The following is a 55,734-nucleotide window of genomic DNA, read 5'->3' on the forward strand; positions in this document are numbered from 1 at the left end:
GCGGCGGACGATTCAGCGGGAGTTGGAGGATGTCCTGTCGGAGAAGATCTTGTATGGGGATCTTCGGGCGGGGCAGGTCGTCAAGATCGATGTTGAGGGTGAGGGCGATGCCGCCACGTTCACCTTCACCGGCGAGACCAAGAGCGCTCTGACCGAGGCGATCCCCGCCCTCTGATGGCGAACGAGGCGTTCTGGGTCGACCACCGAGCAGGCCGGGAACGCGCGCCCAACGGTGTCAGTCGTTACGCGGAGCTCCTCCGGGACAACGCCGGCGAGTTCGACGGCGTCTGGGGCGACATCGCCCCGGTCGCCTTCGCCAGCGCGGCGTGGCGGGTCGCCACGCCGCCGCTGGCCTCCCCGGCCATCGTGCGATGGCACCGGCGGGTGCTGACGGCCTCCTGCCTGCGCAACGGGTGGGACGGGTCGATGATCGCTCGGCTCACCCTCGTGTCACCGATGCCGTCCCAGCTGACCCGGTCACGGGCCTGGTGGCGTGACCGCGGCTGGCAGGGCTGGCCCGCGATCCTCGGACAGTACGTCGAGCCCGCCGAGCGGGAGCTGACGAAGATTCCCTATCTGCGGCCCGTCGTGATGGTGGACGCGCCGCTGCCCCTGGACGACCTGCCTCCCGCGCCCGACGCTCCGGGCGACGATCTCGCCGAGGTCGCGCACCGTGCCCTGGTCGTCCTCGCACGTGAGCTCAACCAGCTCGTCGGCCCGCTGATCGAGCAACTCGACGCACAGACCTGAGCCGGTCCGGACCGACCTGGGCGCAGCCGACTTCACCTACGCGACGTCGGGTCGTGTCATCAGCGGCGACCGCACATGCAACGCCAGATCCGGGCCGGCCAGGGGCACGGTGCTCCACGTCGCCAGCGCTGTCCCCGCGTCGGCGTCGACCACCAGCCGAACCCGGTGCGGGGTGGTGATGACGTAAAGATCAGCGACGAACGTGCCGCCCTGCCAGGCACCGGCCGCGACGACAGGGCGGCCGAGCGGCGAACTTTCCCGCCATTCGCCGTGGCCGGCCTCGACGTTGAGGAACGACCCGAATCGAAGGAGCCACCCACCGTCCACGGGATCGACGACCACCGTGGTTCCGTCGGGCAGCGCCGAATCCTCGGCGGAGGCGTCGAGCGTCGCCTTGACGGAACGCTCCGGAGCGGCCGAACCCGGCACCGGCGCGAGCGACAGCCGGCGCAGCCGCTCGGCGAGGATCTCGTCGTCCCGGGTGCTCCCCGCCTGGTCCACGCCGGGCAGCAGGCACTCCCAGATCGGGCCGAGTATCGCTTCCCCCTGCGTTACGGCGGCGGTCACGGCGACCACGAGATCGTGCGACGGGACGACCAGGCACAGCTGGCCGTAGGCGCCATCGCCGCGGTAACCGTGCCGTGACATCCAGAACTGGTAGCCGTACCCGCAGAGCGCGTCGGGGTTCTCCGACCAGCCCTCGACCTGCGGAGTGTCGATGTGCCGTCTGGTCGCGAGCTCCACCCATTCGCGCGGGACGAGCCGCCGGTCGCCCCAGAGGCCCTCGCGCAGGAGCAGTTCCCCGAAGGCGGCGACGGCCTCGGTCGTGAGGTGCAGTCCGTGAAATCCGAAGGCGGCGCCGCTCGCCACCCGATCCCATTCGGCGTGGTCGATGCCCATCGGCGTGAAGAGGCGCTCGTCGAGCAGCTCCGGGAGGCCGCGGCCCGTGACCCGTTCCACCATCCGGGCCAGGACGAAGGTGGTCGAATTGTCGTAGGTGTGCCGTGTTCCCTCGGCCTCGGGAAACGGGACGCGCAGGAAGCCCTTAACCAGGTCGCCCGGTTCGAGCCGCCAGGCCTCGGCAAGGCTGTCGGTGCGGTTTCCGGTCGTCATGGACAGCAGGTGGTGAACGGTGAGGCGGCGTCCCTGCTCCGAGACGCCGGCCGGAACGTGGTCCGGCAACACGTCCACCACCCGATCGTCAAGCGAGAGCAGCCCGTCGGCGATCGCGAGCCCCACGGCGACCGAGGTGAACGACTTGGTCAGCGAGTAAAGAAGGTGCGGGCGTTCGGCCGAGTACGGCGCCCACCAGCCCTCGGCGACGACGTGACCATGGCGTACGACCATAAGGGAGTGACACTCGACGGATCGCGCTTCGAGCCGGTCGAGCAGCGCGGCGACCGCGCGGGACGACATTCCCGAGGCGGCCGGTGTCGACCGCGGCAGCAGGGGGCGTTGAGAAGGCATCCAGGGACCCTAACAAGACTCCCAATCACGGTACGAGGCATTTTCGCCCCACCGGACTCGGGCTGAACGATGCCGGCCCATCCGAGGGCGCGCCGTCAGCCGGACGGGTCGGCGTGGAGTTCGGCGTCGGCGGGTCCCGTGGAGAAGCGGGTGAATGTGATCTTCAGGCCCGCCCCTTCGGGAGAGCAGCAGAACGGCCCGGCTGACGCCTTGGCGTCCGGGGCGAGAGGGGCCAGCCGCAGCATCCGCCACGGGCCGTCCTCGCACCGGGCCCTGATGGTCACCGCGTCGCCGGACCGGCTCACCCGCATGGTGATCTCCCGTCCGGCCCACTCGGGCACCGGCGCCTGCGACCAGTCCGACAGGTCGCGGGTGACGACCGCGCCGACCTGCGCCACCCCGTCGCACATCTCCACGCCGGTCTTGATCCAGTTCGCCTCGTCCACCCACACCATGAGACCGGCCTGGTCGTACAGCCGGTCGACGGCGGCGACGAACCCGACCTCGACGGCCGTGCCGGTGGGGAAGTCCGTCAGCAGGGCATGGCCGTCGGCGTGGACGAAGCCGTAGCTCGTGGTGCGCCAGAAGTCGGTCCGCTCGCCCGTGGTGACGACCAGGCGGTCGCCGTCGGCCTCGGCGTGCGGGGGAGGATTGAGCCAGGTCGCCTCCGACCAGGCGATGGAGTGCCGCTGGGTCACGTGCGCGTCCTTCCGCAGGGGGCCGGGGGCAGCCGGGTCAGGCTCGTGTTTCCTGCCGGATCCCATTGTCGATCAGCGCGCGGAGATCTGCACCCGGGCGGGCCGATGACTCGGCCGACAGCGCTGCCGCGGCACGTCATCACCGTGTAAGGAAGTGGCGCCCTCCCAGGGCCTACGGTGCGGTCATGGATGTCGACGTGGTGTTGCCGTGTCTCGATGAGGAAGAGGCCCTGCCCTGGGTGCTCGGGCGGATGCCGGAGGGGTTCCGGCCGATCGTGGTCGACAACGGCTCGACCGATCGGTCGGCCGAGGTCGCCGCGGCGCTGGGCGCGCGGGTCGTGCACGAGTCGCGGCGCGGGTTCGGCGCCGCCTGCCACGCCGGGCTGACGGCGGCCACGGCGGAGGTCGTGTGCTTCATGGACGCCGACGCGTCGCTGGACCCTCGGCAACTGCCCCGGGTCACCGGGCCCGTCCTGGCGGGCGACGCCGATCTGGTGCTGGGCCGCCGGATCCCGCGCTCCCGCTCGGCCTGGCCCGCGCACGCGCGCATCGGCAACGTCCTGCTGGCCTCGAACCTGCGCCGCCGGACCGGAGTCCCCCTGCGTGATCTCGGGCCGATGCGGGCGTGCCGGAGAGACGACCTGCTGGCGCTGGGCGTGGCCGACCGCCGCTTCGGCTATCCCCTGGAGATGGTCCTGCGGGCGGCCGCGGCGGGCTGGCGTGTACGCGAGACCGAGGTGGACTACCTCGACCGGTCGGGCCGCTCGAAGGTGACCGGCACGGTGCGGGGAACCGTACGGGCCGTCCGCGACATGCGACGGGTCATGGCGGAGGCGGCCGCCCTGCTCTGATCCGCCGTCCCGGCGGGACCTCACGCGGCGGGATCGTACGGCCGGATCGTAGGACCCGAATCTTACGGGGCGCGAACGGCTTCGCCGGATCTGGCCGTGACGGGACGGACGCGGCCTAACCTCGGGCCCGTGAAGGTGCTGCTGACCGGTTCCGCCGGTTTCATCGGAAGTCATGTCGCCGAGGCGCTGGAGGGCGCCGGGCACGAGATCGTGGGTCTCGACCTGCGGACGGGTGGAGACGTGCGGGACACCGCCCTCCTCGACCGGCTGCTCCCGGGCACGGACGCCGTGGTGCACCAGGCGGCCAAGGTCGGGCTGGGCGTCGACGTCGCCGACCTGCCCGACTACACGTCGATCAACGCGTACGGCACGGCCGTGCTGCTGGCCGCGATGGCCCGGCACGGCGTCGGCCGCCTGGTGCTGGCCTCCTCGATGGTCGTCTACGGTGAGGGCGCCTACGACTGTCCCGGCCACGGACGGGTGCGGCCGGGGCCGCGGGTCGCCAGTGATCTTGATCGAGGGGCGTTCGAGCCGCGCTGCCCGCGCTGCTCGGCGCCGCTGGAACCGGCCGTCATCGGCGAGGACGCGCCCACCGATCCCCGCAACGCCTACGCCACCACCAAGCTGACGCAGGAACACCTGGCGGCCAACTGGGCCCGCGAGACCGGCGGAACGGCCGTCGCGCTGCGATATCACAACGTCTACGGCCCGCGGATGCCCAGGGACACGCCCTACTCGGGGGTCGCGGCGATCTTCCGGTCGGCCCTGGAGGGCGGGCGCGCGCCCCGGGTGTTCGAGGACGGCCGGCAGCGGCGCGACTTCGTCCACGTGCGCGACGTGGCGCGGGCCAACCTGTCGGCGCTCGCGGGCACCGCGAACGGCGCGAGCGGCACGCTGGCCGCCTACAACATCGCCAGCGGCGAGCCGCACACCGTGGGGGAGATGGCCGTCGAGATCGCGGAGCTGCGCGGCGGCCCCGATCCCGTCGTGACGGGCGAATACCGCCTCGGGGACGTGCGCCACGTCGTGGCCTCCCCTGATCGGGCGCGAGCCGACCTCGGGTTCCGCGCCGTGATCGGGTTCCGTGAGGGCATGCGGGAGTTCGCCACCGCGCCGCTGGGCTGAGCCGCCGCGGCCTCCCGCGCCACCTCGCGGCTCACCGCACGGCGCCCGGTCAGACCGCGCCGGCTCACCGCACGCCCCCCGGGTCAGAACGCGCCGGCCTTCCGCGAGCGCGGGCGAGCGTCACCAGGGGGACGCGATCAGGCCCTGCAGCAGCAGTCCGGTGATCATCTGCGCCATCAGCCAGGGCCCGCCGTACGCCGCCGGCTCAAGCCCGCCGCGTCCGCTCCCGGGACCGTCCGGGGCGCGGCCGGAGATGCGCCCCGAGACACGACCGGGGAGCCGGTCGGCGAACGCCGCGGCGAGGCAGATCCACAGGGCGTACGGCACCCAGATGCGCTCCACCTCGCCGCGGGTGATGCCGCTGAGGTCGAGCGCGAGCACCGCCGCGAGGGCCGCCGCGACCGGGACCGCCACCCGGGCGGGCACACGCCCGTCAAGCCGGGCCGGCCCGGACGGCGCGCGCAGCCCGGACAGCAAGGCCGGCCCGGAGAGCGAGCCCAGCCCGGACAGCCGGACCGACCTGACCAGTCTCGCCAGTGTCACCAGTCCGGCCGCCGTGGCCGGGCCGGTCACCAGCGCCAGCACCCCGAAGTCGGCGACCAGGAAGTACAGGTAGGGCCGGGCGGCGCCGGGGTCGGCGGCCCACTGCGCGTGCGTGGCCAGCACCCCGGCCGGCCACAGGAACCCGGCCGCGGCGAACGCGAGGGTCACCGCCGCGGCACCGGCGACGGCCGCCACGAGCGCGCCCTTCGGCGGCCGCACCACCGCCGCCACCGCCACGGCGATCAACAGGTAGGGGACCAGCCCGTAGCTGAGGTACGGCAGCGCGCCCAGCAGCAGCCCGGCCGCGGCCCCGTAGACGAGGCGTCCGGCCCGGCCGCGCCCGAGCACGAGCAGGGCCACCCCCCAGGCCCCGACGCCGGCGAAGAAGCCGTCCATGCTGGTGGCGATCCACACGGACGCGGGAGCGAGCGCCAGGTAGGGCAGCACCCGCCGGGCGTCGTCGTCGCCGGACAGCCGCCGGACCGTGAGCGCGATCGCCACCGTCGCGGAGCAGCCCACGAGCACGACGACCACCGCGGCCCACAGCGGGCCGCCCAGCCCGGCCGCCCGCAGCGCCCACACCACGAGGACCGGCAGCGGCGGGTGCCCGCGCACATGTGTCGGATACGCCGGCAGGTTTGTGGTGAAGCCCGCCAGCCAGGCCAGGGGATCGTCGCCCACCGCGGGAAGCACCGCCGGATACTCCTGCGGATGGGTGAAGGGCGCGGCGAGGCCGTCGCCCGAGACGGCGAGCAGCACGGTCCATGCCAGCGCGCACGCGTACCCGGCGGCGAGCGCCCATCCGAACCGCACCCGGGCCGTCAGCCGCGGCAGGATCCGTACGGCGGCGACGCCGAACACGGCGGCCGGCAGCAAACTGACCGTCAGGACGCGGAACTGGGCGTGGAACGGCGGGAAGTGGTCGATCCGCAGGACCCCGAGCGCGTGCAGCACGCCCCCGGCCGCGAACGACACGGCGACGAGCAGCCCCCAACCGGCCAGGGCGCGCCGCACCGCCCGGTCCACCGCGGACGCCTCCTGCCGTGCGGACGTTCCCCGCCGCGCGGGCCGCCGACCCGGGTCGCGGATGGCCTGAAATGCGCTGATCACCCTGCCACACTAGGCGTGACCTGCCCTTTCCCGGGATGGACATCAGCACTTCGTAAGGTTTTCCACCCCCGCCCGCCCCTAGTGTCGAGCCCATGAAGATCGCAAGATCGAGCGGTCCGGCGCCGTACCGGCCGGTCGGAGCGAGCGAGCCGGGCGCGATGGGCGCGCAGGTCGTGGTCATCGCGAAGGAGCCGGTGGCCGGACGCGTCAAGACCCGGCTCACTCCGCCGTTCACTCCCCACCAGGCCGCGCGCCTGGCGACGGCCGCGCTCGAAGACACCCTCGGCAGCGTGGCCGCCGCGCGCGCCCGGCACACGGTGCTCGCTCTCGACGGGCTGCCCGGCGCGTGGCTTCCCCCGGACGTGGCGGTGATCCCGCAGCGCGGCGCGGGGCTGGACGAGCGGATCGCCCACGCGATGGCCGACGCCCACCGGCTCCACCCCGTGCCCGTCGTCCTCGTCGGCATGGACACCCCGCAGGTCACCCCCGATCTGCTGCGGGCCGCCTGCGCCGCGCTGTCCGACCACGACGCGGTCTACGGCCCGGCCGCCGACGGCGGCTTCTGGTTGCTCGGACTGCGCCGCCCCGACCCGTCGGCGGTGCTCGGCGTGCCCATGTCCCGGCCGGACACCGGAGCGGGGGTGCTGGCCCGGCTGCGCGCCGCCGGGCGGACCGTGGCCCACCTGCCCGAGCTGGTCGACGTCGACACCGCCGCCGACGCCGCGCGGGTCGCCGCCGCCGCGCCGGACTCCCGGTTCGCCGCCACGCTCGCGGCCCTGTCTCCGGTGGAATCGCCCGTCGCCGACCGGGTCGCCGAGATGAGCGCCGCGCGATGATCGGAGAGTTGTACGCGGAGTCGCTGACCGGGGCCGCCATAGAGATCGAGTACGCCGACGGCACCCGCGTGCCGCTGGAGTCGTCCCGCTGGTTCGAGCCGCTGGACGGAGACGAGGCGCTGCTGTCGCGCTGCGCCGGACCGACCCTCGACGTGGGCTCGGGGCCCGGACGGCTCACCGCGGCGCTGGCCCGCCGGGGCGTGCCCGCGCTGGGGATCGACATCACCCCGCACGCCGTCCGCCTCACCCGCAGGGCGGGCGGGTTCGCGCTGGTCCGCGACGTCTTCGGGCAGGTGCCGGGGAGCGGCAGGTGGGCGAACGTGCTCCTGGCCGACGGCAACATCGGCATCGGCGGTCACCCTCTCGCGCTGCTCCGCAGGGTCAGGCAGCTCGCCAGGCCCGGTGGCGAGGTGCTGGCCGAGATCGACTCACCGGGGGTGACCAGCAGGGTGGACCGGGTGCGGCTGCGCCGCGCCGGGACGCTGGGGGAGTGGTTCGGCTGGGCCCGGGTCTCGGTGAGCGACATCGCGCGGCTCGGCACGGCCGCCGGGTTCGAGAGCGTACGCCACTGGCAGGAGGGGAGCCGATGGTTCGCAAGCCTGCGCTGATCGAGCGCATCACCTCCGATCGGCCGCCGGAGCCGATCGCCCGGATCCGTTTCACCAGTGCCCTGCGCTCGGAGGGGATGGCGGCCCGCCTCGGCGTCGCGCTGGGGATCGCCTTCACGGTGGCCTTCGCCACCGGCCTGTTCAGCCACTTCCTGCAGCATCCGCCGTCGTGGCTGGACTGGCCGTCCCGGCCGACCTGGCTCTACCGGGTCACGCAGGGAGTCCATGTGATCGGCGGCATCGCCGCGATCCCCTTGCTACTGGCCAAGCTGTGGACGGTCTATCCCAAACTGTGGCAATGGCCGCCGCTGCGGTCGGCGGCCCACGCCGCCGAGCGCGGTCTCGTCCTGCTGCTGGTCGCGGGAGCGATGTTCCAGCTGGTCACCGGCCTGCTGAACATCGCCTACACCTATCCCTGGTCGTTCTTCTTCCCGGTCGCGCACTACTGGACGGCTTTCATCGTCTACGGCGCGCTGGTCGTGCACGTCACCAACGAATGGGCGAAGGTCCGCCGCTCGCTCCCGGAGCCGCTGGAGGGCGGCCGCCGCGGGTTCCTGCTCACCGTGGGGGCCGCGTCCGGGCTGGCGGTCCTGCTCACCGCCGGTGAGACCGTCACGCCGCTGCGGCGCCTCGCGCTGCTGGCGCCGCGCGCCCCCGGCGTCGGGCCGCAGGGCCTGCCGGTCAACCGGACCGCCCAGGCCGCCGGAGTCGTCGCGCCCGGCCCGGACTACCGCCTGGAGATCGGGGCGCTCTCCCTGTCGTACGAGGACCTGCGGCGGCTCCCGCAGCACACGGTGGAGCTGCCGATCGCCTGCGTCGAGGGCTGGAGCGCCTCGGCCCGGTGGACGGGCGTCCGGCTGGGCGATCTGGCCCGATCGGCCGGTGCGTCGCCCGACGCCGTCCTGCGGGTCGAGTCGCTCGAACCGCACGGTGGCTACCGGACGAGCGAGCTGCGGCCGCCGCACTGGACCGACCCGCTCACCCTGCTGGCGTTGCGCCTCGACGGCCAGACCCTGCACATCGACCACGGCTACCCGGTACGGCTGATCGCGCCCAACCGGCCGGGCGCCCAGCAGACCAAGTGGATCCATCGGATCGTGATCACATGAGAATCGCCGGATACGCCCTCGGGGGCGGCCTCATCCTGCTCGGCCTGGCCGGCCTGGCGCTGAACGCCGGGCAGGCCGACCCGTTGAGCTGGGCCTTGTGGTTCGGCGGTGGTGTTGTCGCGCACGACTTCGTTCTCGTGCCGGTGACACTCGCGCTGGGCGTCCCCCTGCGGCGGGTTCCCCGGCCGTACCGGGTGGGGCTGGTCGTCGCCGCCATGATCACCCTCGTCTCGCTGCCCGTGGTGCTCGGTTTCGGCCGCCGTGCGGACAACCCCTCCCAGCTGCCGCTCGACTACGGCAGGAACCTCGCCGCCGTTCTCCTCGGCGTCGCCGTGGCGGCGGTCGCCGCCGACGCCTGGACGCGGCTGCGACGCCGGCGGCACGGGCGTGCGGCGCCACCCTCCTCCTGACGCCCTCGCGTCACGCGTCGGGCGCGGCCTTCGCGGCCGGCTCAAGCAGCTCGCGGACGCTCCGCGGCAGCTGGACGAGAGCGTGCCGCACCGTGTTCTCGGACACCTCGTCGCAGATCACCTTGGTGACGACCGGCGCCAGTTTGCGCACGTCCGCGTGGGCGATGCGGCCGGTGAGGGCGAAGTGCTCGATGAACTCCTGCCGTTCCCTGCGTACGGGGACCGCGCTGGGATCCCAGCCGTTGTAGAAGACCCCGCGGAGCAGGTCGGGCAGCTGGGCGGCCAGATGGGCCGCGCCGTCGACGGTGAGGCCGTCCCGCACCGCGTGTAACCACGTGCGCAGCACGCGGTGGGCGAATTCCCGATCCTCGGTGCCGATCGAGGCCGCCAGATCCGCGAGCCAGCGGTTCGTGGTCTGGACGGTGCGGTCGAGACTGTGTACCCGAGCGGACGCCATGGCCCCTCCAAACGGTGCGAGGGCGGTCTGCGTACGTCTCGCGGCGCACGACCCGGGGCCCGCGCCGCTTCCGCCTCCCATGCTATTCCGCCGGTCCCCGGGGCAACCGAGGCGAGTGGCTGAGGGCGGGCGGGGTGTGATCAGCCGTTCTCCTGGGCGCGGTGGGGATGCGCCGGATACACCCCGATGATCCGCATGTCGGAGCAGAAGAAGAGCAGCTCCTCCAGGGCGAGGGCGACCCGGCTCTCGTCGGGGTGACCCTCGATCTCGACGTAGAAGCGGCTGGCCTTCAGCCCGGCGCCGACCTGATAGCTCTCGATCTTGGTGAGGTTCACGGCGTTGCTGGAGAAGCCGCCGAGGGCCTTGTAGAGCGCGCTCGGGATATTGCGTACCGAGAAGAAGAGGCTGGTCATCATCGGCTCGCCGGTGTTGCGCGGGAGCTTGGCGTCCCGCGACAGGACGACGAACCGGGTGGTGTTGTCGGGGGTGTCCTCGACCCCGGCCCGCAGCACCTCCAGGCCGTAAAGGGGGGCGGCGCCGGGCGGCGCGAGCGCCGCGTGCCGGGGATCGCCGAGCTCGGCGACCTCGCGGGCGGCGCCGGCGGTGTCGTCGCTCACCAGCGTCCGCCAGCCGCCCTCGCGGAGGATCTTCCGGCACTGGCCCAGGGCGTGCACATGGCTCCGCACGCACTCCACCTGGTCGACGGACGTGCCGGGGACCCCCATGAGATCGAAGTGGATGGGCAGGAAGTATTCGGCGACGATCGACAGGCCCGTCTCGGGCAGCAGGTGATGGACGTCCGCCACCCGCCCGGCGGCGGAGTTGTCCACGGGGATCACCGCGAGGTCCGCCGTTCCCAGCGTGACCGCCTCAAGGGCCTGTTCGAACGTGGTGCAGGGCAGGTCCCGGCCGTCGGGGTAGAGGTCGCGGGCCGCGGCGGCCGAGTTCGACCCCGGTTCTCCCTGATAGGCGATGGTCACCATATGCGATCGATATCTCCGGCATCTTCGGCTCGGCGACTGCGCCTCGGTCGGGAGCAGATCAGGACGGGATCGGGCCGGCTCCGGCAGGGTGGTGCGGGCGGCCGCGAGAGGGGCTCCACGGGTGACTGCGCCGTGGATCGCTCCTCGCATGTTACCCGGTCGCCGTCCCCGCCCCACGGCCCCCGGTCACCGCTGCACGGACGCTCGGCCGGGCCGCGCGCGGAACCGCCGGCGATGGCTTAGCGGTCGCGGCGGACGGCGGTGAGCGCGGCGATCACGGCGGCGCCCGCCAGCCCCGCGAGGGCGACCCTGGCCCCGGCGACACCGGGTCCTCCCGTGGAGAACAGGGCGAGGGTGACGACGGCGATGCCCAGCGCGGTGCCGACACCGCGCGCCATGCTGATCAGGCCGCCGGCGGTGCCCGACGACCGGACCGGGACGGCGCCCATGACGGCGGCGTTGTTGGCCGGGACGAACACCCCCAGACCCGCCCCCAGCACGGCCAGGCAGATGACGAGAGGGCCGACCTCGGTGGGTGCGGCCGCCGCGAGTCCGGTCGCCGCCGCGGCCGTCAGGGCGCCGGCCAGGCAGCGCGGACGGTTGCCCCAGCGGCGCGGCAACAGGCGGTCGCCCGTGATCGCGGTCAGCGCGAACCCCGCGGGCAGCGCGCTCAGCACCGCGCCCGCGTGCGGCTCGCTCAGGCCGGTGGTGAGCAGCACCTGAGGCACGAGCACCAGCGGGCCGAACAGGACCAGATAGCCGCACAGTGCTCCGGCGAGGCCGCGCGTCACCGCGATGTCGCCCATCACGGCCGGGGGGATGAGCGGAGCCGCCGCCCGTCGCTCCCGGCGGAGCGTACCGGCGGCGGACGCCGCGGCTGTGATCAGCAGGACGGCGATCGACCACGCCGGCCAGCCCAGGCCGGACGCGGCCGAGACGGCGAGCAGCAGGCCCGAGGCGGCGTAGGCGAGCAGGAGGAGACCGGGCAGGTCGATGGCGTCGCGGTGCGCGCGCTCGCGGGTGCGTGGCAGCAGGTAGTAGCCGGCGACCACGGCCACCAGTCCGACCGGTACGTTGATCCAGAACACCCACCGCCAGCCGGCCAGGCCGACGATCAGGCCGCCCACCAGCGGGCCGAAGGCGAGGCCCAGCGACTGGGCGGCGGCCTGGACTCCCAGGGCGGCCCGAGCGCGCCTCCTGGGGACGCTGCCCACCACCAACGCCACGCTGTTGGCCTGCAGCATCGCCGCCCCCGCGGCCTGCACCACCCGGCAGGCCAGGAGCACGGGCAGGGACGGCGCGAACCCGCACGCGGCCGACGCGGCGGTGAAGACGACGAATCCTCGCACGTATACGAGCTTGCGCCCCACGACGTCGGCCAGCCGTCCCACCGCGGCGAGCAGGGCGATCACGGTGAGCAGATAGACCAGCGCCACCCACTGCACCGCGGCCAGCGGCGCGTGAAACCCACGCTGGAGCGCCGGGAAGATCAGGGTGACGATGCTCGCGTCGAGCTGGCCCATGAAGGAGCCGACACACACCGCCGCCACCGCGAACCACGGCGCGTTCGGATGAGCCCGGACGCGTTCCGGCCGGGCCCGTTCTCTCAGCAGCCGACTCATTCGCGTCAGGCCCCCCTGAACGCCACCGAATGCCACCGAACGCCACCGAACGCGAGTGCGACCCCTGCGAGTCTACCGGTCACCCTCCGCCATCTCCGCTGGTCGGCGACGTCGCGCGCCCGGCGGGGGCTCGTGGCCCGGCCCGGTTGAAGCGCGGGTGGAAAGCCGCCGCTTTCTAGACGCGACGCCCTTATGGTGATCAAATCTGTGGCTAGTGGCTTATGCGGGTTTGGACACTTGCCGGAGCCGCGAAGCGTGACACTATGAGTGATCGCGTCGGTCCCATTGGGAGAAAGGTACGACCCGTGCCGCCTGCGATTGTTGGGGATGAAGGGCCACTCGCCGGACAGAGATTTCCGGTAAGCGACAAACCGGTCACCTTCGGTCGTAGAGGCGACAACAGCGTAGTTATCACGAGTGACCGAGCCTCGCGTTTCCACGCGGAGGTGCGCCGTGAGGCCGAGGGCTATGTGCTGCACGACCGCGGCAGCCGCAACGGGACACTCGTCAACGGCACGCGTGTCACGTCACACCTGCTCCAGCCCGGCGACACGATCACCATCGGCGGGGAGACGTTCCGCTTCGAGGCGTTCGACGACTCCGAGACGATCATGGACGCGTCCCTGCTCCAGACGTTCGTGGGGTCGCTTCCGAGCGTCGAGCCGGGTCAGGTCCTGCGAGTCACCATCTCGGGCGGAGGGCCCGTCGGGCTCGGTCTCGCCCTGCTGCTCGAACACCTCATGGGGCCCCGGGTCTCCATCACGATGTACGACGGCCGCTGGACCCAGGACGGGTCACGGATCGTGTGGAAGAACGCGGCGCAGGGCAACAACCGGCGGCAGCAGGTCGTGACCGTGCAGAGCCGCCAGTACCTGAACCTCCCGGAGGAGGTCCAGGCCCGGCTGTTCACCGAAGGCTCGTACACCGAGATGTGGCCGGCCGGCCCCGACTCGATTCGCGGCTACAGCCCGCGGAATATCCGGATCGCCTATATCGAGGACACGCTGCTCGAAATGGCGAACGAGAAATCCGACCGGATCCGCCTGGTCCCCGCGAACTTCGACCCCGTGAACGACCACGAGGCGGTGGCCCAGGACCACGTGCTGGCCATCTGCGAGGGCGGGCGCTCGCGCACCCGTGAGCACTTCTCCGACAAGTTCGGCAAGGCCGACAAGTCGATCTACTCGCTGGACGGTCATCACGTACAGGACGTCGTGCTGGGGCTGAGGGTGAAGTCCGGCCTGTCGGATCCCATGATCGTCCTGCTGACCGTGGCGCAGAACCGGTTCCTCCTGAACGCGCTGCGCGGCGAGGGATTCCTGAACATGCGCCTCACCGACGAGGAGGCCAGGGAGGTCGTCGGCATCGACCCGATCCGGCACGTGTTCGAGGAGTGCATCGCCTCGAGCCCCTGCCTGATGGGACGGAACGACGACGGCGACTTCCACTGCGCGACGCACATGACGCTGTTCCTGCCGGCCCTGATCAGGGGATCGGCGCTGTGGAAGCGGGCGAAGGAGGGGCTGCGGCTCTTCGGCATCCCCGAGGACGACGTGAGCGCGGTGACCGCCTTCCGGCTGGACATGGTGCAGCGGCCGAGGTTCACCGCCCAGCTGCACTCCCCGACGTCGGCCACGCCGGGAACGTACGGGTTCCTCCTCGGCGACGCGGCCAACGCGATCCACTTCTGGCCGGGGCGCGGACTCAACAGCGGGCTGGCGTCGGCCATCTCGCTCGCGCGGTCGCTCAACCGCAACTGGCGGGGCAGGGCGTTCCGCGACGCCGACTTCGTCCGCCATGAGGCGGCGATGTCGATGCTGCAGTATCGGCACAAGAGCCGGGCGTGGAACGCGATGGTGACCACCGACGAGCACGGAGTCACTCAGGCGATCAAGGACAAGATCGTCCAAGGCATCGAAGAGGGCGGCGCGGTCTCCGACCGCGACGCGGACGTCGACGCCCTGATGGAACGGCTGCGCCAGATCAGGACCCGCCTGGAGCCGCGCATTCCCGGCATGCCGGATGACGCGGCCCTGGTCCGGCACCTGGGCGACCTCAAACCCGAGACGGTCCGTACCCTCCTGGTCAGCGGAGCGTGGGACACGCTGATCGTCGGGGGCGAGGAGGTCGACATCGACATCTTCGACCGGCCGATCGGGTCCGACGGACCTCAGACGGAGCGGCCGGTGGTCCCCAGGCGGCCCGACACGCCGGTCAGGCGGGCCGGGGCGGTGTCCCTGGGACCTGCCGAGGCGACGTCGCCGGAATGAGCCGCTCACCCGCTCCCGGGCCGGACCGGGAGCGGGTGGGAGAAGGCGGATAGCCGACCGGTCGAATAAACCGTGTCGCCCGGTCGTACACTCGCTTCATGGGACGGACCAGCGACGCCAGGGAGAAGATTCTCGCCGCTGCGCGGTCGCTCATCGAACTGCACGGCTACTCGGCCCTGGGCGTGGCCGCGATCTGCCAGACGGCCGGGGTGCCCAAGGGCAGCTTCTACTACTTCTTCGAGTCCAAGGAGGCTCTCGCGCTCGCCGTCATCGACGAGCACTGGGCCGTCCAGCGGGCCGGGTGGGCGCGTGTCCTGGGTGCCGACGAGGAGCCGCTCCGGCGCCTGCGCCGGCTGTTCGAGGAGACCGAGACCGAACAGCTGGCGGGCCAGCAAACCTGCGGCACCGTCTCGGGCTGCCTGTTCGGCAACCTCAGCCTGGAGCTGAGCAACCAGGCCGAGGCCATCCGGGAGAGACTGCAGCAGATCTTCGACACGCAGGTGGAGATGGTCGCCACGGTCATCGCCGAGGCGCGCGACCGCGGCGAGGTCACCGTCGTGGACCTCAGGGAAGCCGCGCGGTCCGTGGTCGCTCAGTTGGAGGGCCAGGTGCTGTTCGCCAAGCTCTACAACAACACGCAGCGGCTCAGCCCGCTGTGGGACAACTGCCTGGCCCTGCTCGGCGCGCGGGCGTCACAACCGATCTAGTCGGCTTCCGCGGCCGCGGGCCGTACGCCGGGGGCGTGGTGTTCCTGCGGGTGGTGGAGCACCACCGCCATGTGGTGTGGGAAGCCGGCGCGCAGCACGGCGGCGGCGACGGCGGCGGCGAGCACCACGGCGGACGCCACGATCAGCGCGTGGTGGTAGCCGTCGCGGAGCAGGGGCGTGACGACCAACGGGCCGATGATCTGGCCCGCGGAATATCCGGTGGTCAACAGCGCGACCGAACGAGGGAACCGCAGATGGGCCCCGGTGCCCAGGGCGAGAGTGCTGACGCCGACGAAGGTCGCCCCGAACAGGACGGCGGCGATCAGAGCGGCGGCCAGGCCGCCGACGAGGGCGGGCAGCGCGATGCCGGCCGCCTGGATGACGAGCGCGGAGAACAGGAGGCCGGGGCGGGACCAGCGGCGTGCCAGCCGGGCCCACAGCGCCGACGACGGGACGGCCGCCAGGCCGGCCAGCGTCCACGCCCCACTGCCGGCCCAGCCGGGGGCGCTCTGCCCGATGGCGGCGACGAGGAAGGTGCCGGCGATGATGTAGCCGACGCCCTCCAGGCTGTAGCCGGCGAACAGCGCGCCGAACCAGCGGTACGTGCCCGTCGTGGGCCAGACGACCGTCACGGCCTCGTCGGCCTCGTCGGCCTCGTCGGCCTCGTCGGGCGCGGAGGTCTCCTCCGGACGCAGGTTCCACGAGACGGCCGACAGAAGCGCGCACATCGCGGCGGCGCCCCACCAGGCGTCCTGCCAACCCGCATGCCAACCCGCATGCCGGCTCGCGATGCCGCGCAGCACGAGGACCAGCGCTCCGGACAGGGCGATCCCGGCGCCGACACCGCCGAAGCCCCAGCCCGGCAGGTGCGCCGGGTGCTGCCGGAGGTGGCTGAGCAGCGAGCTGACGGCGATGACGAAGATCAACGCGCTGGCGGCTCCGGCCGTCAGCCGCAGCCCGAGCCACACGACCGTGCTGTGCGTCGCCGGCATGGCCGCCAGAGAGACCGTCAGTACGGCCAGGCAGGCCCGCAGCAGCGCGCGGGAGCGTACCAGCGGCGGGGCGAGGATGCCCGCGAGCGCGCCGGCGAGATAGCCGATGTAGTTGGCGGTCGCCAGATGCGCCCCCACACTCGCGGACAGCCCGGCCTGGGCCTGCATCAGGGGAAGGATCGGCGTGTAGACGAACCGGCCGACCCCCATGCCCGCCGCGAGCGCGGCGGCCGCCCGGGTGACGTGGCCCCAGGGCGAGCCGGGCGCGCCTCCCGTTCGGGGGGCGGACGGGTGCCGTGCCGGCATGGTCATGGTGACGTCCCTCGTACGGTGGTGTCGGTCCATCGTGGGCCCATGACCAGGGAGGACGCCACGACCAACGAGCTCCCTACTGGGAGGCTCGGCCTCCTACGGGACGTACCATTGCGGGCGTGGAACTGCGCCAACTGCGGTACTTCGTCGCGGTCGCGGAGGAACTGAACTACGGCCGGGCCGCCGCGCGTCTCCTCATCGCCGGGCCGTCGCTGTCCCAGCAGATCAAGGCGCTCGAGCGCGACCTCGGCGTGCGCCTGTTCGACCGCGACCGCCGCTCGGTGTCCCTCACCCCGGCCGGCGCGGCCCTGCTCCCGCACGTCCGCGATCTGCTGGAACGGGCCGGCGACCTCCGGCGCCACGCCGTCCGGCTCTCCGGCGCCGACCCCGTGCGGCTCGGCTACGTCAACTGGCTGCCCGCGGACCTGACCGCCCGCACCTCCATGGTGGGCGCCCGGATCAACCTCGACCCGTGGGTGGCGCCCTCACACACCCAGGCCGCCCGGGTCGCCGACGGCGGCCTGGATCTCGCGGTGTGCTGGATGTGGCCCGACGACCTGGAACGGCGGGGCCTGCGAGCCCGGCTCCTCGGCGCCGACCGGCTGCACGCCGTCGCCCCCGGCGACCAGACCGGCGAGGTGGCGGCCCCGGACACCGCGGTCCTCATCGACGACGACGTCATCTCCTGGTCGACCTGGAACGCCTTCGCCGAAGAACTGGCCCGCGACACCGGCGTCCGGGCGATGCGGATCTCCGACGGCGGCATCACCGGGGCCGCCTTCTTCGACCACGTCCGCCGCGCGGGCCGTCCCGTCGTCAACTCGCCCAAGGGACAGACCGATCCGCTCCCGCCCGACCTGGTCAGACGGCCCATCGTCGGGCCCGAGATCTACTGGACCTGGTCTCTGGTCTGGCGCCGCGACGAGGTGCGCGCCGCCGTCCTGGCCGCCGTCGACGCCCTGTGCGACGGCGTCGGCGGCCTCGGCGATCTCGGCATCCACACCCCCGGCGCCTGGATCCCCGGCGGAGACCCGCACCGCGCGTAGTCCCGGTCAAAGGGGGCACGGCGGTTCTGCGCGACCAGGTGAGAGGCTGGGCCTATCAGGTAGGAGGAACCCGGTCGTAGGTCGAGGCGGGTGGACTGTTGCCTCATCCGGCGCGTCCCTCTACGGTCAAATAGCCGACCGGTCGTCTAGTTCGGCCGGCACGTATTGGAACCACACTGATCCGGAGCTGTCATCATGAGCACTCAGAGCCAGAAGGTCGCCGTTGTCACCGGTGCGTCGCAGGGCCTCGGCGCCGCGATCGTCGACGCCTACCGCAAGCTCGGTTACGCCGTCGTCGCCACCTCCCGCGGCATCCGCCCCTCCGGCGACGCAGACGTCCTGACCGTCCAGGGCGACATCGCCGACCCCGCCACGGCCGAGCGCGTCATCGCGGCCGGCGTCGAGCGGTTCGGCCGCGTCGACGCCCTGGTCAACAACGCGGGCGTCTTCGTGGCCAAGCCCTTCACCGACTACACGCGGGACGACTACGCGACTGTGACCGGGATCAACCTGGCCGGTTTCTTCCACATCACCCAGCTGGCGATCGGGCAGATGCTCGCCCAGGGCAGCGGCCACATCGTCAGCATCACCACCAGCCTGGTCGACAATCCCGACTCCAGGGTGCCCTCCGCGCTGGCCTCGCTGACCAAGGGCGGCGTGCATGCCGCCACCAGGTCGCTCGCCGTCGAGTACGCCACCCGCGGCATCCGGGTCAACGCCGTCTCGCCCGGCACCATCAAGACGCCGATGCACCCGGAGGAGACGCACGGATTCCTCTCCGGCCTGCATCCGGTCGGCCGGATGGGCGAGGCGAGCGACATCGCCGACGCGGTGATCTACCTGGAGAACGCCCCGTTCGTCACGGGTGAGATCCTGCACGTCGACGGCGGCATGAGCGCCGGCCACTGAGCCGCGTCACTGAGCCGCGCAACTGAGTCACGCAAGTGGGCCGCGTCACCGAGCCGTACGGCCCGGACACTCCGATGAACGGCAGGTCAGCCATGAACGACGAAGTGATCCTGCGCGGCGTCCTGGACGGGTGGAAGGCCGGCGTCGACCGGCACGAACCCCGGCAGGTCGCCGCCCACTTCACCGAGGACGCGATCTTCCAGGGGCTGCGCCCCTACAGCGTCGGGCGGCAGGGGGTCGCCGACTACTACGAGTCGCAGCCCCTCGGGATGACGGCGGATTACCGCATTCTGGAAACTCGGCGGCTCGCCGACGGTCTCGTGCTCGGCTACCTGGTGGTCGACTTCTCCTTCACCGATCGGCCCACTCTGCGCGTCAACCTCGGCGTGCTGGTCAGACGGGTCGAGGAGGCCTGGTACATCGCCCACTACCAGGTCTCCCGGCTCGACCCGCCCGCCGGCCGCGCGGCTCAGGGACCCGGCGAGTAGCCGGAGGCGGGGGGGTGCGTGCGGCGCGCCGCGCTCAGCCGGCCGGGCCGGCGGCCAGGACGCGTTCCAGCGTGCGCCTGCCCATCCGGCTCATGGCCGGGTTGCTGCCGTCGTAGTACCAGACGGCCCCCATCGCCTGTTGGAAGGCCCACGCCCGGCCACGTTCCCATTCGAGGTCGTCGCATCCGAGATCTCGGCGGAGCACCTCCCGTGGCCCGGCGTCGAGCAGATGCCAGGCGCCCACGAGGTCCAGGGCGGGGTCGGCCGGTCCGAAGCCGCCGACGTCGAGGATCCCGGCCAGCCGGCCGCCGGACACGAGCACGTTGCCGGGAATGAGATCACCGTGGGTCATCGCGTCTCCCGCCTCGCGCGGCAGGCTCCGCAGGCTCGTCCACAGCCGGCGGAGCCGGGGGACGTCCAGGAGTCGCTCGCTCCGCTCGAAACAGGTCTCCATCCAGGCGTCGTGGGACCGCAGGTCGCCTCCCCGGCCACCGCCGGTGAACGTGCGGCCTCCGGTGTCGATCGCGCGCAACTCGCGGATGAGATCGGCCAGGTCATGGGCGAACGCGACAGAACCGCCGGGGTCCTCGTGGGTGGCCACGACGCCGGGCAGCCACGTCTGCACCGCCCAGGGAAGCGGGTAGCCCGCGCCGGGTTCGCCCAGCGCGACCGGCTCGGGTGTGGCGAACCGGGTGCGGCCCGCCAGCTCACGGGCGGCTTCCGCCTCGGTCTCCAGCTCGCGCCGGGCTGTCTCGACGTCCCTCGGCCGCAGGGGGAACCGCGCCGCGAGGCGGTCGCCGACGCGGAAGATGGCGTTGACCGTCCCGTGTGAGGAGACGCCCGTGACGGGCAGGTCCCGCCAGCCGGGGAACTGCTCGTCCACCAGGGCACGTACGGTCCGTGTCGTCACCGTCAGCTGGTCGGCGTGCATCTTCACGCGGAAAAGGGTTCCGCGCCCCGGCCTTCTCCCGCAACGCGTTTTCGGCCGGCGTCGCCGGGGCCCCGCCGTGGACGTTCCCACGGCGGGGGCCGGTCGCCCCGGATCACCAAGGATCAGCTCGCGCTGCAGGTGATCGGCGACGGGACGCCGTTGGTCCCGTTGTAGCTGCCGGTGAAGCCGAAGGTGGTCGAGGCGCCGGCGGCGAGGGTGCCGTTGTAGCCGACGTTCCCGACGGTCACGGCGGCCCCCGACTGGGTCAGGGTGCCGTTCCAGATCTGGCCGACGGTCTGGCCGTTGGCGTACGTCCAGCCGACCGTCCACGAGCTGATGGCGCGGGTGGCGCTGACCGTCACCTCACCCTGGAAGCCGCCGGGCCAGGAGTTGACCACCTTGTACGACGCGGTGCAGCCCTGTCCCGAGGTCGGGGTGACCGACGGGGTGGGCGAGGGAGAGGGAGAGCGGGTCGGCGAGGCCGAAGGCGACGCTGAAGGGGACACGGACGGAGACACGGACGGGGACGGGCTGGGTGAGGCGTTGGTGCCGCCGGTCTTCAGAACGATGACGGAGTAGGGCGGGAGGGTGATCGAGCTCGCCGAGGAACCCGTCGTGGTGCTGATCGAGGTGGCCCCCTTCTGCCACTGCATGACGGTCGGGTTCCCGCCGGGGGAGTAACCGGAGTAGGACAGCGAGACCGTGGTGGAGTTGTTCGGGTCCTTGTTGATCAGCACGACGTTGACGCCGGTGGAGGTCTTCACCGCGTGCGCGGACAGCAGCGAGTTGGACGACGAGGCCTGCACGATCGTGTCGCCCGGCGATCCGGCCTTCCCGACCATCGACAGGCCGTAATACGGCGGGAACGGCGTGTTCGTGGCCGGCTCTCCGGAGGCGCCGGAGGAGAGGATGCCCTCGTCGTGATAGTCGGTGGTCCCGTCGTCGTTCCTGCCGGGGCCCTGGCTGGTGCCGTTGTGCAGGTTCCACCAGTCAAGGTTCATCGCGCCGTTCTCGAACCAGGTCAGGTAGCTGTCGGCGGCGAAGAGGGCGGCGGTGGCGCTGTTGAGCTGGTAGCTCGGGTTCATCTCGGTGACCGTGATGCCGACGGAGGAGGCCCTGCTCCCGGCGTACCTGTTGATCAGGGAGCGGAGCGAGCTCGTGATCGTCTGGATCTGCGACACCTTGGTCAGGCTGTCGGAGGCCGAGGTGGCGCCGGGGTACCAGTGGACGATCACGAAGTCGGCCTTGTCCTGGACGATCGACATGACCGTGTTGTTCCAGTCGGCGCTGTCACCCGAGCCGACGATGCCGTCGGGCCAGCTGCCGGGAGTGGTGAGAACGACCCCAACCTTGATCGAGGAGTCCACGGCCTTCATCGCCGAGATGTACTGCACGACGTTGTTCGCGTAGGTCCGCGGGCTCTTGTCCGAGTGGTTGTCCTGCTCCCATCCGGACCCGTAGTGGCCGTTGCCGTAGACCTCGTTGCCGATCTCCCAGTACTTGACCCCGTAGCCCTTGGTGACGTTGGCGTACCGCACCCAGTCGGCCGCCTCCTGGGCCGTGCCGCTGCCGTAGTTCGCGATGATCACGGCCTGCGCGCCGGCCGAGCGGACGGTGCCCATATAGGTGTCGAAGTCGGTGTTGGGAGCGACGTATCCGCCGTCGGCGGTGTTGGTCTTCCAGTGGTAGATGTCGCCGTAGGAGCCGCCGGGGTAGCGCACCGCCGTGAAGCCGGCGTTACGCAGCAGGCCGGGGATGGCTGAGCTGTTCATGTTGCCGTCGTAGACGGCGACGTTGACGCCGTGCCCCGCTGAGGGGATCGTGCCGCGGCTTGTGTTAGCGCTAACACTGACGCTCGCGGAAGTCGCGGCGGACGCCGGATCGGCGGCGATCTCCGCGGTGAGGGTCGCCGCGGCCAGCGCCGTGGCGGCCAGCAGCGCCGCGCCGGCGCGCCGGCGGTGAAGCAGGCCAGGCATGCAAACTCCTCAGAGGTCGCGTGCGCGCGCGGGGCGCGCGGGTCCAGCGGAGCCTGCGTTCGGTCCCGGCCCGCGGTCAAGCGGCCGGCCCGCGGGCGGACGGCGGTGACCATGCGAACTGCGCCGATACGGAACGTCGAGGTGCAACTTTCACCCATGGCCGCCGGTGCTCCGGCGGCCCCGGCTCAGGCGGGCGGGGGATCGATGAGGGGCCGCATCACGTCCGTGAGCAGGCGTGCGAGGGAGTCCTGGTCCATGCCGGCCAGTGCCGGGGTCGCGACGACCTTGCGCATCAGCCACACCCCGGCGATCAGTGAGAGCAGCAGTTCGGCGCGCGCCGCCGCGTCCGGCCCGGACAGCAGGTCGGTGAGGTGCCGCCCCACATGCCGTCCGACGCCCGCCCGGATGATCTCGGCGGCTCGCGGGTTGGCCGCGGACCGGAGCATCAGCAGGAACGGGTCCAGGTCGTCGGCGTCCGGCGCGGTCCGCGCGGCCAGGCTGATCGCCGTCTGCTCGGTCAGCGCGTCCGGGTCGTCGCCGACGACGGTTCGCGGCGCGAAGGAGCGGTCGACCGCCTCGACGAAGAGGTGTTCCTTCGAGCCGAAGTAGCGGTTGACCAGCATCGCGGTCACTCCGGCGTTTCCGGCCACCTCCCGCACGCCCGCGCCGTCGTAGCCGGCTCGGGTGAACGCCTCCACCGCCGAAAGCAGGATCGCCTCACGGGTCGCGCCGGCGTCGCGCCGCCGCGAGCCGTCTCCCGGTTCCTGTGTGTCTTCACTCACATCTACAAGTGTAGACTATGCTGGTCAGTGAGGTCTACGGTCGTAGACATAGCGGATTCACACAGCAACGGAGGATCTCGTGGACCTGCAACTGAACGGCAAGCGTGCTCTGGTGACCGGTTCGAGCTCGGGACTGGGCGAGGCGACGGTCCGCGCACTCGCGGCCGAAGGCGTCGCCGTCGTGGTGCACGGCCGGGACGAACGGCGCAGCCACGCGGTGGCCGCGTCGATCCGGGCGAACGGCGGGAAGGCCGACGTCGCCATCGGCGACCTGACCGGCGACGAGGGCGCGGACGCGGTGGTGTCGGCGGCGCTGGCCGGCGGACCCGTCGACATCCTGGTCAACAACGCCGGCTCCTACAAACACCTCTCCTGGGCCGACGCCACGCCGGAAACCTGGCGCGACACCTACGAGGGCAACGTCGTCTCCGGCGTGCGGATGATCCAGCGGCTGGTCCCGCTCATGCGGGAGCGCGGCTGGGGACGCGTCATCACCATCGGCGGCGGCCTCGCGGTCCAGCCGATGTACCAGCACCCGCAGTACAACGCGACCCTCGCGGCCCGCCACAACCTCGAGGTGTCGCTGGCCCGCGAGCTGCGGGGCACCGGAGTGACCTCCAACGTCGTCGCGCCCGGCGCCATCCTCGTCGACGCCGTCAGAGACCTGCTGACGGAGATCGCCCCTGCTCACGGCTGGGGCGAGACCTGGGCGCAGATCGAACGGGACGCCACGAGAGAGCTGGTGCCCAACGACGTCGAGCGCCTCGGCCGGCCGGAGGAGATCGCCAGCGCCGTCGCCTTCCTCGCCAGCCCCCTGTCCGGCTACATCAGCGGCGCCGTCCTGCGCGTCGACGGCGGCCACATCCGCAACGTCGCCTGACTCCCCGGCCGCGGTCAGGAGCTCGTGAGGATGACGAGCCGCTGCGTCGCCCGGGTCATGGCGACATAGCGGTCGACCGCTCCTTCGATGCCCGTGCCGAACGCCTCCGGGTCGATGAGGACGACCAGGTCGAACTCCAGCCCCTTCGACAGCTCCGGGGTCAGGGACCGTACCCGGGACGTCCCCCGGAACGTGGGATCCCCGATGACGCAGGCGATCCCGTCGGTGTTGCCGGCCAGCCAGCCGCCGAGGACCGCGTCCAGTTCCGAGACGGATCCGTGGACGACGGGGACGCCGCCGCTGCGGATGGAGGTCGGCACGTTGGCGTCCGGGAGCGCGGCCCGGATGACCGGCTCGGCCTCCGCCATGACCTCCTCGGGCGTCCGGTAGTTGATGCTCAGGGACGCCAGGGTGATCCGGTCGAGCCCGATCCGCTGCAGCCGCTCCCGCCACGACTCCGTGAACCCGTGCCTGGCCTGGGCGCGATCCCCGACGATCGTGAAGCTCCTGGACGGGCACCGCAGCAGCAGCATCTGCCACTCCGCGTCGGTCAGCTCCTGTGCCTCGTCCACGACGATGTGCGCGAAGGGACCGGCGAGCGCGTCCGGCTCGACGCCGGCCGGGGCCGACTCGTCGACCAGGGCGTTCCGCAGGTCGTCTCCGTGCAGCATCGTCACCGCGCCTTCACCGTCGTCGTCGGCCTCCAGCAGGTCGTCGATGACCTTGGCCATGTGCTCGCGTTCGGCGGCGACGGAGGCCGCGTGCCTGCGCTTACGTCGCGCCGTCTCCGGGTCGCCGAGCCGCTGCCGTGCCGCGTCCAGGAGCGGCAGGTCGGACACCGTCCATGCCTGGGCGTCGGCGCGCTGCAGCCTCCGGACGTCGTCGGGGCTGAGCCAGGGCGCGCACAACCGCAGGTAGGCGGGGACCGTCCACAGGTCTCCGACGAGGTCGGCCGCCTCGATCAGCGGCCACGCGCGGTTGAAGGTCGTGAGCAGCTCCCTGTTGCGCGTCAGCGACCTGCGGACCAGCGGATCCGGCGCGTCGCCCTCGTGCTTGTCCACCAGGATCGTGAGCAGTGTCTCCCAGATCTGGTCACGGGCCTCGTTGTGCGGAGTGCCCGGCTCGGCCGCCTCGAACGCCTCGGCCCAGTCGTCGGCGCCCAGCCAGACCTCGGACCACTGGGTGTCGACCGTCATCCCCGTGGTGGGCGCGTTCTCGTAGAACCTGACGGCCGTCTCGATGGACTTCACCAGGTCGGCGGACGACTTCAGCCGGGCCACCTCCGGGTCGGCCTCGGTCACCGCCGCGGCTCCCTCGGCGACGAGATCCCGCAGCGTACAGGTCTGTACGCCCTCCTCTCCGAGGCTGGGCAGGACGTCGGAGACGTACGCCAGGTAGGGCTGGTGCGGGCCGACGAACAGCACGCCGCCCCGGCGCTGGTCGAGCCGGGGATCGGAGTAGAGGAGGTAGGCGGCGCGGTGCAGGGCGACGACGGTCTTCCCCGTGCCGGGCCCGCCGTCGACGACGAGCGCGCCGCGCGATCCGGCACGGATGATCGCGTCCTGGTCGGCCTGGATGGTGCCGAGCACGTCCCGCATCCGGCTCGACCGGTGGCCGCCCAGGCTGGCGATGAAGGCGGACTGGTCGTCGAGCGCGGCGTGCCCCTCGAACCCGTCCGGTGTGAACACCTCGTCCCAGTAGTCGCTGATCCGGCCACGGGTCCAGCGATACCTGCGGCGGCTCGCCAGCCCCATCGGATTGGCGTGGGTCGCTCCGAAGAACGGCTCGGCCGCGGGCGAACGCCAGTCGAGCAGCAGCCGGCGGCCCTCACTGTTCGTGAGGCCGAGTCGTCCCACGTACACGGGTTCGGAGTCGTCCGCGCCGACCATGCGTCCGAGGCACAGATCCAGGCCGAACCGACGCAGCGCACGCAGCCGGGCGGTCAGCCGGTGGACCTCCAGGTCCCGGTCCAGCGCCTGCCGGCCTCTGCCGCCGGGAGCCCTGAGTTCGGCGTCGAGACGGCCGGACAGCTCGGCGATCGACCGTTCGAGGCTCTCGGCGATGGCCGCGAACTGCCGCTCGTCGTCCGCGATCAGCGTCGGGTCCGCCTTGGGAGAGAGGTGGTCGGGAAGGTCGAACGCGCTGGTGGTGCGGGGACTCACGGCATGGGCTCCGATCTCGGTCGCTCGCGACTGTGCGAGCACGGCCGACGATTCTGCGGCATGACCCGGGTCTTGCCGCAAGCCCCCCGGTGCGCTATAGGTTGAAAACGGAAGGACTGCGCCGGCGCGACACCTCCCTCCTAGGTGCCTCCGCCGGCCTCCTACGCGTCCTCACGCTGAGGATTTTCCAGGCGGAAGAAATTGCTCTGGGTTCCGTCGCTCTTGGTCTCCTGGTAGATGAAGTTGAGGTGCCGTTCGTCGAATGTGGCGAACCACTCGTCCCAGCCGACGTGCTTGAGGTCCTTCCCGCCGTAGCCGGGGAAGTCGAACCGGAGCACGCCCAGGCGGTCACCGCGCTCGGTGCCCTCGACCGTCGCGGGCGTCCCGCGCCGGGCCTCGGCCCACTCCTTGATCACGTCGTGGCTCGTCGTCACCAGGCTGCGGCCCTCGCGCTCGGGCTCCTCCTCGGGCGATCTGATCTCCTGGGCGTACTTCAGGCTCCGGGAGCTCGCCGGCCCCCGCCGGACGCCGCCCTCGTTTCGGTCGGTCATCGCTGTCACCTCCAGTCGTCCCCTACCCAGATCGACCTGGGCAAACAGGCCGGCGACCGGGACGGGAGAGCCGATCCGAACTCCGGAAGTGACGCGTTCGCGGCGTGACGTGCTTCACGGTTGATCGGCGAACACCGCGAACTGCCGTTCGAGGGGCTTCGTCACACCACTGCGCCAGTTCTCGGCGATCGCCTCGGCCACAGGGTCGGGGAAGATGTCCTCCTCGTCCTTCTCCACCCCGTCGAGGATGGCGCGCGCGACCGACTCCCGGGCGGTCTTCGGTATGTCGAGATCTCGCGACATGTCGGTGTCCACAGGGCCGGCCAGGACCACGTGCACCCCGACGCCCTGCCTGGCGAGCACGGCGCGGAGCGCCTGCGTCAGGGAGAACGCGGCCGCCTTCGAGATCGAGCCGAGAATGCGACAGTGACGTGCGTCACACCGATTCTGGTCCTGGCCGGCTGCACGGTGGGCAGCTTGGCCAACCCGTGCAAGCCGGGCCCGCGGTCAGGCGGTCACCCCGCCGTCGACCACGAGATCGTGCCCGACCACGAAGGCGGACTCCTCCGAGGCCAGCCAGAGCACCGCCGCGACGACCTCGTCCCTCTCGCCGACCCGGCCGAGCGGTACGGCGGTGGCCAGGCGCGAGGCGCGGTCGGCCGCGGTCTCGCCCGGCCGCAGTGACATGGAGGTGTCGGTGGCCCCGGGGCTGACACAGTTGATCCGCACGCCGTCCTTGATGTGGTCGAGCGCCGCGACCCGGGTCAGCGTGCTCACCGCGGCCTTGGTGGCGGCGTACGCGGCCATGCCCGGGCGGCGTCCGTGATAGCCGATGTTGGACGCGGTGTTGACGATGACGCCGCCGTCGTGCTCGCGCATGTGACGGACCTGGTACCGCATGCAGAGCATGACCCCCGTCAGGTTCACCGCGACGGTGGAGTTCCACATGTCCAGGTCGAGATCCGCGATCGGCTGCGGCTTGGGGAAGAAACCGGCGTTGTTGTGCGCGACGTGGAGGCCGCCGTGCCGCTCGACGACCGTCTCGACCAGTCGTGCGACGTCCTCCGCGCGGGAGACGTCGGTCGTCACGGCACTGGCCTCGCCGCCCTCGTCCGCGATCAGGCGGACCGTCTCGTCGATCGGTTCCTGCCGTCGTCCCGCGGCCACCACGACGGCGCCCTCACGGGCGAAGGCCAGCGCACTGTCCCGGCCGATGCCGGATCCGGCCCCCGTCACCAGCGCGACCTTGCCCGCGAATCGTGCGGTCATCTCTCCAGCCCCTCGATCTTGTGGTGCGTCAGCGGACGGTGTTCCGCCGCGACCGTGATCGCGGCTCGAACCCTCTGGCCTAGTGTGGCCCAGGTGGAGTCGGCCACCGCCGAGCGGGTCGAGCGGCGGCCGCCATGCACGGTGATCGGCAGTCTCGGCTGGAGGTGCGTGTGGCTCGTTCGTATGTCGTGACGGGAGGCGGCCAGGGCGTCGGCCGCGCGTTGGCCGAGCGGCTCCTTGAAGATGAGCACAGCGTCGTCGTCATCGAACTCGACGGCGCTGCGCTCGCCTGGGCAGACAGTCATCCGGCGGGTTCCCGGCTGATCTCCGTGGTCGGCGACGCGGCCGATGAGGCGGTGACGGAGCGAGCCGCCGATCTGGCGCAGGACGCGGGCACCTTCGCCGGCTGGGTGAACAACGCCGCCGTGTTCCGGGACGCGTCCGTGCACACGGTCCCCCCGCATGAGGTGCTCGGCCTCATCGCGCTGAACCTCAATCTCGCGGTCGTCGGATGTGCCACGGCGGTTCGTCGCTTTCTCTCAGCGGGCCACGGCGGTGCGATCGTCAACGTCTCCTCACACCAGGCGCAGCGCGCCGTCCGCGGGGCCCTGCCGTACGTGACGGCCAAGGCGGCCGTCGAAGGACTCACCCGCGCGCTGGCCGTCGACTACGGGCCCTTCGGCATCCGGGTGAACGCCGTCGCGCTGGGATCGATCAGTACAGAACGGTACGAGGCATTCCTCGACGGGCAGGAGACCGCGAACGCGGAGCGGATCCAGAACGAGATGCGTCTGCTCCACCCGCTGGGCAGAGTCGGGCGTCCCGACGAGGTGGCGGCTACCGTCGCATACCTGCTGTCAGACGACGCGAGCTTCGTCAACGGCGTGATTCTGCCCGTCGACGGGGGCCGGGCAGCACTCGGGCGCGACCCGGAAGAGACCTGATCCCTTGCGAAAGTGGGCCTCGGTCTCCGCGGCCGCCGGTTCAGCGGTGTGCGGCCTCGATCGCCAGTTTCATCTCGGCCGCGCCGCGTTCGACGCGAATGCGGATCTCGGGAGCGAGCGCGTGCGGCAGCACGTCGGTGATCCAGATCAACCGGCCCGCCCGATCGCCTTCCGGGTGAACCTCGAACGAGGCATGGTGGTGATCGATCGCCGGCCGCGCGCCCTCGACGACGGAGTAAGCAAGGCGGCGGGCCTCGTCGTCGATCGCGACGATCAGCTCACGGATGACGTGTCCGTCGGGAAAGGTCAAGAACCGCTGGTCGCCCTCGATTCGGGTGTCGGTGACGCGGCCGGGCAGCAGACGCCGGTGTACGGCGCCGACGTCACGCAGCACGTCCCATATGTGCTCGGGAGACGCATCGATCACGATCTCGTGGCGTATGGAAGCCATGACGCGGCCGAGGGCTCCTTCCGGGACGGAATGTGGCATGCCGAGCCTATCGAGACCGGGCCCCGCGAGCGACGATCAGGCGGGCTCACGTCGCCCGTACGGCCACGTCGGCCGCGGCGTCTCGGCGGGGCCGCACAGCTCCGGCGAGGCCGGCGTGCCGATCGCGCCGGAGGCGGGGCCACTGACGGCGGCGGCGGACCCGCCGATTCTGAGAGGCGAGCGGTCGAGAGTCAGGCCCAGGAGCAGCCCGGCGAGCGCGGAGACCACCGAGATCCCCGCCACCGCGAGCACGAGGCGGTGGCGGACGAACCTGGGAGGTACGAACTCCCAGGTGCCCTCGGCCGGATGGAACCTGTAGGTGATGCCGTCGCGCCGCTGATCGCCCTTGGTCATGAGGCCTCCCCTCGTGTCCGCGCTTCCCCGCCAATCTCGACCGGCTACCTGCCATACGGCTGACAGCAGCCTGAACGGTGCCGGAACGCGCGTCAGTGGTCGGCGAGGGCACGCAGCACGGCGGCGGCGTTGAAGCCGCCGGAACCGCGCGCCAGCACCAGTGCGGTGCGCAGTCCCGGCGCCTCCCGAGGCTCGGTGACCAGGTCGAGCCCGCTTGCGACGGGGCGATCCTCGTACACGGTCGGTGGGATGACCCCATGGTGGAGGGAGAGCGCGGCCCAGGCGACGTCCAGCGCGGCCCCTCCCGAGGACAGGCGGCCGGTCATCGTCTTGGGTACGGTCACCGGCACCCGTCTCGACCCGAACACCTCGGCGAGCGCCGACTTCTCGGCGACGTCTCCGGCGGGGTCCCCGGCGCCGTCGGCGAAGACCACGTCCACATCGTCCGGGCCACACCCGGCTCTGGTCAGCGCCACCCGAGCGGCTCTCGCGAGCTGACGGCCGTCGGGAGCCGCGCAGTCGTGGTGGTGGGCGTCGTGGGTGGCGGCGGTTCCGGCCACTTCCGCGTACACGGTGGGGGCGGGACGGAGACGGGCACGGCGTAGCTCCTCGACCACCAGCATCGCCCCTCCTTCTCCCGGTACATGGCCGGCGGCGTCGGGTGCGAAGGGCCGGTAGGCGCGTGCCGGATCACGCTCCCGGCTCAGCGTCGTCTGGCTCGACAAGCAGACCAGGGCGTACGGCGAGAGCGGCGCCTCCGTCCCACCCACGAGGACGGCCTCGCTTCCCCTTCTGATGAGCCTGGACGCCTGCGCGAGGGCGTCTATCCCGCCCGCGCCGTCGGAGACGATCACTCCGCAGGCGCCCTTGACCCTGTGACGGATGGAGATCTGGCCGCTGCTCGCGGCGTAGAACCAGCCGATGGACTGGTAGGCGCTGACGGACCGTGGCCCCGCCTTGTACAGCGCCTCGATCTCCCGCTGGCCGAAGGCGTTGCCTCCCGAAGCGCTGGACGTGACGACGGACAGATGGAAGGGGTACTCCGCGAGGGGGTCGACCGCGGCGTCGGCCAGCGCGAGCTCGGTCGCGGCGAGTGCCATCCAGGTCCACCTGTCCGTCTGCACGAGCAGCCGGTTCTCGAGGTGGGCGGCCTCATCGAACCCGCGCACCTGGCCCGCCGCCTGGACGGGCAGGGCCTCCGCGTCGGGCAGGGGGGCGATCCCCGAGGCGGAGGCCAGCGTGTTCCGCCAGTGCTCGGCGACGCCCAGCCCGGTGGGTGCGACCGCGCCGATTCCGGTGACGACCACACGCCTGGTCACTTGCCCTCCAGCCGTGAGAAGACCATCGCCGACTGGAACCCGCCGAACCCGCTGCCGGCCGACAGCGCGTGGTCGACCGTGACCTCGCGGGCGACTCCGGGGGTGTAGTCCAGGTCGCACTCGGGATCGGCCGTCGTCAGGTTGGCGGTGGGAGGGACGAGGCCCCGCTGGATGGCCAGGGCGCAGGCGGCCATCTCGATCGAACCGATGGCGCCGAGCGAGTGCCCGATCACCGATTTGATCGAGCTGATCGGGATGTGTCTCGCCGCTTCGCCCAGGGCGCGCTTGTACGCGGCGGTCTCGTGTCTGTCGTTCTGTTTCGTACCGGAACCGTGGGCGCTGATGTAATCCAGGTCCTCCGGGTTCAGCCTGGCCCGGTCCATCGCGTCCATGATCGCCTCGCTGAGTTCGAATCCGTCCGGACGCAGGCCGGTCATGTGGAACGAGTTGGCTCGCGCGGCGAATCCGGTGATCTCGCAGTAGATCCTGGCGGACCTCGCCACGGCGTGCTCCAGCTCCTCCACGATCAGGACGGCGGCCCCCTCTCCGAGGACGAATCCCTGACGGTCGGCGTCGAACGGCCGGGACGCCTCCTCGGGATCGGCGTTGCGGGGGCTCGTCGCCCTGATCGCATCGAAGCAGGCCACTGTGATGGGTGAGATCGGCGCGTCCGACGCCCCGGCGATGACGATGTCGGCCTCGTCGTCCTGGATCAGTGTGTGCGCGTGCCCGATGGCGTCGATTCCCGACGTGCAGCCGGTCGAGATGACCGCCGCGGGGCCCTGCGCGCCGTAGCGGACTGCCAGCTCTGTGGCCGCGCTCGACGGCACGAGGGCATGGTGGAGGAACGGCCCCACGTGAGTGGGATCCACCACCCAGTCCTTGCCGCCGTTGCTCGCCACCACGTACTCGTCCTCCAGACGGATGGTCGACCCAACAGCGGAGCCGAGGGAGACACCCATGCGTTCGTGGTCGAGGGACGAGCGGTCGAGCTCGCTGTCGGCGAAGGCCTCGTCCGCGCAGGCGAGGGCGAGGAGCGCGAATCGGTCCATCCGCCTGACCTCCTGCGGGGTGAGGCCGTAGGCGAAGGGGTCGAAGTCGCACTCGGCCGCGATCTGGGAGCGGAAGGGCTCGGGGTCGAACCGGCTGATGCGCCGGATCGCCGGCTTGCCGCCCACTATTCGCTGCCAGAACTCCTCCCGGGAGCCGCCGCCGGGGGCGATCACCCCGATCCCGGTCACGACGCTGCGACGCATCAGCCCTCCTCGGTGTCCACGTGGCCCAGCTCGGGACGCGGGGCCAGCGGGCTGAGCTGGAACACGGCGAGCGCATCGCCGTCGCCGACGTTCGTCAGGCGGTGCCGGACATTGCGCGGCACCAGCAGCGACTGCTCGGCCGTGAGCGTGACCGGCTCACCGTCGAGGTCGACGCGCAGTTCTCCTGTCGCGAGGAAGACGAACTCCTCGGAGTACGGGTGGTAGTGCTCGGCCACCTTCTCGCCGGGCGCCAGCCGTACGGCGCCCATGAATCCGGATGACGCGCCGACGGTCACGGGGGAGACCAGCGTGCGCAGATCCCCGCCGCGGCGGGTGTTGGACGGAACGTCGTGGAACCCCAGCACCGCCCGGCGGCGCCGCTCCACGCGCTGCTTGATCACTTCCATCTGGACCTTCGTGTTGCCGTTGATGTTCTCGGTCATCCGCGTGGTGTCGACCGGGGCGTCCGGCTTCATGTGGAAGTCCTGGATCCACCGCATGCGGGTCCGGTCGGGACCGAGCTCCTCATACGTCCAGGTGATGTTCATGAACTCGAAGGGGCCGGTCTCGATCCTGCGGGCCCGTACGGTCCACGTGTCGCGGTCCCAGGCTCGCCGGGAAACCCACGACCATTCGTTGCCCTGAGCGTCCGGGTGCATGGTGAGGCGGAAGACCACCGAGTCCGGCTCCTCCTCCAGGACCTCGACCTTCGCGTACTCGGTGAAGAGGTCGGGCCAGGTCCGCACGTCGTTGGTCTGCGCCCAGAGGAAGCCGATCGGAGCGTCGATCTCGATCGCGTTGTCGGTGTGGCCGATCATGAGACGGCTCCCGTCAGGTCGGCGTTGACCAGGTTCGCCACGACCCGGGGGCTCTGGTCGGCGTCGATCTCCAGTGCGACGCCGTACCGGTCCTCGATTCGCGTCGCCAGCTCCACCCTGGCCAGGGAGTCGAGCTGGAGCTCGTCGAAGGTCAGGGAGTAGTCGTCCTGCGTCGGCGCCAGCCCGACGGCCAGCAGGAGTGTTCGCAGGTCTTCGTCGGTGAACGTCTGTCGTGCCATTCCGGCTCCTTGTCCAACGGCGGATACGCGGCCAACGGTAGGTCGCGGCCGGAACGCGGTCTTCCGCCCCGGTAATGAAAGGCGGGCGAACCGTCAGGATGAGGATCCGACCCCGGGGAGGGCACTCGGCTCCCGGGCCGGGCTGGGCGAACGGGGCGGTCGGCCGGCCCCGGAAAAGACGAACGGCATCGCCGGATCCGGGAGGGATCCGGCGATGCCGTTGACCAGGACCTCGGCGAGGTGGTCAGGTGCGTGGCGCGGCGAGAAGGTGGGCGAAACGGGGATTGTCGGCGAGGTAGCGCATGTCCTCGGGCCCTTCGGTGGCCAGCCAGCGGGCCATCGAGATGAAGGTCTCCAGCGAGGGCTGCACGAGTCTGGTCTCCGGATCCTGCAGACCGAGGAACGGGACGATGCCCGGGGACTCCGCCACCGTCTTCATCAGGGTCACGCCCGCCTCGCCGGCGTCGCGTTCACCCGCGTCGACGGCGTCGCAGATCCGCACCATGTCCGCGAACAGGTGGTTGTAGGCCGCGTTGCCGGGGAATGGCGACCCCGGGTACGGAAGGCGCTCCAGGTCCCGGAAGATGGCGTCGTCGCGGCTCTGCCGGAACTTCTCGACCGCTTGGCCGAAGTGCATGCTGACGGGCATCTGCGCCCCTGCCCAGACCCGGGAGACGGCGTTCCAGAGATCTGGATGCGACCACGATACGAACGAGCTGTTGACCAGGTCGTCGTTGTAGCGGATCAGGCCCTTCTGCAGGGTGTCCACGTACTCGAAGCGCTCCTCGGCGAAGTCGTCGTCCCGCAGGGCCTCCAGCAGACGCCAGGCGAGGGCGTTGATGACCTCGCCGGTGTTCGACAGGCCCCGAGAGTAGAGCGGGTCCAGGAATCCCGCCGCATGGGACATCAGGCACCAGCGGGCTCCCACCGTCCGGGACGAGGAGTACTGCAGGCGGTCCGTCGACACCCACGGCCGGACCGTGGAGGCGTCCGCGAAGATCCGTTCCAGCAGCGGGAAGCGCGCGACGTGCCGGTAGAACTCCTCCTCCGGGCTGATGTCGGACGGCTTCGGGTACACGCGCTCGTCGAAGGTGAGCCCCACGCTCACGAGCGGGTTGACCGACCGCGGGTCGTTGTTGAAGGGGATGATCCAGAACCAGCCACGCTCGAACAGGTGGTGCATGGTGCCCTCCACCCACGGAACGGCCGGCCGCTCTCCCATCAGGCAGTCGTCGGTCGGCCGGACGCCGATCATGTGGGTGAACAGCGAGCGGGAGTGGTGTTTGAGCGGGCACGGCTCCTCCCGCAGTCCGAGCAGCCCGGCCACGGGTGAGCGGAAGCCGCTGGCGTCCACCAGGTAGCGGCCGGTGAACCGCTCGCCGTTCGCTCCGACGACCGCGACCGAGTCGTCGTTCAGTTCCACGTCCGTCACCCGGAACGCCTGCCGGGCCGTGCAGCCGTAACCGATCGCGGCGTGGAAAAGGTAGGCGTCGGTGTCCTGCCGGAACAGGTGGCTGGTCTGCAGGTGCCCGATCCCCGCGGTGCCGAACTGGCTCGCCTGCCCGGGGTCGGGCTCGCGTCCCTCCTGGTGGAGCATGAATCCGAAGTGCCGCTTGATGCCCATGGACGGGCCGATCTCCGCCATTCCCTTGTCGTAGGAGATCAGTGCTTCCAACTCCGGCACCTCGTACCGTTCGGCGAGCATCCGGAAGACGTTGAGGGTGTGCGAGATCGTGGACTCGCCGACCGCGAACCGCGGATGCACGCCGGCGTCGATCAGCAGGACGCTGGCCCCGTTTCTGGCCAGGATCGATCCGAGAATGGATCCGGCGATGCCCGAGCCCAGGATGATGACGTCGAACATGGACTGTCTCCTTAGGTCAGTGCGGACCACCAGTCCGCCTCGACGACCTCCAGACGGCGGTAGGCCCCGCCGTAGAAGATCAGGGGAGTGCCGGCGCCTGACTCCTCGGCGACGAGGACCCGGCCGAGCACGATGTCGTGGTCGCCGGCGCCGATCACCTTCTCCACGGCGCACTCGATGGTGGCGAGGGCACCGTCGAGCAGGGGCGCGCCGCTTCTTCCCCGTACGGTCCGCGCCTGCCCGAAACGGTCGAATCCCGGCCGGGCGAACTGGCCGGACAGCCTCGTCTGGCTCTCGCCGAGGATGTTGACGGCGAAGGTCCGCGCGCTCGCGAAGATCGAGTGGAGGCGGGACACGCGGCTGACGCAGAAGAGGATCAGCGGAGGATCGAGGGAGACCGAGGCGAAGGAGTTCACGGTCATGCCCACCGGACGCGTCCCGGCGTCCTGGACGGCCGTCGTGGTGATCACGGTGACCCCTGTCGCGAACCGGCCGAGGACGTCGCGCAGCCCGCGCGCGCCGGTGGCCGTGCCCGCCGTCACCGCGACGCCCGGAACAGTACGGATCGGGCGGCCATCCGCCGCATCCGCCTGCCTTCGTCCCTGCGGAAGGACTCCGCGTCGTTACCGTGCGGGAACGGCCCATCGGGTACGGGCACGCCGAGGAAGGAGCACAGCGGCCCCCAGCCCTCCGCGACGTCGTAGACGAGCAGCCGATCCGCCGGCACCTCCAGCATCACGTCCCGGTTGTGCCGTTCGAACACCTTGACGGCGTGGTCGCGGTCGGCGACCCGCCCGTCGAAGACCCGCTGCTGAATCGCGGTTCGCACCATCCGGGTGAAAGCGCCGAGGTCCGGACTGATCTTCGTGGCGAGCCGGAACGCCAACCGGCCGGCGGCCGGGCGTGACTCGGCCTCGACGGCCTTCTTGAAGATCGTGGCGGCGGCGCTGTCGTACCAGCGTTGCGGATCGCGGACGGTCAGGACGACCTTGGCATCCGGGTAGTGGGCGACGAGCTCACGCCAGAAGGCGGCGGCCGGGAAGTCGACGACACTGGTGAATCCGGCGAACACCTTCGTCCAGTCCACCGGGCGCCCTTCGGCGGCGTCCAGCCAGTGATGTATCCGGCGGGGCTCCTCGACGATGTTGAACATGTGGTAGCAGGGGCCGAAACCGAGCTGCTCCAATGCCACACGCAGCGATGTCGTACCTGTACGGCCGAGGCCGACTCCAATCACCCTCACGGCGCTCACGCTAGGCCGCGCCGTTCCGGAGGGTCTTCCACCGTCGTACGGAGAGTCGGCATCCCCCGGGGGGAGGAGCGCGCGATCGGGCGGCGGTGGACGGCGCTGATAGGCATGGGGCGGCCGGTCACCCCGTCCGGTCTCCGTATCGAGGGAGGGGCGAGCCATGTGGCCGACGCTGCTGACGACGACGAGCCTGGTGGGCGCCGGAATACAGGCCGGCGCGCTGCTGATGTTCCTGTACGGGGTCTGCCCGACCCTCCGCGCACTCGACGTTCCGTCCTGGATGCGGCTGCACGTGTCCCTGGACCGCAGCATCGAGCGGTACATGCCCGCGCTCAACCTGGTGACCGGCGGCTCGACGGTCATACTGCTCTTCCTCGCCCAGGACGACCTCGCCCGCTGGCTGCGGGGCCTGGCTCTGGCCTGCAACATCGGTCTGGCGCTGATCTCCGAGCTCGCCAACGTGCGGCTGAACAAGGTGATCGCGAGCCGGTCGCAGAGCGGACAGACCGAGGCGATGGCCGAGGTACGGGCACGGTGGATCACCTGGCACGGCAGGCGCACCGCTGTGATCAGCGTGGGCTTCCTCGCCTACGTCGCCGCTCTGCTCGTCGAGACCGCCTGAGCGGCCGGCAGCGGGATCCGTCCCGGAGATGAGCCGCCACTCTCCGAGGGGAGACGCCAACTCGTATCCGCGGCGGGGGACAGCCGGCGGGGCGGCCTATTAGCGTCCTCGCATCCTTCACTCCGACAGCGAGGAGATCTCGTGAACGATCGGACGCTCATCGTGGCCCGGCTGCTGCCGGGCGCCGCCCCCGAGGTGGCGCGGCTGTTCGGGGAGTCCGACGGCGCCGAGCTTCCCCAGGTCCTGGGAGTGCGCGAACGTCGCCTGTACGAGTATCACGGCCTGTACTTCCACTACGTCGAGTTCGACGGCGACGCCACGCAGGCGATGGCGCGAGCCCGTGGACGGGCCGACTTCGAGAAGCTCTGCGCCGACCTGGACCCTTACGTCCGCCCCTACGACCCCGACACGTGGCGCGGGCCCTCCGACGCCCGCGCCCGCGAGTTCTACGCCTGGAGCCGGCCGTGACGACCCTTCCCGCCATGCCGCCCGTCGCTACGGCCACCCCGTCGGTGACCTGGGTGAAGTGCTCCCGCTGCGATGCGCTCGTCTACGTTCCCCGCCTCGAACGCGGCAGCCGGATCTGCCCGGAGTGCGGCCATCACCAGCGGCTGTCCGCCGGAGAGCGCGTCGCCCTGATGCTCGACGAGGGCTCGTTCGTATCCGCGCGGCAGGTTCGATCCGCCGACCCGCTCGGCTTCACCGACACCCGTCCCTATCCGGAGCGGCTGGCGGAGGCCCGCGAGCGCACCGGGCTGGCGGACGCGGTGCTCCACGGGCGTGGCCGCATCGGCGGTCGTCCCGTCGTCGTCGCGGTCATGGACTTCGCCTTCATGGGCGGCAGCATGGGTTCGGCCGTCGGGGAGGCGGTGACCCGCGCCGCCGAGGAGGCGCTCGCGACCAGGACGCCGCTGGTCGTCGTCACCGCGTCGGGGGGCGCGCGCATGCAGGAGGGCTGTCTGTCCCTCATGCAGATGGCCAAGACCGCGGGGGCGCTGCGCCGGCTCTCCGAGGCCGGCGTGCTGAGCGTCTGCGTGCTCACCGACCCGACCTTCGGCGGTGTGACCGCGTCGTTCGCCACCCTCGCCGACGTCCTGATCGGTGAACAGGGCGCGCTCATCGGGTTCGCCGGACCGCGGGTCATCAAGGCGGCGACCCGCGAACGGCTGCCCGAGGGCTTCCAGACCGCGGCGTTCCTGCACGAGCGGGGCATGCTCGACCGGGTCGAGAGCAGGGGGGCCATCCGGCCGCTGCTGGCCCGGCTGCTCACGCTGTGCGGCGGGCCGTGGACCGTCGCGCCGGACCACCGGCCCGCGCCGGGGCCGGACGCCGAAGCCGGCGCGGTGACGGACGGGGGAGCGTGGGAGACCGTGCGCACCGCGCGCGACATCGCGCGGCCGACCGCCCTCGACTACATCTGGCGCATCTGCGACGACTTCGTCGAACTGCACGGTGACCGGATCCACGGCGACGACCCCGCCATCGTGGGCGGCCCGGCGTCGATCGACGGCGTACGGGTCATGGTGATCGGACACCAGAAGGGGCACACCACTCAGGAACTGGTGGCCCGCAACTTCGGCATGCCGCACCCAGAGGGCTACCGTAAGGCGTTACGGCTGATGCGGCTGGCCGAGCGGCTCGGCCTGCCCGTCGTGACGGTCGTCGACACGCAGGGCGCGGCCCCCGGAGTGGGCGCCGAGGAGCGTGGGCAGGCGTGGGCGATCGCCGAGACCATCGCCGGCATGGGCGAGCTGGCGGTTCCCGTGGTGGCGACCGTCGTGGGAGAGGGCGGCAGCGGAGGGGCGCTCGCGCTGGCAGTGGCCGACACGGTCCTCATGATGGAGCACGCCTGTTACTCGGTCATCAGCCCGGAGAGTTGCTCGACGATCCTCATGGGCGATCCCTCCCACGCGGAGGCGATGGCGGGGGCGCTGCGGATCACCGCATCGGAGCTGCTGCGTCTGGGCGTCGTGGACGGTGTGGTCGAAGAACCCGCCGGCGGGACGCAGGCGTCGCCCGCCGACGCGGCCGAGGAGCTCAAACGGTCGGTCCTGCGCGCGCTGGGCAGGCTCTCGGTGCTGGAGCCGGCCGAGTTGCGGAGGCGACGCGCGGACCGGTTCCGCCGCATGGGGAGGGCGCTCGATGACTGATCTGGTCGCGGAGCTGCGGCTGCTCAGGGAAGAGGTGAGCAGCCTGGTGAAGACCATTCCCGGGCCGGTCGCGAGCGTGTCGCTGCGGGTCGGCGACTGCGCCCTGGAGATCGCCTGGGAGCGTTCGGGCACGGCGGCCGCGGCGCCGAGACCGGAGACGCGGGACGAGCCGGACGACCTGATCGACGACGGCGTGAGGACGGTGGTCGCGCCGCTGGTCGGCACCTTCTATGTGGCACCGGAGCCGGGCGCGGCCCCGTTCGTCCGCCCGGGCGACCGGGTCGAGGCCGGGCAGGCGGTCGGCATCGTCGAGGCCATGAAGCTGATGAACCAGGTCGCCTCCGAGTGGAGCGGCGAGGTCGTCGAGGTCGCCGTGGCCGACGGACAGCCGGTGGAGTTCGAACAGGTGCTCGTCCGGGTGAAGGCTGACCAGTCGTGATCGGGAAGGTCCTGATCGCCAACCGGGGCGAGATAGCGCTGCGGATCGCCCGTACCTGCCGCGAGATGGGCATCGGCACGGTGGCGGTCTACTCGACGGCCGACCGTGACAGCCGTGTCGTGGCCTATGCCGACGAGGCGGTACACATCGGGCCGCCACATCCTCGGCGTAGCTACCTGTACATGCCGAACATCATCGAAGCGGCGCTCCGCCGCGGCGCCGACGCCGTCCACCCCGGCTACGGCTTCCTCTCGGAGGACCCGGACTTCGCGGAGGTGTGCGCGGAGAACGGCCTGGTCTTCATCGGGCCGCGGCCGGACGTGATGCGGCGGCTCGCCGACAAGGCCGAGGTGCGCGCCCGGATGGCCGCCGCCGGGCTGCCGGTGCTGCCGGGCAGCGAGGGCAGCGTCCCCACGCTGGCCGAGGCCGAGGACGTTGCCGCCGCCATCGGATATCCCGTGGTGGTGAAGGCCGTGGCCGGTGGAGGCGGGCGCGGCATCGGGGTGGCCGCCGACCGCGCCGAACTGCCGGAGGTGTATCGGCGGACCAGCGCGTACGCCCGCGCGGTGTTCGGCAACGGCGCCGTCTACCTGGAGCGCTATCTCCCGGTCACCCGGCACGTCGAGGTGCAGGTGCTCTGCGACCAGGCGGGCAACGCGTTCCACCTGGGCGAGCGCGACTGCTCACTGCAGCGCCGCAACCAGAAGCTGGTGGAGGAGTCTCCTTCTCCCGGTCTGTCCGAGGCGCAGCGCCGCCGTCTCGGAGAGTACGCGGTGGCCGGGGCACGCGCGGTCGGATACACGGGTGCGGGGACGATGGAGTTTCTGCTGGATCCGGCCGGCGACGTGACCTTCATGGAGATGAACGCCCGGATCCAGGTGGAGCACCCGGTCACCGAGATGGTCATGGGGATCGACCTGATCCGCGAACAGATCCGCGTCGCCTCCGGGCTGTCGCCGTCCTTCACCCAGAGCGACATACGGCCACACGGGACGGCCATCGAGTGCCGGATCAACGCGGAGGACCCGCGTGCCGCCTTCCGTCCCACGCCCGGCCGGCTCAAGGTCTTCCAGCCGCCGGGGGGTCCGTGGACGCGCGTCGACTCGGGTTTCGCCGAGGGCGACGAGGTGCCGCCGTACTACGACTCGATGATCGCCAAGCTCATCGTCTGGGCTCCCGACCGCGACCAGGCGATCGCGCGGGCCGATCGCGCACTGGCGGAGTTCGCGGTGGAGGGCGCCGGGATGGAGACGACGATTCCCCTGCTCCGCAGCCTGATCACGCATCCCTCATTCGCCCGCGCGGAGCACACCACGCGGTTCGTGGACGAGTTCCTGCCGACCGCGCTGTCCTGAGGGCCGTGACAGCCGCGGCCCCCGTCCCCATTCTGGATACGGTCAGGAATCATCTGAGGGGGCGGTCAGCTTGGGGCCGCACCATACCCCTGAGATACGGGGAATCGGGGAGGTGCCGTGATGGAACCGAGGGTTCAGGAGCCGCAGGCCCGGCTGCTGGTGGTGGAGGACGAGCCGGACCTCCTGGAGCTGATGTCGGCGGTCCTCCGCTACGCCGGGTTCGAGACCGCGAGCGCGTCCAACGGGACCGACGCGGTGCAGGCGGTGCGGCGCCTCCGTCCGGACCTCATCGTGCTCGACGTCATGCTGCCCGACCTGGACGGCTTCGAGGTGATCCAGCGGCTGCGCGGAGGCGGCGACGAGACACCGGTGCTCTTCCTGACCGCGCGTGACGCCGTGGAGGACCGCCTCCAGGGCCTGCGTCTCGGCGGAGACGACTATGTCACCAAGCCGTTCAACCTGGACGAGGTCATAGCCAGGATCCATGCCGTGTTACGGCGCATGAGGGGCGGCGCCACCCGCCCCTCACCCCGGCTCACCTTCGCCGACATCGTGCTGGACGAGGAGAGCCGCGAGGTGTGGAGAGGCGGCCGCGCCATCTCGCTGTCCCCCACCGAGTTCGACCTGCTCCGTTTCTTCATGAGCAACGTCGGCCGCGTGCTGTCCAAGCGGCAGATCCTCGACCAGGTGTGGCACTACGACTTCCGGGGCGACACGGCGATCGTGGAGAAGTACGTCTGCGCGCTGCGCCGCAAGGTCGACAACGCCGATCCGGGGTTGATCCACACCATCCGGAGCGTGGGATACGTGCTGCGCCGGCCGGCGTGACCGCCGGGAGCCCCGGACGGTCAGCCAATCGTCAGGACGGACGTCGCCGAGCGGTCAGCTTCGCTCGTAACGGTGATCTCACGCATCCCAAACGGAGGTGACCGACGATGCTGTTCCGCCGCGCCGGGCTGGTCCTGGCCACCCTGTCGATGACGGGGCTGACGGCCTGCGCCATGACCTCGCAGGCTCAGGAGACGCCCGCGAGTTCGGTGAGTGCGCCGCCGGCGCAGGCCGGTACGGCCCCGTCCGTGTCGGCCAAGGACGCCCAGACGTTGGACAACAACAAGAAGTTCGCCCAGTGCATGAGGGGGGAGGGGTTCAACATGCCCGACCCCGTGGTCGAGTCGGATGGCGAGATCGGCTTCGGGGGGCAGATGAACTGGCAGGATCCGAAGTTCCGTACGGCCAAGAAGGCATGTGAGGCCAAGGGCATAACGCTGACCCCGCCGGGCGGCGGGGGAGCGTGGAAGGGCCGGCAGGGCGGGGGCGGCTGATCGCCCGTCCGTCCGGCCGATCATCCCCGGTGATGACGGAGGCTCTCATCCCGCGGGCGGAAGACCCGCCCAAGGGCGATATCTACCGTGATCGCCATGCCCTTCGATGGAATCGCCAGACGCACGTTCCTGGAAAGTGTCGTGGTCGCCGGGGTCGCCGGCCTGGCCGGAAGCCGGCTCGGTGCCGGCTCGAACGCCGCGGTCGCCTCCGGCGGCCCCGAACCCTCACCTGAGCGGCTCATACTCCCCAAGTTCACCGATCGCCTGCGGATCCCGCCGGTCCTCCGGCCGCGCCCCGGCCGTTCCACCGGCGAGCTGACGGTGACCATGACACCGGCCGAGGTCAGACTCCACTCGCGGCTGCCCCCCACCCGGATGTGGACCTACGAGGGACACTATCCAGGCCCGACGATCGAGGTGCGCCGCGGGCAACCGGTCAGGATCGCCTGGGAGAACCAGCTCGGCGGCACCATCCCGATCAAAGCAGTCGACTACGTGGAGACCGCTCCGGGCCGGGACACCGATCCGCTCACCAACTATCCGGGCTCGGCGGGCTGCGCGGTCGTGCCGATGGTCGCCGACCTGACCCCCTGGAACGTGGTCCACCTGCACGGCATGCTCACCGGCGGGGGTGACGACGGGTGGATGGAGAACGTGATGGCCCCCGGGCGGACCCAGGTCGTGACCTACCCGAACGACCTGCTCGCCCCGGTTCTCTGGTATCACGATCACGCGCACCACGTCACCCGCTTCAACATCCTGGCCGGGCTCTCCGGCATGTACGTGGTCCGCAGCGATGAGGAGGACGATCTGCGCCTGCCTCGCGGCGACCGCCTGATTCCACTGATCCTTAGCGACCGAAACTTCGAGCTCGACCCTGCGGGAAAGCTGACCGGCCAGCTCCTGCACAAGATCGAGAAAGTCAGCCAGCGTGAGGTGGTGGCGCCCTTCGTCGGGCCGTACAACCTCGTGAACGGGACTATCTGGCCATATCTGGAGGTGGAGCCCGGGTGGTACCGGCTCCGCCTGGTCAACATGTGCAGCTCGCGCGTCTACCGGCTGGTGCTGTTCGACGAGAACAAGCAGGTGGTGCCCAAGGCGTTCACCGTGGTGAGCACGGATCAGGGGTTCCTCGGCGCGCCCGCGGCGGTGGACGGCCCGCTGATCCTCTCCCCGGCCGAGCGCGTGGACGTGCTGGTGAATTTCGCCGCGTTCGCCGGGGCCACACTGAAGCTCATCAACACCCGTCCGGAGGTGGACCCCGGCGCGCCCGACACCTCCAACAACATGCTCGAACCCGATGTCATGCAGTTCCGCGTCTCCAGCGGCAGGGCCAGAGACGACTTCAGCCCGCCGGCCGCGCTCTCCCGGTCGTTCCGGCGGATCACCGCGGCGGACGTGCCTGCGGACGCGCCGCAGCGGTGGATCGTGCTTACTCCGCCGGGGGCGCCCAAGGCGCCGGAGATGTGGGAGATGGAGGAGGTCGACCCGAACACGGTGACCGTTCCCTCCGACGGAGTCATCCAGATCAAGACCGCCGACGGCACAGTGCGCACCTTCAGACGCGTGACCGGTGCGTACGCCGACGGTTCGGCCTTCGACATCATGCTCGACCAGTGGGAGGTCTGGCGGATCATCAACCTGGGCGGCCCGCCGCACCCGATCCACCTGCATCTGACCTCGTTTCAGGTGCTGGCCAGGGACGTCTACGACGTCAGCGGGTTCAGCCAGGCCGCGCGGGCCACGACCAAGCCGGTCGCGTACGTCGGCCCGGACCGCCTGGAACCGCACGAGCAGGGCGAGAAGGACCTGATCCGAGTCGCCGGGCACCGCGGTTCCAACGGTGAGATGGTCACCATCGCGGTGCGGTTCCGCCACCCTGGCCGCGGCGTGTACCACTGCCACACCCTGGAGCACGAGAACCACATGATGCGGCCGCTGATCGTGACGCCGCACATGACCATGGCCCTCGGCGAAGGCCACCACTGACGACGCGTCAGGCGCGACGACCGGTCAGGAAACGGTCAGTCACCGGCCAGAGCGCGAGGAGCCGCACTTGATCCCATGGGCGGCATGAGCAGAGACCCCGATGTCATCCGGCGCCGGATACTGCAGACCGCGGTCGTGGGCGCCACCGCGGTCGTCGTCGGCGCCGAGTCGTGGCGGAGCCCGGACGCCCCCGTGTCGGCCACCGCGCCGGCAGTCCGGGCTCCGTCACCCGCGCCCGCGCCGGCACTGGGGCTGGACAAGTTCGCCGACCCGCTGCGCATCCCTCCCGTACGACGGCCCCGGGGCGACGGGGCGGGCCTGACGATACGGCTCCGCCCCGCCCGGGTGCGGGTGCACTCGCAGCTGCCCGAGGTGCCGATGTGGACGTTCGACGGCCACTTCCCCGGCCCGACCATCGAGGTTCCCCGTGGCCGGCTCGTCCGCGTCACCTGGCAGAACGAGCTGAGCGGCGCCATCCCCCTGGTCGCCGTGGAGGTCCCCGCCGGGGACGGCGACCCGCCGAAGAACCACCCGGGACGCGACGGCGCGGATCCGGTCGAGGCCCTGGCGGCGATACCGCCGTGGACCGCCGTCCACCTGCACGGCGCCCACACGGGCGGCGGCAACGACGGCTGGGCCGAGAACGCGGTGCTACCCGGTGCGGCCCAGTTGTCGGAGTATCCGAACGACCAGCGGGCCGCGACCCTGTGGTACCACGACCACGCCATGCACCTGACCCGCTACACGATCATGGCGGGACTGGCCGGGTTCTACCTCATCCGCGATCCCAAGGAGGAGGACGCTCTCGGCCTGCCATCGGGCGACTACGAGATCCCGCTCATGTTGTGCGACAGGAACCTCGACACCGACGCGAGCGGACGGCCGACGGGCCGGCTGCTGAACAAGGTCGTCCTGCGCCGCCCCGAGCCCAAGGTCACCAGCGAGTTCACCGGGCCGTACACGATGGTGAACGGGGTTATCTGGCCCTACCTGAAGGTCAAGCCCAGGGCCTACCGCTTCCGGATCGCCAACGTCTCCAACTACCGGACGTTCCGGTTGATGCTGCTCGACGAGAACGGCGAGCCCGCCATGGACGCGGTACGTCTGGTCGGCACCGACCAGGGCCTGCTCGGCGCGCCGGTGACTCCGGCGGACGCCATTCCCCTCGCCGCGGCGGAACGGGCCGACCTGGTCATCGACTTCAGCCGCCACCGCGACCGCAGGCTCCGCCTGGTCAACGTCTCACCGGGCGTCGCCCCCGGCACGCCGGACCCGGACGGCGGCGTCCCCGAGCCGGACGTGATGCAGTTCCGCGTGGGCGGAGGATCTCCCGTCGCGTTCGCCCCGCCGCGCCCGTCCTCGTCCTCCTCCTTCCGCCGCATGACGCCGGCCGACGTGCCGGCGGACGCGCAGCGGCGATGGGTGGTGATCCCGCCGCCCGGGGCCTCACCCGACCAGCCCGTCAACACGATGTGGGAGATGGAGGAGGTCGATCCCGCGCAAGTGGCCGTGCCAGGTCCGGGCATCATCCAGATCAGCTTGGCGGACGGGCAGGTACGGACCCTCCGCCGGGCCGCGCAGGCGTACGAGGACCGGACGGGAGCCGTGGCCGCGCGCGGGCAGTGGGAGACGTGGCACTTCCTCGGCCTGACCCGGGAGGTCCATCCGATGCACATCCACGGGACCGCCTTCCAGGTGCTCAGCCGGGCGCGGATCGACCGCGGCGGATACAACGACTCCACCGGCGGCACCACGACCCCCCTCAAGCAGGTCGCGGAGGAGCCCCTGCCCGCGTGGGAGCAGGGCTGGAAGGACGTCGTCACGGTCACGGGCGGCCAGCTCGTGACGGTGGCGGCGCGGTTCGACCACCCCGGGAGGTTTGTCTACCACTGCCACATCCTCGAACACGAGATGCACATGATGCGGCCGTTCGTCGTCATGCCGCACGAAGTCATGATGCTGCAGCATTGACACCATGGGCTTCTCTCCGGGCAGTGTCCGGCGGCTCTCCGCCCGGACTCCTCTGCGGACCAAGCTCGTCGCCACCGTCGTGCTGATCGCGGTGGCGTCGCTGGTCACTCTCGCGGGGGCCAGCCAGATCCTGATGCGGCGGCACCTCGTCGACCGGGTGGACGAGCAGCTCGTCTCGGTGGCCCAGCAGACCGTGAACCGGGTGCAGGGCGGCTGGCAGGGCGGCGGCCCCGGGGCCGAGCTGGCGGCGGCCGCCGACGGAAGCCACACGATCACGGCGCGGTTGCCGAGTGACATCCTCGCCCAGGTGCGCAGGCCGGACGGCACGCTGCTGGCCAGCACGCCGCTGGAGGACATCACGGTCCCCGGCCCCCGGATCGACGCGCGGACGATGGCCTCACCGCGGCGGACTCCGTTCACCGTTCCTGACCAGGCCGGGGCCGGGCACTGGCGGATGGTGCTGGTCGCCCTCGGCTCGGGGGAGACCGACCTCCTGGTGGCGACGAGCCTGGCGGAGGTCGGCGCCACGCTCGACGACCTGCTCCTGATCGAGCTGGCGCTGGGCGTCGTCGTGCTCGTGGCCGTGGTCGCCGCGGGCGCGCTGATCGTGCGGGCCAGCCTGCTGCCCCTGGCTCAGATGGAGCGGACCGCGCGGACGATCGCCGCCGGCAACCTGTCCCAGCGCGTCCCCGATCATGATCCACGGACTGAGGTGGGCAGTCTGACCACGGCGCTCAACACGATGCTCGGCCAGATCGAGTCCGCGTTCCGGGCCCGCGCCCGTTCCGAGGGCCTGCTGCGGCAGTTCGTCGCCGACGCCGGCCACGAGCTGCGCACGCCGCTGACCGCTATCCGCGGCTTCGCCCAGCTCTACCGGAACGACCCGGGCCACGGCGCGTGGCTGGTCGACCGGATCGAGCGAGCCGCCGGACGGATGAGCCTGCTGGTGGAGGACCTGCTGCTGCTCGCCCGGCTCGATCAGCGGCGGCCGCTCGACCGCAGGCCGCTCGACCTGCTCCGGCTCGTGCTCGACGCGACGCACGAGACCCGCGCGGCCGCGCCCGACCGCAAGGTGGACCTGGACGTCCGGGCGGACACCGCCTACCAGGTGCTCGGAGACGAGGTGCGGCTGCGCCAGGTCCTGGACAATCTGCTGAGCAACGCGCTGAGGCACACCCCCGGCGACGCCCCCGTCGAGGTACGGCTGCGCAGCGCCGTGCTGCGGGAGGCCCCGGCGGCGGTGATCGAGGTCGCCGACCACGGCCCCGGGCTGACGGCGGAGCAGGCCGAGCGGGTCTTCGAACGCTTCTACCAGGTCGATCCCGCCCGTTCGCGCGGCAGCGGTCTCGGGCTCGCCATCGTCTCCGCCCTGGTCGACGCGCACAACGGAAGCGTCGAGCTCGACACCGCCCCGGGGCGGGGCGCGACGTTCCGGGTGCTGCTCCCGCTCGAACCGGAGACGTAGGGAACCGGAAACGGTCGGGGAGCGGTCAGGTCGCCCGCCTGCCCTGGTCAGCTTCGCCGCCCAGATTGGTCTCGTACTCGAAGGCGAGGGTCCTTCGGGCGGAGGTGATCTGAGGTGTTCCCCCACCGCGCCGCTCTCAGCCTCGGCGCACTCTGTCTGACCGCGGCCCTGACGGCCGTCCTGTCCGGTTGCTCGGCCACCCAGGAGCAGCCGGGGGTCGCGTCACTCCAGAAGGGAGGCGACGCCGCCCCCTCGGCCTCTCCCAGCGCGAGCATGAACCAGCAGGACGCCTTGGTGAAGTGGGCCGGGTGTATGCGCCAGAACGGCGTGTCCGTCAGTGATCCGGGAACGACGACCGGCCCGCTCATCCCGCAGGGCGGGGTGAACTCGCAGACGCTGCAACGGGCCCAGCAGGCCTGCCGCTCCTATTTGCAGGCCGCGGGGGGCGGCCAGGGCAACGTCAGCGGGACCGCCGCCCTCGACAGGTTCCTCGAACTCGCCAAGTGCATGCGTGAGAACGGCGTGCAGGACTTCCCCGATCCCGTGCTCGACGAGACCGGCGGGGTCACGTTCAACGGAAAGATCGACCGGAAGGCCCCGCACTACCAGGAGGCCGCGGACGCCTGCAAGAGCAAGCTGCCCTCCTCGGGCACGTGGGGAGGCTCCCGATGAGGCGCGGGGCGGTTCTCGCCGTCGTCTCGGCGCTGGCCGTGGGAGGCGTGGCGGTGGTTCTCGTGCTGTCCGGCGGCCTCGCTCTGTCCAGCTCCGGCACCCCGGCCCCGGCGGCCGGCACGCGTCCCCCGGCCACCGCGACGGTGAAGCGCGGCGACCTCGTCGACCACCAGACGGTCTCCGGCACCCTGGGGTACGCCGGTGAGCGCACCGTGCCCAACGGTGTCTCCGGCACGCTGACGTGGCTGCCCGCGGAGGGAGCCGTGATCGGCCGGGGCGGCACGCTCTACAAGGTGGACCGCCGGCCGGTCGTTCTCATGTACGGCACCACCCCCATCTATCGCACACTCCAGTACGGGGTGTCGGACGGCCCGGACGTGCTGCAACTGGAGAGGAACCTCAAGGCGCTCGGCTACGGCGACGGCCTGACCGTCGACGACCACTTCAGCTCGATCACCGCCGACCGGGTCCTGGAGTGGCAGGACGACAAGGGGCTGGAGGAGACCGCGACGGTGACCGCGGCCGACGTCGTCTTCCTGCGGGGGAAGGTGCGGGTCAAGAAGGTCGGCGGCGTCACCGGGGACAAGGCGCGGTCCGGCAAGCCGGTGCTGACGGTCACGGGGACCACGCAGGTCGTCCGTGTCGACCTCGACGTCGCCGACCAGCAGCTGGCCCGCAAGGGCGCCAAGGTGACGGTCGAACTGCCGGGGGGAGCCTCGGCCACCGGGAAGATCACCGATGTGGGCACTGTGGCGCAGCTCCCGAGCTCGAGCGGACAGCAGGCAGACCCGCAGAACGCCACCATCACGATCGAGATCAAACTGACCGACGCCAAGAAGGCGGGCGGCCTGGACCAGGCCCCGGTCAGCGTGAGCCTGGAGAGCGAGCGGCGCGAGAACGTGCTGTCGGTGCCCGTCGAGGCGCTGCTGGCGCTCCGCGAGGGCGGATACGGGGTCCAGGTCGTGCAGGGCGAGACGGTCAGGCTGGTGCCCGTCGAGATCGGGATCTTCGCGGCAGGCCAGGTCGAGGTGAGCGGCGGCGGGCTGACTGAGGGTACGAAGGTCGGGGTGCCGCGGTCATGAGCCCCGTCGTCGACCTGAAGGACGTGGTGAAACGCTACGGAGGCTCGGTGACGGCCCTGAAGGGCGTGTCGCTCCAGATCAAGGCGGGTGAGATGGTGTCCATCATCGGCCCCTCCGGATCGGGCAAGTCCACCCTCCTGCACATCATGGGGACCCTCGACCGGCCCACCTCGGGCAAGGTGGAGATCGTGGGCCACGACGTGGGCGCCCTGTCCGACCGCAGGCTCTCCGCGCTGCGGGCCCGCCGGATCGGTTTCGTGTTCCAGCAGTTCCACCTGTCACCCGGCCTGTCCGCGGTCGACAACGTGGCCGACGGCCTCCTGTACGCCGGGGTCGCTCTGCGGGAACGCCGCCGGCGGGCGGTGAAGGCGCTGGAACGTGTGGGGCTGGGACACCGGCTCGACCACCGGCCCTACCAGATGTCGGGTGGGGAGCAGCAGCGCGTGGCCGTGGCCCGCGCGGTGGTCGGCGAGCCGCCGCTGCTCCTGGCCGACGAGCCGACCGGCAACCTCGACTCCGCGGCGGGGACCGAGGTGCTCAAACTCCTGCACGATCTGCACGACGCGGGGACCACCGTCGTGATCATCACGCATGACGCGGAGGTCGCGGAGGCGGCCGAGCGCCGGATCCGGGTCCGGGACGGCGTCGTGCTCTCCGAGGGGAGTGACCTGTGACGAGCGACGTCACGGCGGAGGTGTTGACCTCCGCCAGGCTCAGCCCCGGCGACGTCCTGCGGGTCGGCGCGGCCGGCCTGCGCAACCGGCCCGCCCGGGTCGTCCTGTCGGCGCTCGGCATCGCGATCGGTATCGCGACCATGATCGCGGTCGTCGGCATCTCCTCGTCCAGCCAGGCGGAGCTGCTCCGGCAGCTCGACCGGCTCGGCACCAACCTGCTGACGGTCAAGCCGGGCCAGAGCGTCTTCGGCGACAACGCCAAGCTGCCGGTCCAGTCGATCGACATGGTGCGCGGCATCGCACCGGTCAACGCGGTGAGCGCCACCGGCGCGATCTCGGCCACGGTCAGACGGACCGACAAGATCCCTGCCGACCAGACCTCAGGGATCTCCGTACGGGCCACCACGCTCGATCTGCTGACCACCCTGCAGGGCGCGGTGGTCAGCGGGAGCTGGCTGAACACGGCGACCGAGCGCTATCCGACGATGGTCCTCGGCGCGGTCTCGGCGCAGCGGCTGGGCATCACACAGGCCGGGGCCCAGGTCTGGGTGGATCGGCGCTGGTTCACGGTCGTGGGCGTTCTGGGCTCCCTCGACCTGGCGCCCGAGATCGATCGCAGCGCGCTGGTCGGCTGGCCCGCGGCGCGGACGCTGCTCGGCTTCGACGGCCATCCGACCATGATTTATGAGCGCTCGTCCGACGCCGCGGTCGCCGACGTGGCGGCGGTTCTGGCCCGGACGGTCAACCCGGAGAACCCCGAGGAGGTGGAGGTCAGCCGTCCCTCCGACGCGCTCGCTGCGCGGACGGCGGCGGCGGGGGCGTTCACCGATCTGCTGCTCGGCCTGGGCGCGGTCGCCCTCCTGGTGGGCGGCGTCGGCATCGCGAACACCATGATCATTTCGGTGCTGGAACGGCGCAGGGAGATCGGCCGGCGGCGCGCTATCGGCGCCACCAGGGGCCAGATCCGGCTGCAGTTCCTGACCGAGTCGCTGCTGCTGTCCGGGCTCGGCGGGGCCGTGGGCGCGGTCCTCGGGGCGGCCGTCACCTTCGCCTACGCGGCCACGAACCGGTTCCCGGCCGTGGTGCCGCCGTGGGCCTTCGCCGGAGGAATGGGGGCGACGCTCGTCATCGGAGTGATCGCCGGCATCTACCCGGCGGTCCGGGCGTCGCGGCTCTCGCCGACCGTGGCGTTGGCGAGCACGTGAGGGTGCGTGACCGGCCCCGGGTCTGATCACCGCCCGGGGCCGGCCACGCCCCTAAGATCAGGCCCTGCCGCCGTAGGAGCCGACCCGCTGCGGCATCGGTATGTCTTCCGCGGGGGCGACCTGACCCGGCTGCACCAGACCGTGTTCGTAGGCGTAGATCACCACCTGGACGCGGTCACGGACTCCCAACTTCTGATAGAGGTGCTGCACGTGCGATTTCACGGTGCTCTGCCCAAGTCTGAGCATCTGCGCCATGTCTTCGTTTCGATAACCGCGCACCAGCAGCCGGAAGACGTCGAGCTCCCGATCGGTGAGGCCGACCAGTTCGGGCGCGGCGGACGGCGACAACACGGGCCGCCGGGCGAACTCCTCAATAAGGCGGCGAGTGACAGAAGGGGCCAGCAGCGCGTCCCCGGTGGCGACGGTGCGGACCGCGTCCACCAAGCCCTCCGTGGGAGTGTCCTTCAGCACGAAACCGCTGGCACCCGCCCGCAGAGCCTCGAACACGTACTCATCGCGGTCGTACATCGACAAGATCAGGACTTTGACGCTCGCGGACCACTCCGCCGCGAGTATGTTCCAGGTCGCCTCTATGCCGCCCATCTGCGGCATGTTCACGTCCATGAGCACGACATCCGGGCGCAGCGCCCGGCACAGCCGCACTGCCTCCCTCCCGTTGTGGGCCTCTCCCACGACCCGCAGGTCAGCCACGGGGTCGAAGGTCGCGCGAAGCCCGCTCCTGACGAGCGGCTGATCGTCGGCGATAAGCAGTCGGATGGGGTTGGAGTCCATCATTGCTCCTTGCGTCGCTCGGACCTGTCCTTGCACCCACAATGAAGAGCCGAATTCATCGTCGCCGCGTTTCCTGAAGGCCGCCTGACCAATCCCTGACCATGAGTGCCCCAGGCCCCCGGCGTCCCCTGCCGCTCACAAACAGCGACAGGGGGAGGAGGCGTCGTCGATGCCCTGGTCTGTCGGGCCGGGCATGGGCAGCGCGGCCCGGATGAGGAACCCGTCCGTCAGCGGGCCGCAGGCGAACTCGCCGCCCTCGCCGATGACCAGCTCGCGCAGACCGAGCAGGCCGTGGCCGTCCACAGGCGGCATGAAGGAGAGCAGCCCTCCCGAGCCGTTGACGACCCTGATCGTGAGCTGCCCCCCGAAAACGAGCGAGATCCGGATGGAATGGCGGCCGTCGTGCTTGAGCGCGTTGGTGAGTCCTTCCTGCACGACGCGTAGCGCGGCCGTGTGGATCGAGGGCGGCAGCCGCCGCTCTGTGCCGGAAAGAGTGAGGTGGATCGGCTGGTCCCCCTCGCCCAACTGGGCGATGAGCGTGGCCACCCGCGCCGAGAGGGGCGCCTCCTCCACGGAGGCGGGTGCAGGTGTACGGCGCAATGACCCGACGATTGACCTGACGTCGGTCAGGATCTCCTGGACGATCTGCTCGACCGCGGCGGTGGCCGACTCGGCCTGCGGCCCCGTCGTGGCCAACCTGCGCATCTGCATCGCGATGACCAGTAACCCGTGACCGACGGTGTCGTGCAGTTCCCGGGCGATCCGGCGCCGCTCGCGCAGCACGGCATGGTGCGTCGCCTCGGTGCGCCGCCATCGTCGCAGCGCCGCTCCCACGACCAGCGTGGCGATTATTCCGATCGAGATACCGGAAATAAGCGCATGAAGCACCCCGTACCAGCTGAAAATTCCTCCAGTATTCGGCGTCCCGGCGATGCTGTGCATCGACGCCTCTCACCCCCGTCTTCACTCGCCGGCGAGGTCGGCCACGTCAGAGCGCGACAGGACGATGCTCGCGCGACCATGATCTGTTACGGCCGATGTCCTCCAGATGGCAGGTGCCTGAGATGCTCCATGGGTCGACAGATCGGCGCTCAGATGCCCCAGAGAGGAAGTGCCAGTGGAAGGTCGCGTCCGCGTCCGGACGCCTTACGGTGCGGGACTCGGACGGGACCAGAACTCCACATCCAGGTCGACCACACCGCACGTTACGACAATGTTTCAATCCCCGCTTAGTCCTGTAAAGGCACTTAGTCAGTGTAGTGCACTAAAGGGATATAGCAAAGAGACTGGCATTAATGCCGCATGGCGCGGCTAAATAGGAAATCTACAACACGGGGCCGAAAGTATTTTCGGCCCCGTGCTCAAATGGGGGGAACTCCGGCGGCGAGACGCTCGGCCACCACCCGCTGAAGCTCCATCCGGGAGCTCCGCCGGAGCCTGCGCAGCCCGGCGGTGACCACGTCCTGCTCCTCGCTGCGTTCGAATGACCGGAACGAGGACTCGTCGCTCCAGTCCGAAGTAATCACGTAGACGATTTCCTCGTCGGCTGCACCGGCCAGGCTCAGCGTCTGCCGGATGCAGCCCGGCCAGGCCCGCGTCCAGTCGGCCACCTCACGCCAGGCGTTCTCGAACTCCTCCGCGTCCCCCGGCCGCACGGTGAAGGTCAGCACCGCGCGCAGCCGCCCCGCGACTGCCATCACCACTCCCCGAAGACACGTTCGGCGTTCTCTCGGGCGATCCGGGCCAGATCGGTGTCACTGGTGACGACCTCGGAGACCAGGCCGACGATTGAGTCCAGCTCGCTCATCAGCGGCGGCGCGTCGGTACCGAACAGGACGTTCCGTGAGCCGAACACCTCCAGGTTCTGCCGCAGCTGGCCGGGGCTGGGACAGGAGGTGTCGACCAGGATTCTGCGCAGGTGATCGCTGGGCCGCACACCGCGAGACCACGGCTCAGCGGTCTCCCGGCCCGGCCGCGGCGCCACCGCGAGGTCGAGCTTCGCACCGAGACAGGAGAGTCCGCCGCCCCCGGCCGGTGCGATCAGCCGCAGGTCCGGATCGCGGGCCAGCCGGCCCGCGCAGATGAGGGCGGCGAGACCCATCGTGACGTCGTTCAGGCGGGCCACGTGCTCGACCACGCCGGGTCCGAGATCCAGGATGCTCTCCGTGCCCACGGGCTCTGCCGGAGGATGCAACAGAACGGGGACCTTCAGCTCGGCCACGAAGGCGAAGAAGTCGTCGGCGCGGGGCGAGCTGAGATACCGTCCCTCCACACTGGTGTTCACGATCAGCCCGACGAATTCCGGCTCCGCCACGAGCTCGGCGGCCTGCTGGAGCTGCTTGTCGCCGCCGAAGGGGTCGAGGTAGGCGTACGCCCTGAGATGCCCGGGGTAAGCCCTGACCAGCTCGCCGAGTGCCTCGTTGTGCGCCCGCACCTGGTCGGCGCTCTGCCGGTAGTTCGCCGCGCCGGTGCCCGGCAGCATGGACCCCGCGCCCACCGGGCTCCCGATGATCGTCCTACCGATACCCCGGGCGAGCTTGCCCTCGATCATGGCCTCCGGGTCATGCAGTCCCGGAGGCCCTCCTCGCCCCTCGTTCGGTGGGGCGAGGTGTCCGTGCACGTCGACGAACATCATGGTCTCTTTCCGGGCGGGGGGCCCGCCAGCGCCGAACTGAACCCGAACTTGCCCATCACCGGGACCAGTGCGCCGTAGACCCCGTCGGACGCCTCGCCGGTGAGGAAGGCGACCACGCGCGCCACCTGGTCAGGCGTCACGGCCTGGCCGAAGTCGGCGTGCGGCCGGTCGCGCCGCGCTTCCGGTGTGTCGGCCATCGTCATCACGATGGCGTTCGCGTGCACGCCGCGGTCCTTCACCTCGTGTGAGAGCGCGCGCACCCACGCGAGGAGCGCCGCCTTCGCCGCCGCGTATCCGCCCAGAAAGGCGAGGGGTTCCTGGGCGAGCGGCGAGCCGAAGTAGACCAGCCGCCCGCCGTTGCCAAGGCGGGGCAGCACGGCGTGCGTGGCGTGCACCGCCGACAGGAAGTTGACCGCGAGCAGACGCCCGTGGTCGATGATCGGGCTCGGCCCGGCCTGGAAGCTCCCGATCATGTGGATGAGCCCGTCGAGCCGGCCGAACCTGTGCTCTGCCTGATCGGCGGCGGCGGTCGCCCCCTCCGCCGTTGTGACGTCCGCGGCGAAGGTCTCGACCTGTCCGGGCGTCCCGTAGGTGCGCTCCAGTTGCGCGAGCCGGTCGGTGTTTCTGCCCGTGAGCAGGAGCCGGTCGCCGCGCTTGGCCAAGAGCGCGGCGACCGCCTCGCCCACCGGGCCGGTGGCCCCGGTGAGCAGCAGGACCGGCGACTCGCTCACGCCGTCGCCCCGGCCGGCGCGCGACGGGTGGTGACGTGCTCCATGCCCATCCGGAAGAAGAACTCCCGGGCGCCCTCAGGAGTGCTGGCATCCCGCCGGTCCTCCTCCACCACGTATTTGTCGAGCTCCAGCTCCACGTGCTGGATGTTGGGGTCCTGGGACAGGTGGGCCATGAGAGCGGGCACGTTCCCGTCGATCTCGATCATCCGGACGACGGTCTGGCCCTTCATGAAGACCGAGGTGCTGACCATCC

General features: G+C 71.1%; 58 protein-coding genes (1 of these 58 only partly in view). 29 read left to right on the plus strand and 29 right to left on the minus strand.

What is annotated here, in order from left to right:
• Together JOL79_RS35925 and JOL79_RS31040 are read left to right on the plus strand one after the other, a co-directional pair.
• Positions 1 to 175 (plus strand): ClpB D2-like domain containing protein (locus JOL79_RS35925; protein ID WP_372446822.1); only part of this gene is annotated, 175 nt, incomplete at its 5' end.
• Positions 175 to 750 carry a hypothetical protein gene (locus JOL79_RS31040; RefSeq protein ID WP_210159492.1) on the plus strand — a complete coding sequence of 192 codons (576 nt, stop codon included), beginning with the start codon at positions 175 to 177 and terminating at the stop codon, positions 748 to 750. The genes JOL79_RS35925 and JOL79_RS31040, both read left to right, overlap by 1 nt.
• A 36-nt stretch (positions 751 to 786) precedes the next feature.
• On the opposite strand, the gene JOL79_RS31045 is transcribed toward JOL79_RS31040, so the two are convergent.
• The gene (locus JOL79_RS31045; RefSeq protein ID WP_210159493.1) at positions 787 to 2,217 is read right to left on the minus strand and encodes a serine hydrolase domain-containing protein; all 1,431 of its coding nucleotides are present in this window, start codon (positions 2,215 to 2,217) and stop codon (positions 787 to 789) included.
• A gap of 95 nt (positions 2,218 to 2,312) precedes the next feature.
• Positions 2,313 to 2,915, minus strand: a complete 603-nt coding sequence (locus JOL79_RS31050) for a DUF1349 domain-containing protein (protein WP_210159494.1) — start codon at positions 2,913 to 2,915, stop codon at positions 2,313 to 2,315.
• A 185-nt stretch (positions 2,916 to 3,100) separates the two neighbouring features.
• Between JOL79_RS31050 and JOL79_RS31055 the strand changes: the two genes are divergently transcribed.
• Both JOL79_RS31055 and JOL79_RS31060 read left to right on the plus strand, forming a co-directional pair.
• Positions 3,101 to 3,766 (plus strand): glycosyltransferase family 2 protein, encoded by a 666-nt coding sequence (locus tag JOL79_RS31055; RefSeq protein WP_210159495.1) that lies wholly within the window; start codon positions 3,101 to 3,103, stop codon positions 3,764 to 3,766.
• A 129-nt stretch (positions 3,767 to 3,895) separates the two neighbouring features.
• Positions 3,896 to 4,891, plus strand: a complete 996-nt coding sequence (locus JOL79_RS31060) for an NAD-dependent epimerase/dehydratase family protein (protein WP_210159496.1) — start codon at positions 3,896 to 3,898, stop codon at positions 4,889 to 4,891.
• A gap of 120 nt (positions 4,892 to 5,011) precedes the next feature.
• On the opposite strand, the gene JOL79_RS31065 is transcribed toward JOL79_RS31060, so the two are convergent.
• Entirely contained in the window at positions 5,012 to 6,544 is a 1,533-nt protein-coding gene (locus JOL79_RS31065; protein WP_210159497.1) for a hypothetical protein, read from the minus strand.
• 92 nt (positions 6,545 to 6,636) lie between these two features.
• Here JOL79_RS31065 and JOL79_RS31070 point away from each other — a divergent pair, with 92 nt between their 5' ends.
• From JOL79_RS31070 to JOL79_RS31085, 4 genes are read left to right on the plus strand one after another with little or no spacing between them, the layout of a single operon-like run.
• A complete protein-coding gene (locus JOL79_RS31070; protein WP_307848826.1) occupies positions 6,637 to 7,380 on the plus strand; it encodes a TIGR04282 family arsenosugar biosynthesis glycosyltransferase in 744 nt (247 codons plus the stop codon).
• Positions 7,377 to 7,988 carry a class I SAM-dependent methyltransferase gene (locus JOL79_RS31075; protein WP_210159498.1) on the plus strand — a complete coding sequence of 204 codons (612 nt, stop codon included), beginning with the start codon at positions 7,377 to 7,379 and terminating at the stop codon, positions 7,986 to 7,988. The genes JOL79_RS31070 and JOL79_RS31075 overlap by 4 nt, the downstream gene beginning before the upstream one ends.
• Complete coding sequence (locus JOL79_RS31080; RefSeq protein WP_230985810.1) at positions 7,967 to 9,097, plus strand: molybdopterin-dependent oxidoreductase; 1,131 nt, start codon at positions 7,967 to 7,969, stop codon at positions 9,095 to 9,097. The genes JOL79_RS31075 and JOL79_RS31080 overlap by 22 nt, the downstream gene beginning before the upstream one ends.
• A complete protein-coding gene (locus tag JOL79_RS31085) occupies positions 9,094 to 9,507 on the plus strand; it encodes a hypothetical protein (RefSeq protein WP_210159499.1) in 414 nt (137 codons plus the stop codon). The genes JOL79_RS31080 and JOL79_RS31085 overlap by 4 nt, the downstream gene beginning before the upstream one ends.
• A 10-nt stretch (positions 9,508 to 9,517) precedes the next feature.
• On the opposite strand, the gene JOL79_RS31090 is transcribed toward JOL79_RS31085, so the two are convergent.
• From JOL79_RS31090 to JOL79_RS31100, 3 genes are all read right to left on the minus strand, one after another.
• Entirely contained in the window at positions 9,518 to 9,964 is a 447-nt protein-coding gene (locus tag JOL79_RS31090) for a DUF2267 domain-containing protein (RefSeq protein ID WP_210159500.1), read from the minus strand.
• A 140-nt stretch (positions 9,965 to 10,104) separates the two neighbouring features.
• Positions 10,105 to 10,947: a prephenate dehydratase gene (locus tag JOL79_RS31095; protein WP_210159501.1), complete on the minus strand. Its 843-nt coding sequence runs from the start codon at positions 10,945 to 10,947 to the stop codon at positions 10,105 to 10,107.
• A 239-nt stretch (positions 10,948 to 11,186) separates the two neighbouring features.
• A complete protein-coding gene (locus tag JOL79_RS31100; RefSeq protein WP_210159502.1) occupies positions 11,187 to 12,569 on the minus strand; it encodes an MFS transporter in 1,383 nt (460 codons plus the stop codon).
• Between the two features lie 263 nt (positions 12,570 to 12,832).
• Between JOL79_RS31100 and JOL79_RS31105 the strand changes: the two genes are divergently transcribed.
• Together JOL79_RS31105 and JOL79_RS31110 are read left to right on the plus strand one after the other, a co-directional pair.
• On the plus strand, positions 12,833 to 14,839 hold the full coding sequence (locus JOL79_RS31105; RefSeq protein ID WP_230985811.1) for an FHA domain-containing protein: 2,007 nt from the start codon (positions 12,833 to 12,835) through the stop codon (positions 14,837 to 14,839).
• A 98-nt stretch (positions 14,840 to 14,937) separates the two neighbouring features.
• The gene (locus JOL79_RS31110; RefSeq protein ID WP_210159504.1) at positions 14,938 to 15,546 is read left to right on the plus strand and encodes a TetR/AcrR family transcriptional regulator; all 609 of its coding nucleotides are present in this window, start codon (positions 14,938 to 14,940) and stop codon (positions 15,544 to 15,546) included.
• Here JOL79_RS31110 and JOL79_RS31115 read toward each other — a convergent pair.
• Positions 15,543 to 16,850 carry a YbfB/YjiJ family MFS transporter gene (locus JOL79_RS31115; RefSeq protein ID WP_230985812.1) on the minus strand — a complete coding sequence of 436 codons (1,308 nt, stop codon included), beginning with the start codon at positions 16,848 to 16,850 and terminating at the stop codon, positions 15,543 to 15,545. The two genes, JOL79_RS31110 and JOL79_RS31115, sit on opposite strands and share 4 nt — an antisense overlap.
• Before the next feature lie 119 nt (positions 16,851 to 16,969).
• Here JOL79_RS31115 and JOL79_RS31120 point away from each other — a divergent pair, with 119 nt between their 5' ends.
• From JOL79_RS31120 to JOL79_RS31130, 3 genes are all read left to right on the plus strand, one after another.
• The gene (locus JOL79_RS31120) at positions 16,970 to 17,896 is read left to right on the plus strand and encodes a LysR family transcriptional regulator (protein WP_210159505.1); all 927 of its coding nucleotides are present in this window, start codon (positions 16,970 to 16,972) and stop codon (positions 17,894 to 17,896) included.
• Positions 17,897 to 18,091: 195 nt separating this feature from the next.
• Entirely contained in the window at positions 18,092 to 18,805 is a 714-nt protein-coding gene (locus JOL79_RS31125; protein WP_210159506.1) for an SDR family NAD(P)-dependent oxidoreductase, read from the plus strand.
• 92 nt (positions 18,806 to 18,897) lie between these two features.
• Positions 18,898 to 19,293: a Cif family virulence factor gene (locus JOL79_RS31130; RefSeq protein ID WP_210159507.1), complete on the plus strand. Its 396-nt coding sequence runs from the start codon at positions 18,898 to 18,900 to the stop codon at positions 19,291 to 19,293.
• 34 nt (positions 19,294 to 19,327) lie between these two features.
• Here JOL79_RS31130 and JOL79_RS31135 read toward each other — a convergent pair whose 3' ends face one another.
• From JOL79_RS31135 to JOL79_RS31145, 3 genes are all read right to left on the minus strand, one after another.
• On the minus strand, positions 19,328 to 20,224 hold the full coding sequence (locus tag JOL79_RS31135; RefSeq protein ID WP_230985816.1) for an aminoglycoside phosphotransferase family protein: 897 nt from the start codon (positions 20,222 to 20,224) through the stop codon (positions 19,328 to 19,330).
• 122 nt (positions 20,225 to 20,346) lie between these two features.
• A complete protein-coding gene (locus tag JOL79_RS31140; protein ID WP_230985813.1) occupies positions 20,347 to 22,200 on the minus strand; it encodes a cellulose binding domain-containing protein in 1,854 nt (617 codons plus the stop codon).
• Between the two features lie 185 nt (positions 22,201 to 22,385).
• On the minus strand, positions 22,386 to 22,982 hold the full coding sequence (locus tag JOL79_RS31145) for a TetR/AcrR family transcriptional regulator (RefSeq protein WP_210159509.1): 597 nt from the start codon (positions 22,980 to 22,982) through the stop codon (positions 22,386 to 22,388).
• A gap of 79 nt (positions 22,983 to 23,061) precedes the next feature.
• Here JOL79_RS31145 and JOL79_RS31150 point away from each other — a divergent pair, with 79 nt between their 5' ends.
• Entirely contained in the window at positions 23,062 to 23,862 is an 801-nt protein-coding gene (locus JOL79_RS31150; RefSeq protein ID WP_210159510.1) for an SDR family NAD(P)-dependent oxidoreductase, read from the plus strand.
• Between the two features lie 14 nt (positions 23,863 to 23,876).
• Here the strand turns inward: JOL79_RS31150 and helR are convergent, their stop codons facing one another.
• From helR to JOL79_RS31170, 4 genes are all read right to left on the minus strand, one after another.
• The gene (helR, locus tag JOL79_RS31155) at positions 23,877 to 26,024 is read right to left on the minus strand and encodes an RNA polymerase recycling motor ATPase HelR (RefSeq protein ID WP_210159511.1); all 2,148 of its coding nucleotides are present in this window, start codon (positions 26,022 to 26,024) and stop codon (positions 23,877 to 23,879) included.
• Positions 26,025 to 26,185: 161 nt separating this feature from the next.
• A complete protein-coding gene (locus JOL79_RS31160) occupies positions 26,186 to 26,575 on the minus strand; it encodes a hypothetical protein (RefSeq protein WP_210159512.1) in 390 nt (129 codons plus the stop codon).
• Between the two features lie 114 nt (positions 26,576 to 26,689).
• The gene (locus tag JOL79_RS31165; protein ID WP_210159513.1) at positions 26,690 to 26,938 is read right to left on the minus strand and encodes a Rossmann-fold NAD(P)-binding domain-containing protein; all 249 of its coding nucleotides are present in this window, start codon (positions 26,936 to 26,938) and stop codon (positions 26,690 to 26,692) included.
• 144 nt (positions 26,939 to 27,082) lie between these two features.
• On the minus strand, positions 27,083 to 27,844 hold the full coding sequence (locus tag JOL79_RS31170) for an SDR family NAD(P)-dependent oxidoreductase (protein ID WP_210159514.1): 762 nt from the start codon (positions 27,842 to 27,844) through the stop codon (positions 27,083 to 27,085).
• Positions 27,845 to 28,014: 170 nt separating this feature from the next.
• On the opposite strand from JOL79_RS31170, the gene JOL79_RS31175 reads away from it, so the two are divergent.
• Complete coding sequence (locus tag JOL79_RS31175; RefSeq protein ID WP_307848827.1) at positions 28,015 to 28,788, plus strand: SDR family NAD(P)-dependent oxidoreductase; 774 nt, start codon at positions 28,015 to 28,017, stop codon at positions 28,786 to 28,788.
• Positions 28,789 to 28,828: 40 nt separating this feature from the next.
• Here JOL79_RS31175 and JOL79_RS31180 read toward each other — a convergent pair whose 3' ends face one another.
• From JOL79_RS31180 to JOL79_RS31220, 9 genes are all read right to left on the minus strand, one after another.
• Positions 28,829 to 29,278 (minus strand): SRPBCC family protein, encoded by a 450-nt coding sequence (locus JOL79_RS31180; RefSeq protein ID WP_307848828.1) that lies wholly within the window; start codon positions 29,276 to 29,278, stop codon positions 28,829 to 28,831.
• Between the two features lie 36 nt (positions 29,279 to 29,314).
• Positions 29,315 to 29,632 (minus strand): hypothetical protein, encoded by a 318-nt coding sequence (locus tag JOL79_RS31185; RefSeq protein ID WP_210159517.1) that lies wholly within the window; start codon positions 29,630 to 29,632, stop codon positions 29,315 to 29,317.
• Between the two features lie 92 nt (positions 29,633 to 29,724).
• Entirely contained in the window at positions 29,725 to 30,951 is a 1,227-nt protein-coding gene (locus JOL79_RS31190) for a beta-ketoacyl synthase N-terminal-like domain-containing protein (protein ID WP_210159518.1), read from the minus strand.
• Positions 30,948 to 32,210 (minus strand): beta-ketoacyl-[acyl-carrier-protein] synthase family protein, encoded by a 1,263-nt coding sequence (locus tag JOL79_RS31195; protein ID WP_307848831.1) that lies wholly within the window; start codon positions 32,208 to 32,210, stop codon positions 30,948 to 30,950. Before JOL79_RS31195 ends, JOL79_RS31190 begins: the two co-directional genes overlap by 4 nt.
• Complete coding sequence (locus tag JOL79_RS35700; RefSeq protein WP_307848829.1) at positions 32,207 to 33,025, minus strand: cupin domain-containing protein; 819 nt, start codon at positions 33,023 to 33,025, stop codon at positions 32,207 to 32,209. The genes JOL79_RS31195 and JOL79_RS35700 overlap by 4 nt, the downstream gene beginning before the upstream one ends.
• Positions 33,022 to 33,264, minus strand: coding sequence for an acyl carrier protein (locus JOL79_RS31205; protein WP_210159520.1), 243 nt, complete (start codon positions 33,262 to 33,264; stop codon positions 33,022 to 33,024). Before JOL79_RS31205 ends, JOL79_RS35700 begins: the two co-directional genes overlap by 4 nt.
• 244 nt (positions 33,265 to 33,508) lie before the next feature.
• The gene (locus JOL79_RS31210) at positions 33,509 to 35,128 is read right to left on the minus strand and encodes an NAD(P)/FAD-dependent oxidoreductase (RefSeq protein ID WP_210159521.1); all 1,620 of its coding nucleotides are present in this window, start codon (positions 35,126 to 35,128) and stop codon (positions 33,509 to 33,511) included.
• An 11-nt stretch (positions 35,129 to 35,139) separates the two neighbouring features.
• Positions 35,140 to 35,670, minus strand: a complete 531-nt coding sequence (locus tag JOL79_RS31215) for a flavin reductase family protein (RefSeq protein WP_210159522.1) — start codon at positions 35,668 to 35,670, stop codon at positions 35,140 to 35,142.
• Positions 35,667 to 36,371: a sulfotransferase family protein gene (locus JOL79_RS31220; protein ID WP_210159523.1), complete on the minus strand. Its 705-nt coding sequence runs from the start codon at positions 36,369 to 36,371 to the stop codon at positions 35,667 to 35,669. The genes JOL79_RS31215 and JOL79_RS31220 overlap by 4 nt, the downstream gene beginning before the upstream one ends.
• A 166-nt stretch (positions 36,372 to 36,537) precedes the next feature.
• On the opposite strand from JOL79_RS31220, the gene JOL79_RS31225 reads away from it, so the two are divergent.
• From JOL79_RS31225 to JOL79_RS31290, 14 genes are all read left to right on the plus strand, one after another.
• Positions 36,538 to 36,999 (plus strand): anthrone oxygenase family protein, encoded by a 462-nt coding sequence (locus JOL79_RS31225; protein WP_210159524.1) that lies wholly within the window; start codon positions 36,538 to 36,540, stop codon positions 36,997 to 36,999.
• A 141-nt stretch (positions 37,000 to 37,140) separates the two neighbouring features.
• The gene (locus JOL79_RS31230) at positions 37,141 to 37,467 is read left to right on the plus strand and encodes a TcmI family type II polyketide cyclase (RefSeq protein ID WP_210159525.1); all 327 of its coding nucleotides are present in this window, start codon (positions 37,141 to 37,143) and stop codon (positions 37,465 to 37,467) included.
• Positions 37,464 to 39,149 carry an acetyl-CoA carboxylase carboxyltransferase subunit alpha gene (locus tag JOL79_RS31235; protein WP_307848830.1) on the plus strand — a complete coding sequence of 562 codons (1,686 nt, stop codon included), beginning with the start codon at positions 37,464 to 37,466 and terminating at the stop codon, positions 39,147 to 39,149. The genes JOL79_RS31230 and JOL79_RS31235 overlap by 4 nt, the downstream gene beginning before the upstream one ends.
• The gene (locus tag JOL79_RS31240; RefSeq protein ID WP_210159526.1) at positions 39,142 to 39,588 is read left to right on the plus strand and encodes an acetyl-CoA carboxylase biotin carboxyl carrier protein; all 447 of its coding nucleotides are present in this window, start codon (positions 39,142 to 39,144) and stop codon (positions 39,586 to 39,588) included. Before JOL79_RS31235 ends, JOL79_RS31240 begins: the two co-directional genes overlap by 8 nt.
• Entirely contained in the window at positions 39,585 to 40,943 is a 1,359-nt protein-coding gene (locus tag JOL79_RS31245; protein WP_210159527.1) for an acetyl-CoA carboxylase biotin carboxylase subunit, read from the plus strand. The genes JOL79_RS31240 and JOL79_RS31245 overlap by 4 nt, the downstream gene beginning before the upstream one ends.
• A gap of 120 nt (positions 40,944 to 41,063) precedes the next feature.
• Positions 41,064 to 41,771 (plus strand): response regulator transcription factor, encoded by a 708-nt coding sequence (locus JOL79_RS31250; protein WP_210159528.1) that lies wholly within the window; start codon positions 41,064 to 41,066, stop codon positions 41,769 to 41,771.
• 107 nt (positions 41,772 to 41,878) lie between these two features.
• On the plus strand, positions 41,879 to 42,265 hold the full coding sequence (locus tag JOL79_RS31255; protein WP_210159529.1) for a hypothetical protein: 387 nt from the start codon (positions 41,879 to 41,881) through the stop codon (positions 42,263 to 42,265).
• 96 nt (positions 42,266 to 42,361) lie between these two features.
• Positions 42,362 to 44,254 carry a multicopper oxidase family protein gene (locus JOL79_RS31260; protein WP_210159530.1) on the plus strand — a complete coding sequence of 631 codons (1,893 nt, stop codon included), beginning with the start codon at positions 42,362 to 42,364 and terminating at the stop codon, positions 44,252 to 44,254.
• An 84-nt stretch (positions 44,255 to 44,338) separates the two neighbouring features.
• Positions 44,339 to 46,225, plus strand: a complete 1,887-nt coding sequence (locus tag JOL79_RS31265) for a multicopper oxidase family protein (RefSeq protein WP_210159531.1) — start codon at positions 44,339 to 44,341, stop codon at positions 46,223 to 46,225.
• Positions 46,226 to 46,229: 4 nt separating this feature from the next.
• Positions 46,230 to 47,690: a sensor histidine kinase gene (locus JOL79_RS31270; protein WP_210159532.1), complete on the plus strand. Its 1,461-nt coding sequence runs from the start codon at positions 46,230 to 46,232 to the stop codon at positions 47,688 to 47,690.
• Between the two features lie 114 nt (positions 47,691 to 47,804).
• Positions 47,805 to 48,362 (plus strand): hypothetical protein, encoded by a 558-nt coding sequence (locus JOL79_RS31275; protein WP_210159533.1) that lies wholly within the window; start codon positions 47,805 to 47,807, stop codon positions 48,360 to 48,362.
• On the plus strand, positions 48,359 to 49,444 hold the full coding sequence (locus JOL79_RS31280; RefSeq protein WP_210159534.1) for a peptidoglycan-binding protein: 1,086 nt from the start codon (positions 48,359 to 48,361) through the stop codon (positions 49,442 to 49,444). Before JOL79_RS31275 ends, JOL79_RS31280 begins: the two co-directional genes overlap by 4 nt.
• Positions 49,441 to 50,118, plus strand: coding sequence for an ABC transporter ATP-binding protein (locus JOL79_RS31285; protein WP_210159535.1), 678 nt, complete (start codon positions 49,441 to 49,443; stop codon positions 50,116 to 50,118). Before JOL79_RS31280 ends, JOL79_RS31285 begins: the two co-directional genes overlap by 4 nt.
• The gene (locus JOL79_RS31290; RefSeq protein ID WP_210159536.1) at positions 50,115 to 51,323 is read left to right on the plus strand and encodes an ABC transporter permease; all 1,209 of its coding nucleotides are present in this window, start codon (positions 50,115 to 50,117) and stop codon (positions 51,321 to 51,323) included. Before JOL79_RS31285 ends, JOL79_RS31290 begins: the two co-directional genes overlap by 4 nt.
• Positions 51,324 to 51,380: 57 nt before the next feature.
• Here the strand turns inward: JOL79_RS31290 and JOL79_RS31295 are convergent, their stop codons facing one another.
• From JOL79_RS31295 to JOL79_RS31320, 6 genes are all read right to left on the minus strand, one after another.
• A complete protein-coding gene (locus JOL79_RS31295) occupies positions 51,381 to 52,115 on the minus strand; it encodes a response regulator (RefSeq protein ID WP_210159537.1) in 735 nt (244 codons plus the stop codon).
• 135 nt (positions 52,116 to 52,250) lie between these two features.
• Positions 52,251 to 53,057, minus strand: coding sequence for a sensor histidine kinase (locus tag JOL79_RS31300; RefSeq protein WP_210159538.1), 807 nt, complete (start codon positions 53,055 to 53,057; stop codon positions 52,251 to 52,253).
• A 419-nt stretch (positions 53,058 to 53,476) separates the two neighbouring features.
• Positions 53,477 to 53,812: an antibiotic biosynthesis monooxygenase family protein gene (locus JOL79_RS31305; protein WP_210159539.1), complete on the minus strand. Its 336-nt coding sequence runs from the start codon at positions 53,810 to 53,812 to the stop codon at positions 53,477 to 53,479.
• Positions 53,812 to 54,747 (minus strand): amidohydrolase family protein, encoded by a 936-nt coding sequence (locus tag JOL79_RS31310; protein WP_210159540.1) that lies wholly within the window; start codon positions 54,745 to 54,747, stop codon positions 53,812 to 53,814. The genes JOL79_RS31305 and JOL79_RS31310 overlap by 1 nt, the downstream gene beginning before the upstream one ends.
• On the minus strand, positions 54,747 to 55,481 hold the full coding sequence (locus tag JOL79_RS31315) for an SDR family oxidoreductase (RefSeq protein ID WP_210159541.1): 735 nt from the start codon (positions 55,479 to 55,481) through the stop codon (positions 54,747 to 54,749). Before JOL79_RS31315 ends, JOL79_RS31310 begins: the two co-directional genes overlap by 1 nt.
• Positions 55,478 to 55,734: the 3' portion of a SchA/CurD-like domain-containing protein gene (locus JOL79_RS31320; RefSeq protein WP_210159542.1), read on the minus strand. 118 nt of this gene lie beyond the right edge of the window; only the last 257 of its 375 coding nucleotides appear in the window; its start codon lies beyond the right edge, outside the window — the gene reads right to left on this strand; its stop codon occupies positions 55,478 to 55,480. Before JOL79_RS31320 ends, JOL79_RS31315 begins: the two co-directional genes overlap by 4 nt.

It is taken from the genome of Microbispora oryzae (assembly GCF_017896165.1).
Lineage (GTDB): Bacteria > Actinomycetota > Actinomycetes > Streptosporangiales > Streptosporangiaceae > Microbispora > Microbispora oryzae.

Bases quoted from the DNA above. Each gene is read 5' to 3' on its own strand.
- JOL79_RS31270 (WP_210159532.1), top strand. From the start codon at position 46,230: ATGGGCTTCTCTCCGGGCAGTGTCCGGCGGCTCTCCGCCCGGACTCCT.
- JOL79_RS31135 (WP_230985816.1), bottom strand. From the start codon at position 20,224: ATGCACGCCGACCAGCTGACGGTGACGACACGGACCGTACGTGCCCTG.
- JOL79_RS31115 (WP_230985812.1), bottom strand. From the start codon at position 16,850: ATGACCATGCCGGCACGGCACCCGTCCGCCCCCCGAACGGGAGGCGCG.
- JOL79_RS31280 (WP_210159534.1), top strand. From the start codon at position 48,359: ATGAGGCGCGGGGCGGTTCTCGCCGTCGTCTCGGCGCTGGCCGTGGGA.
- JOL79_RS31070 (WP_307848826.1), top strand. From the start codon at position 6,637: ATGAAGATCGCAAGATCGAGCGGTCCGGCGCCGTACCGGCCGGTCGGA.
- JOL79_RS31205 (WP_210159520.1), bottom strand. From the start codon at position 33,264: ATGGCACGACAGACGTTCACCGACGAAGACCTGCGAACACTCCTGCTG.
- JOL79_RS31090 (WP_210159500.1), bottom strand. From the start codon at position 9,964: ATGGCGTCCGCTCGGGTACACAGTCTCGACCGCACCGTCCAGACCACG.
- JOL79_RS31305 (WP_210159539.1), bottom strand. From the start codon at position 53,812: ATGGCAGTCGCGGGGCGGCTGCGCGCGGTGCTGACCTTCACCGTGCGG.
- JOL79_RS31210 (WP_210159521.1), bottom strand. From the start codon at position 35,128: ATGTTCGACGTCATCATCCTGGGCTCGGGCATCGCCGGATCCATTCTC.
- JOL79_RS31130 (WP_210159507.1), top strand. From the start codon at position 18,898: ATGAACGACGAAGTGATCCTGCGCGGCGTCCTGGACGGGTGGAAGGCC.
- JOL79_RS31285 (WP_210159535.1), top strand. From the start codon at position 49,441: ATGAGCCCCGTCGTCGACCTGAAGGACGTGGTGAAACGCTACGGAGGC.
- JOL79_RS31260 (WP_210159530.1), top strand. From the start codon at position 42,362: ATGCCCTTCGATGGAATCGCCAGACGCACGTTCCTGGAAAGTGTCGTG.
- JOL79_RS31095 (WP_210159501.1), bottom strand. From the start codon at position 10,947: ATGGTGACCATCGCCTATCAGGGAGAACCGGGGTCGAACTCGGCCGCC.
- JOL79_RS31085 (WP_210159499.1), top strand. From the start codon at position 9,094: ATGAGAATCGCCGGATACGCCCTCGGGGGCGGCCTCATCCTGCTCGGC.
- JOL79_RS31255 (WP_210159529.1), top strand. From the start codon at position 41,879: ATGCTGTTCCGCCGCGCCGGGCTGGTCCTGGCCACCCTGTCGATGACG.
- JOL79_RS31295 (WP_210159537.1), bottom strand. From the start codon at position 52,115: ATGGACTCCAACCCCATCCGACTGCTTATCGCCGACGATCAGCCGCTC.
- JOL79_RS31240 (WP_210159526.1), top strand. From the start codon at position 39,142: ATGACTGATCTGGTCGCGGAGCTGCGGCTGCTCAGGGAAGAGGTGAGC.
- JOL79_RS31185 (WP_210159517.1), bottom strand. From the start codon at position 29,632: ATGACCAAGGGCGATCAGCGGCGCGACGGCATCACCTACAGGTTCCAT.
- JOL79_RS31225 (WP_210159524.1), top strand. From the start codon at position 36,538: ATGTGGCCGACGCTGCTGACGACGACGAGCCTGGTGGGCGCCGGAATA.
- JOL79_RS31170 (WP_210159514.1), bottom strand. From the start codon at position 27,844: ATGACCGCACGATTCGCGGGCAAGGTCGCGCTGGTGACGGGGGCCGGA.
- JOL79_RS31055 (WP_210159495.1), top strand. From the start codon at position 3,101: ATGGATGTCGACGTGGTGTTGCCGTGTCTCGATGAGGAAGAGGCCCTG.
- JOL79_RS31140 (WP_230985813.1), bottom strand. From the start codon at position 22,200: ATGCCTGGCCTGCTTCACCGCCGGCGCGCCGGCGCGGCGCTGCTGGCC.
- JOL79_RS31125 (WP_210159506.1), top strand. From the start codon at position 18,092: ATGAGCACTCAGAGCCAGAAGGTCGCCGTTGTCACCGGTGCGTCGCAG.
- JOL79_RS31110 (WP_210159504.1), top strand. From the start codon at position 14,938: ATGGGACGGACCAGCGACGCCAGGGAGAAGATTCTCGCCGCTGCGCGG.
- JOL79_RS31160 (WP_210159512.1), bottom strand. From the start codon at position 26,575: ATGACCGACCGAAACGAGGGCGGCGTCCGGCGGGGGCCGGCGAGCTCC.
- JOL79_RS35700 (WP_307848829.1), bottom strand. From the start codon at position 33,025: ATGATCGGCCACACCGACAACGCGATCGAGATCGACGCTCCGATCGGC.
- JOL79_RS31075 (WP_210159498.1), top strand. From the start codon at position 7,377: ATGATCGGAGAGTTGTACGCGGAGTCGCTGACCGGGGCCGCCATAGAG.
- JOL79_RS31100 (WP_210159502.1), bottom strand. From the start codon at position 12,569: ATGAGTCGGCTGCTGAGAGAACGGGCCCGGCCGGAACGCGTCCGGGCT.
- JOL79_RS31045 (WP_210159493.1), bottom strand. From the start codon at position 2,217: ATGCCTTCTCAACGCCCCCTGCTGCCGCGGTCGACACCGGCCGCCTCG.
- JOL79_RS31265 (WP_210159531.1), top strand. From the start codon at position 44,339: ATGAGCAGAGACCCCGATGTCATCCGGCGCCGGATACTGCAGACCGCG.
- JOL79_RS31300 (WP_210159538.1), bottom strand. From the start codon at position 53,057: ATGCACAGCATCGCCGGGACGCCGAATACTGGAGGAATTTTCAGCTGG.
- JOL79_RS31080 (WP_230985810.1), top strand. From the start codon at position 7,967: ATGGTTCGCAAGCCTGCGCTGATCGAGCGCATCACCTCCGATCGGCCG.
- JOL79_RS31040 (WP_210159492.1), top strand. From the start codon at position 175: ATGGCGAACGAGGCGTTCTGGGTCGACCACCGAGCAGGCCGGGAACGC.
- JOL79_RS31310 (WP_210159540.1), bottom strand. From the start codon at position 54,747: ATGTTCGTCGACGTGCACGGACACCTCGCCCCACCGAACGAGGGGCGA.
- JOL79_RS31250 (WP_210159528.1), top strand. From the start codon at position 41,064: ATGGAACCGAGGGTTCAGGAGCCGCAGGCCCGGCTGCTGGTGGTGGAG.
- JOL79_RS31105 (WP_230985811.1), top strand. From the start codon at position 12,833: ATGAGTGATCGCGTCGGTCCCATTGGGAGAAAGGTACGACCCGTGCCG.
- JOL79_RS31180 (WP_307848828.1), bottom strand. From the start codon at position 29,278: ATGCCACATTCCGTCCCGGAAGGAGCCCTCGGCCGCGTCATGGCTTCC.